The organism is Actinomadura mexicana, assembly GCF_900188105.1.
GTDB lineage: Bacteria > Actinomycetota > Actinomycetes > Streptosporangiales > Streptosporangiaceae > Spirillospora > Spirillospora mexicana.
Genome location: NZ_FZNP01000019.1, coordinates 57,672 through 113,737 on the forward strand (window position 1 = coordinate 57,672; position 56,066 = coordinate 113,737).

Here is a 56,066-nt window from a genome sequence, read left to right on the forward strand (position 1 = left end):
TGGTGGGAGGCCGACGGGTCGAGGCGGTGGACGGGGGCCGGGCCGCGGAGGCGGAGCGTCCCGCCGGGCCGCGGCAGGCCATCGCTCCACGGGGCGGCCTGGGGGCGGTCGGAGACGGTCATGACATCTCCTCGCCGAGGCGGGCCATGATGCCGATCGCCCGGTCGATCTCCTCGCGGGTGTTGAACAGGTGCGTGCAGACCCGCGCCGCGTAGTGCTGGTGCGGCGAGCCCGGGACGTCGAACTCGGTCCACCGGATCCAGATGCGGTGCTCCTGCTCCAGCCGGTCGGTGAACGCGGTGAACTTCTTGATGTTCCAGGCGGCCTCGGGGTCGCGGAACGGGTTGAAGGCGATGAGGGGGGACTTCAGCAGCGGATCCTCACCGGGCGAGAAGATCGACTCCTTGCCGAAGGCCTCCACGAGGCGCCGCCGGGCGTGGTCGCCGAGCTCCATCGCGCGCCGCTCGATGCGGTCCCGGCCGATCTCGTCCCAGATCTCGCAGGCCCGCGCCAGCGCGGCGCCCCTGGCGATGCTCGCGCTTCCGGCGCTCTGCACGTACAGGGCGGTGTCGTCGCTCTCGACCGACGTCCTCGTCCGCGGCGGGGGACTGCCGATCATCGGGTACCAGGTGGAGATCACCGGCCAGAACGTCGGCAGCGGCAGCGGGTTGTACTCGGGGAAGACCTTGTTGCGCAGGTAGAGGATGCCGGTCCCGAGCGGGCCGCACTGGAACTTCGATCCCGAGCACGCGATGAAGTCGGCGCCGAGCGCCCGCATGTCCAGGTTCACCAGTCCGGGCAGCAGGGCGCCGTCGATCACGGTGGTCAGGCCGTGCCGCTGCGCCAGCTCGCACAGCCTGCGCATCGGCATCATCGTGCCGGTGAACAGGGTGATCCCGGCGAACGCGAGCACCTTGGTGCGGGGCGTGATGGCCGCCTCGAAGAGGTCCACGATCTCGTCGGCCGTGACGTCGTAGCCGGTCGGCATGGTCAGCGTCTTGATCGTCAGGCCGTACCGGTTCCGGACGAGGTTAAAGTTCGAGAGCACCGAGTAGCACTCGTGGCTCGTGGTGACCACCTCGTCGCCCTCGTGGAGGTCGAGCCCCTGGATGATGCGGGCGACGCCCTCGGTGGCGTTGTGGCAGATCACGATCTCGTCCTGGTCGACGCCGAACGCCCTGCCGATGGCGGCGCGGTGCTCGTAGTAGCCGGACGGCTTGTAGACGTCGGCCAGCCCGCCGGTCCATTCGCGGGTCACCCGGTCCATCGTGTCGAGCACCTCGTAGGGCATCGCCCCGACGGTGCCGGTGTTGAGGTGGGTCGTGGTCGGATCCAGGGCGAACAGTTCGCGGATGCTCTCCCATGGCGCGTCGCGGAGCCGCCGCGGCGATCCGCCGTTCGCCGGCCCGGCCGGGTCCGGGACGCTGCGCTCGTCGGGCTTCACGGACTGTGTCACGAGTGACCCCCTCCACGTGCGGATGACCAGTCTCCCTCACAATACAATATGTTTTTGAAGTTACTCGGCCAACGGACCCTGGATGAGGGCATTCCGCGCGCCAGGGCCGGGACCGGGCGCCGCGCTCCGCCGCGCGGGCAAGCGCCCCTCGTGGATGAGGGTGCACGCGAGGGTCGGGATGCGCCGTGGAGGCCGGCCGGGCTGGCCGCGGGAGGCTCCAGTCGGGTCCGGCGTTCCTAGGTTGCTTTAAGAAACGATGGTAATCTCCGGCGGTAGAGGCGGGTCGCCGGCGGTGGCCGCGGCGCCCGGTGACGTGCAGGGAAGGTGATCGGTGTGGAGCCTCGTCACGGCGGTACACTCCGCTACTACGGACCGGGCGGAATGGACCATGTCGACCCCGCGTGCGCCTATTACGCCTTTTCGCATCAGATCATCAGGCTGTTCGCCCGGCAGTTGTTCGGCTACCCGACGGCCGTGGACGAGACCGCCCTGACCCCGGTCCCCGACGTCGCCGTGGAGTCGCCGACGGTGGCCAACGGCGGGATGAGCCCGGACGGGCTCGTGTACCGGATCCGCCTGCGCCCGGGCGTCATGTGGGACACCGACCCGCCGCGCGAGGTGACGGCGGAGGACTTCGTGCGCGGCTTCAAGCGGATGTGCAACCCGGTGGCCGGCGCCGGGGCGATCGCCTACTACACGAGCACGGTCAGGGGGATGGCCGAGTTCGCCGAGGGCTACCGGCGGGAGTTCGCCGGACGGACCCCGTCGGCCGCCGACCTGGCCGGCTACCAGAACGCGCACGAGATCTCCGGGCTGCGGGCCGACGGCGCCCGCACCCTGGTCGTCGAGCTGGTGCGGCCCGCCAACGACCTGCTGAACCTCCTGTCGATGATGTTCGCGTCCGCGGCGCCGCGCGAATACGACGCGTTCGTTCCGGACAGCGCCGAATTCGTGGCCAATGTTCGGTCCAACGGCCCGTACCGTCTCACCGGCTATGAGAACGGCCGTTTCCTGACGATGGAGCGGAACCCGGTGTGGCGGCAGGACACCGATCCTCTGCGGCACCAGTACGTCGACGGCCTGGACGTGCGGATGGCGCGCGTCGACGACGACCGGGTGCGGGAGGCGATCTGGAGCGGGGAGGCCGATCTCTCGTGGGGAGCGCCGGTCATCAGCGAGGACCGACGCCCCCCGGACGCGGACCGGCATCTCGGGTACGCGATGAACCCCTATCTGGTGTTCAACCTGAGAACCCCCAACGAGGGCGGGGCGCTGCGCGACGTCAGGGTGCGCAGAGCCGTCGCGTACGCCGTCGACAAGGCCTCCATGGTCAAACTGCTCGACGACATGGACCTGGGCACGGTGACCCGGACCGCCCACACGGCGATCCCTCCGGGCAACACCGGGCACCGCGAGTACGACCGCTATCCGACGCCGGGGGACCACGGCGATCCGGCGAAGGCGCGGGCGCTGCTCGCCGAGGCGGGGTACCCCGACGGGCTCACCCTCAGGGTCCTGTACCGTGCCGACGCCCCGCACGCCGACATCGCGCGGTACTACGCCGCCGACCTGGAGAAGGCGGGGTTCACGGTCGAACTGCGGTTGATCAGCCAGCCCGACGCGTACTACCGCTTCCTGCAGAACCCGGCCATGGCCGAGGCCGGCGAGTGGGACGTCACGGCGGCGGCGTGGACGCCCGACTGGTTCGGCAACAACGGCCGTGCCTACGTCCAGCCGATGTTCCAGTCCAACTTCGCCGCCGGCACCAGCAACTACGGCGGGTACTGCAACCCCGAGGTCGACCGCCTCATCGAGGAGGCCCTGTCCGAACCGGATCCGGCGCGGGCGGAGGACCTGTGGCACCGGATCGACCGGCAGGTCATCGAGGACGTCGCGATCGTGCCCGTCCTGGCCTGCGAGCCGACCATTCCGCACATGACCAGCGCCCGCGTGCGCAACGGGCTGCCGCTGCCCCAGGTGGACCGCTGGCTCGACGCGGCCTGCATCTGGCTCGACCCGCCCGACTGACGCCGCGGGCGGCGGTCAACGCGGCACGCCCTCGGCGATCGACATGACCGAGGCGGTGGGCAGGACGCGCGCGAGCCGCAGGCCGGCGGCCTCGAACAGCGGGTGCAGTTCCGCCTCGGTGCGCTCCTGCCCGGTGCGCGCCGCGAGCATCATGAAGTCCATCGGCTTGCTCTGGTGGGCCTCGTTGCCGGGCGGGATGATCGCGTCGACGGCGAGGACCCGCCCGTCCGGCTTCATCGCCCGGCGGCAGTTGCGCAGGATCGCCACGCACTTCTCGTCGTCCCAGTTGTGCAGGATGCGTTTGATCAGGTAGACGTCCCCGGTGGGGACGGAGCCGAAGAAGTCCCCGTCGGTGACCTGCCAGCGGCCGGCGATGTCGTCGCCGCCCAGCAGGTGGTGGCCGAGCACGTGCTCTTCCCGGTCGAGGAGGACGCCGTGCAGCCCCGGGTTCTTCCGCAGCACGGCACGGAGGAATCCGCCCTTGCCGCCGCCGACGTCGACGACCGTGCCCGTCGAGGGGAACGCGTAGCTCCCGGCGACGAGGGCGTTCTCGGCCTCGGAGACCGTCGCCATGCCGTCGTAGAAGAGCGCCTCGATGCCGGCGTTCTCCGCGAAGTAGCCGCCGATCGTCGTGCCGAAGAGCTGCTCGAACGTCGTCGACTCGTCCCGGGCGACGGTCGCGGCCTCGTGGGTGACGGTCCAGAACATCCGGTCGGTGAACATCAGGATCCCCGCGCGGGCGGACATCGGCGCGTCGGCGCGCAGCGCGTCCCCCTCGGCGGTCAGCCGGAAACGCCCCGGCTCGTCCTCGTGCACCACTCCCCGCGCCGCGAGCAGGCGCAGGATCCGGTACAGCGCACCCTGCCCCGTCCGGGTGGCGGCGGCGAGTTCGGCCGTCGTGCGCGGGCCCTCGGCCAGGTGGTCGGCCACCCCGAGTTCGGCCGCCGCGCGCAGCGCGGCCGAGTAGGCGAACCCCATCGCCTCCTCGAAGAGGAAGAGCGCGGACTGCTGCGCGTCCATGGGCCCCTGCTCCCTTCCGACGGCTGCCCGCCGTGGTCCGGCCCTGCCGGAAGTTACTCTATGAATATAAAGTATCTGCGGTCACAAGCAACGGTGGGCGGCCCTCGCCCCGATCCATCGTGAAGGACGCCTGATGAGCTACGGAGCGGCGCACGCCGAACTCTACGATCCCGTGTTCCGCAGCCGCGGGAAGGACTTCGAGGCGGAGGCCGAGGGGGTGAACCGTCTGGTCCGGCACAGGTTCCCGGGGGCGCGTTCCCTGCTCGACGTCGCCTGCGGCACCGGCGCCCACCTGGAGAACCTCGCCAAGCACTTCGACCACGTGGAGGGGCTCGACCACTCGCCCGCCATGCGGGACGTCGCGCGCGGGCGGCTGCCCGGCGTCGCCGTGCACCCCGGCGACATGCGCGACTTCGAGCTCCACCGGACCTTCGACGTGGTCATCTGCATGGGCAGCGGGCTCGCCGAGGCGGAGTCGCCCGAGCAGATTGCCGACTCGGTCGCCAGGATGTCGGCGCACGTCGCACCGGGCGGGGTCCTCGTCGTCGAACCGTGGTACTTCCCCGACAACTTCCTCGACGGACATGCCGCCGGGCACCTGTTCCGGGAGGACGGGCAGGTGGTCTCGCGGATGACGCATTCGGCGAGACACGGGGACAGGAGCCGCGTGGAGATCAGGTTCATGATCGTGGACTCGTCCGGGTTCCGGGAGTTCACCGACGTGATCGTCAAGTACCTGCTTCCCCGGGAACGCTACGAGGCGGCCTTCGAGCGGGCCGGCTGCACCGTCGAGTTCGTGCCCGGCTTCTCGCTGGCCGACGGCCGCCCGAACAGCCCCGGGCTCTTCGTCGGCGTCCGCGCCGGCGGCACCGACCGGTCCGGATAGTCGTTACTTGACTTTAATATAGTTATAGCTCGATGCTGTCGCCATAGCGGAGCGTTCGGCGCGCCCTGCGGGGGGAACGGTCGCCTCGGGGTCATCGGTGCACCGGACGCACGGTTTCGAGCGTTGGCGGTGTTCAGCAGTGGCCTACCGAATCGCCCTTGTCAATGTCGCCAATCACGGCAGCGTCCTCCCCACCCTTCCGGTGGTGTCGGAGCTGGTCCGGCGCGGGCACGACGTCGGTTACGTGACGTCGCCGGAGTACGCCGGGCTGGTCGAGCGGGCCGGTGCGAAGGCGGTCCCGTACGAGTCGGGGGCCTCCGGCGCGGCCGAGGCGTTCGCGGACGACGACCCGGCCCGGCCGCACATGCTGTACCTCGCCGAGAACGAGGCGATCCTGCGGGCGGCGCAGGCGCACTACGCCGGGGACGCGCCGGACCTGGTGCTGTACGGAGAAGTGCCGATCATCGCCGGCCAGGTGCTGGCGGCCGCCTGGAAGCGCCCCGCCTGCCGGATCAACCCGGGCTTCGCCTCCAACCACGCGTACTCCTACTCGCGGGAGATGATCGAGGAGACCGGCGGCGTCGACGAGCACACGCGGGGCGTCGTCGACGCGAGGCTGGGCGCCCTGTTCGCCGAGTACGGCCTGCGGGACCGGGCCGGAGAGTTCGCCGACCGCGTCGAGGACCTCAACCTGGTCCTCATCCCGCGCGAGTTCCAGATCGCGGCGGACACCTTCGACGAGAGGTTCGCTTTCGTCGGGCGCTCGGCCGCCCACGAGGGGCGGCCCGGGGCGTGGCGCCCCCCGGAAGACGGCTCGCCGGTGGTGCTGATCTCGCTGGGGACGACCTTCAACGACCATCCCGACTTCTACCGGCAGTGCGCGGAGGCGTTCGAGGGCGCGCCCTGGCACGTGGTGATGGCCTTGGGGGACCGGGTCGAAGCGGACGACCTCAGCCCCCTGCCTCCGAACGTCGAGGCGCACCGGTGGGTGTCCCTGCCCGCCGTGCTCGAACACGCGCGCCTGCTCGTCACCCACGGCGGCATCGGCGCCGTGATGGACGCCCTGATCGCGGGCCGGCCCATGGTCGTCGTGCCGTTCACGTTCGACGTCAAGCCGATGGCCCGGCGGGTGGGCGAGCTGGGGCTGGGGACGGTGGTCCCCGCGGCGGAGTTCACCGGCGCGCGGCTGCGCGAGGCGGTGGAGGAACTGGCGGGGGACCGGGCCACGCTGGAACGGGTGCGCCGCATGCGGGAGCACACGGCGCGGGCCGGCGGCGCGGCCCGCGCCGCCGACGTGATCGAAGCCTATCTGGCACGGGGACGTTGACCGGGACGAAGACCGCGCCGTAACTTTAAAAATCGATATCAAATGGCTCGGGCGTCGTCCCAGCGAGAGGGAGTCCGCGATGATTCCGCTGTTCAAGGTCGCGATGGCGCCGGACGCGCTCGGCCGGATCTCCGAGGTGTTCGACAGCGGCCGGCTGGAGCACGGACCCAAGATGGCGGAGTTCGAGAAGGCCCTGGCGCTGCGCCTCGGCAACCCCCGCGTCCTCGCGGTCAACTGCGGCACCTCCGGCCTTCACCTCGCGCTCAGCATGGTGGCCGACCCCGATCGGTTCCCCGCGACGGCCCAGCCCGCCGGCGGTCCGGGCGAGGTGCTGAGCACGCCGCTGACCTTCGAGGCCACGAACTGGCCGATCCTGGCCCACGGGCTGCGCGTGCGCTGGGTCGACGTCGATCCGGCCACGCTGACGATCGACCTCGGCGACCTCGCCGCGAAGATCTCGCCGGCCACCCGCGCGATCGTCGTCGTCCACTGGCTGGGCTATCCGGTGGACCTCGACCGGCTGCGCGAGATCGTCGACCGGGCCGAGCAGGCCCACGGATTCCGTCCCGTGGTGATCGAGGACTGCGCGCAGGCGTGGGGCGCGACCTACCGGGGGGCGCCGCTCGGCAACCACGGGAACGTCTGCGTGTACAGCTTCGGCGCCATCAAGATCCTCACCTGCGGAAGCGGCGGGCTGATCGTGCTTCCCGACGAGGACCTGCACCGGCGGGCCCGGCTGCGCCGCTGGCTCGGCATCGAGCGGCAGGCCGACCGGGTGCACGGCGACTACGACGTCGCCGAATGGGGCTACCGCTTCCCGATGAACGACATCTCCGCCGCGATAGGGCTGTCCAACCTGGAGATCGTCGACGGCCTGCTCGCCCGGACGCGGAGCAATGCCGCCTTCTACGACAAGGAGCTGTCGGGGATCGCGGGCGTCGAGCACACCGAGCGGGCCGACGACCGGGAGCCCTCGTTCTGGGCGTACCCGCTGAAGGTGGCGGACCGCACGTCCTTCATGCGGAAGATGGCCGATGCCGGGATCATGACGAGCATGATCTCGCGGCGCAACGACGCCCACAGCTGCGTCGCCGCGGCGCGGGAGGAGCTGCCGGGCCTGGACGGCGTGCACGACCGCGTGGTCTACGTGCCCGTCGGCTGGTGGCTGTCGGAGGAGGAGCGCGGCCACATCGCGGACACGATCAGGTCGGGCTGGTGACACACCCCGGGCGGGCGGGGCCGGCCGCGGCGGCTAGCCTCCCGCCAGCGGCGGGATGATCTCGACGCGGCTGCCGGGCGTGAGCGCGACGTCGCCCGGCGGCGTCGTGTTGGGCACCTGCTCGCCGTCGACGAGGAACAGGTGGTAGGGCAGCAGCTCGCCGGCGGGGGAGTAGAGCCGGTAGCCGGCCTCCGGGTGCGAGCGCACGAACGTCTCCAGGAGCTCGCGCAGGTCGGCCGCGGGCAGCTCCGAGCGCACCTTGCCGGAGGTCACGTTGTGCCAGCTGCCGGGGACGATGAGGTGGGGCATGGGGGCATCCTCACGGGTCGCGGACGCATCGGAAACCACTGGCGAAGCAGGCCCAGCCGGTGGGGTCGCCGTGCAGGCGCTCACTGGTCCGGGCCTGGAAACGCAGGTTCATCCAGGAGCCGCCGCGGATGACGCGGAAGCGGTCCATCACGGTCAGCAGCGACTCGTCGCAGTCGGGCGACGGGCCGTAGAGCCGGCTCGGCGAGGCCGTCCACTCGTAGACGTTGCCGGCCATGTCCGACACCCCGTACGGGCTGTCGCCGTGCGGGCTGAAGCTTCCGACCGGGGTGGTCAGCGGGATCGGGCCCTGGCCGCCCTGGACCTCCTTCCACCACGCGCGCCACTCGGTGGCGCTGCGGGTGGTGTCGCCCAGCCGTAGCTCGGTGGTGTTGGTCAGCTCGCGCGACCATTCGTCGCCCCACGGCCACAGCCGGTACTCGGGGCCGCGCGCGGCAAGCTCCCACTCCGCCTCCGTCGGAAGCCGGCCGCCCGCCCACGCGGCGAAGGCCTCGGCGTCCTCGACGGCGATGTGGACGGCGGGGTGGTCGTCCGGCGGCGCGTAGCCGGTGTCCTGCCCGGCCGGACGGCGCCAGGACGCGCCGGGCGTCCCCTGCCAGTAGTCGGCGCCGTAGACCAGGCTCCAGCCGCGGCGTTCGGCGACCGTCCGGTACCCGGTGGCCTCCACGAAGGCCGCGTACCGGCCGGAGGTGACCGGGTAGCGGTCGATCACGAACGGCGCGACCTCCACGAGCGTCTGCGGGGTCTCGTCGCGGAACCAGGGCGTGGGGAAGGGCTGGTCCTGTTCCGCCAGCCAGTCGAGCACCCACTCCGGCGATCCGAGCCGGAATGCCGCTCCTTCGATGAGGACCGATTCCGCGGCCTCCACGCCGCCGCGCGTCGCCGTCTCGTGGTCTGCCACAGCGCCATCCCGTAGACGATGGTTCTCATCGAGCAGAAACTATATAAAGATATAGCATTCGAAGGTCGCCCGCGCCATGGCTCACCGCCCGATCCCGCGGTAGCCGAAGCCGAGGTCGCGCAGCCGCCGGATGGTCTCCGCCCGGTAGTGCATGCGCCCATCGAAGATCAGGCACGGCATCGCGACCAGCCGCCGCAGCCGTTCCAGGTCGATCTGGCGGAACTGCCGGTGCCCGGCGAGGAAGGCGACGGAGTCGGCGCCCCGCACCGCCTGATCGAGGTCGGCGGCGGGGGAGCCGCCCACCTCCGACCGGATCCGCTCCTTCTCGGCGAGGGGGTCGAAGACCCGTACCTCCGCGCCGGCCGCCTGGAGGGCCCGGACGACCCCCTTCACGGGGGTGTTGCGCAGGTCGCCGGTGTCGTTCTTGAAGGCGGCGCCGAGAACGGCGATCCGCGCCGACGCCAGGTCCTTGCCCATCTTGGCGAGGCCGTCCCTGATGACCTCGTAGGCGTATTCGGGCATGGCGTCGTTGACGTGCCGCGCCGTCTCCACCGTCCGCAGCCGGACGCCGCGGTCGCGGGCGGTACGCCAGGTCATCCACGGGTCCTTGGTCAGGCAGGGTCCGCCGACGCCCGCGCCGGGCCGCAGGATGTTGACCCGCCCGTCCCCCTTCGGCAGCGAGTTCGCCGCGGCGATCACTTCCATCACGTCGACCTCGAACAGCGCGCAGAACCGGGCCAGCTCGTTGGCCATCGCGACGTTCGCGTCGATCCACCAGTTGTTGGCCAGCTTGACGATCTCGGCGATGTCGGCCGTGGGCACGATCCGGACGGGCACGCCCAGCGCCGCCTTCCAGAACCGGGCCGCCGCCGCCGTGCTGCCGGGGCCGCACCCGCCGACGATGACCGTCAGCTCGCGCACCTGGGCCAGCGCGTCCCCCTCGGCCAGCCGCTCCGGGCAGTAGGCGAGGCCGAAGTCCCGGCCCTCGGCCAGGCCGCTGCTCTCCAGCAGTGGAACGACCAGCGTGCGCGTGGTCCCCGGGGCGACGGTGCTCTTCAGGATGACCAGCTGGCCGGCGCGCAGCCGCAGTGCGAGCTGCCGGCACACCTCCTCCAGCTGCGCGGTCAGCAGCGCGCCGTTCCCGTCGACGGGCGTACCGACCGTGATGAGCACGACGTCGGCGTCCCGCAGGGCGTCGTAGTCGGTGGTGCACGCCAGCCGCGCGCTCGCGACCAGCGGAGCCAGCGCCTCGGCCAGGCCGGGCTCGGGGATCGCGCAGCGGCCGGCCCGCAGTTCGGCGATCATCGGTGCGTCGCTGTCGATGCCGACGACGCTCATACCGCGCTCGGCCAGGGCGACCCCGAGGCACGAGCCGATGTAGCCGAAGCCCAGGATCGCGATCCGCGGGTGGGGAGAATCTGACAAGAATTCCATGGTCGCCTTCCTCGTCGTTCTCCGCGCCTTCCGCGGTGGCCGGGTCGGGCGTGCGCGCGGCCCCTGGACGCCGCCGATCGGCTCCGGCGCCGCCGAGCATAGTTACAATATATTACTAAAGTGATTATGTCCCCGACTGGCCTGCGAGGCCGCCGGTCCGCAGCGGCGACCGCTGCCCGTCCTGGGGATCTTCTGGACATGGTCATTGGAGTCGTCCGATCACTTGCTATATGATAGTTAAGTGAGTGACCTCGCGCTCGTGACCTCCGGAACGGGAGATGGTGACCGAGGAACGCCCTGCCGGCGTCGACCTGTCCTCGCTGGCACAGCGCCATGCCGACCAGTGGGCCCCCGCGGGCGGGCACGGCCCCTCGATCGCCCGGCTGGCCCGTACCGCGGTCCGGCTGGACGAGGACTACTGCCGGGCCGTGGCGGCGCACTACGACCGCGCGCCCCTACGCGGCGACGGCGCGGGGCTGCGCCGGCGCTACGACCGGTTGAAGCGCCAGAACCTCCGGCAGTTCCGGTCGATCGTCGAGGCCGGCATCGAGATCGCCCCGTGGCTCGGAGAGGGGCAGCCGTACGAGGGATCGCGGCACCTGCGCGAGAGCGTGCACCGGACCGGGCGGCTCCACGTCTACCTGACCAGCTCGGGCCACGGGCCGTCGCCGGCCGCCGGGGACCATCCGCTGTCCGGGCCGTCGGGCGTCGTGGTCGACGGTGTGGAGTTCTGCCACAACGACCTGTTCCGGGCCGTGCACGACATCTTCGGGCACGTGATGCTCGGCAACGGGTTCGGCCCCAAGGGAGAGTTCCTCGCGGCCTTCTGCCACATGCACACGTACTCCCGGGACGTGCATCCGATCCTGTTCACCGAGCAGATCGGCCAGATCTGCTGGTTCTTCTACGGCCCGCACCTCCTGGACGGCGCGGGCGGGCTGCCGGGACCCGGCGACCCCGGCTACCTGGCGCCGGCCCGCCGCCCGTACCCGGAGCAGAAGGTCTTCGAGTTCCCGGTGCGATTCCTCGACGCGTTCACGAGCCTGTTCCAGCCCGAGAGGAGTCCGGATGACTGACGTGATGCCGCAAGGAGGGGGATCTCCGGTACGGCTCGCGGACCAGGCGTTCCTTCCCAGATCCATCAGGGACGACTTCCCGATCCTGGCGACCGCGCAAGGCGGCGAGCCGCTCGTCTACCTCGACAACGCCGCGACGGCGCAGAAGCCGCGGGCGGTCCTCGACGCGCTCGTCGACTACTACTCGACGGCGAACAGCAACGTGGGCCGCGGATACTACCGGCTGAGCATGGCCTCCACCGACCGCTACGAGGAGGCGCGCGAGACCGTGCGGCAGGCGCTCGGCGCCGAGCACGCCGACGAGATCGTGTTCACCCGGGGCACGACGGACGCGGTGAACCTGATCGCGGACGGCCTGGGCGCCCGGCTGGTCGGCAGGGGGGACCAGGTCGTCGTCACCGGCATGGAGCACAACTCCAACCTGCTGCCGTGGCGGCGGCTCTGCGAGCGGGCGGGAGCGGAGCTGGTGGTCGCCCCCGTCGACGAGCGGGGCGCCGTCGACGCCGCGGCCTTCGCCGCCGTCCTCGGCCCCCGCGTCCGGATCGCCGCCGTCGCCCACGTGTCCAACGTGCTGGGCACCGTCAACCCGGTGCGCGAGATGATCGCCGAGGCGCACCGGCGCGGTGTCCCGGTCGTCGTGGACGGCGCCCAGGCGGTGCCGCACGCGCCGGTGGACGTGCGCGGACTCGACGCCGACCTCTACTGCTTCTCCGGGCACAAGGCCTACGGCCCGATGGGCACCGGGGTGCTGTACGGCAGGCGCGACCTGCTCGCGGAGCTGCCGCCGTACCAGGTCGGCGGCGGAACGGTGAAGGGGGTGAGCCACACCGAGCCCGTCCGCTACGTTCCCGTACCCGCCCGGTTCGAGGCGGGCACCCCGAACGTGGCGGGGGCCGTGGGCCTGGCCGCCGCGCTGCGGTACGTCCGCGATCTCGGCTGGGACGCCGTGCGGCGGCATGACGAGGCGCTGGTGCGGCACGCGGTCGAGTCGCTTCGGCGGATCCGCGGCGTGCGGGTCGTCGGCGACCCCGCCGCCGCGCCCAGCGGGATCGTGTCCTTCGTCGTCGACGGCATCCACCCCTACGACGTCGGCGGGCATCTGGACCGCCACGGCGTGGCCGTGCGCAGCGGCGTGCACTGCGCCAGCACCTTCCTGGACGAGATGGGCCTGCTCGGGACCGTGCGGATGTCGTTCGCGGTCTACAACACCGCCGACGAGATCGACGTCCTGGCCGACGCCCTGCGCTCGGTGCGGCCGGGGTCGTGGACCACCGACCACCCGACCACGCGGTTCCTGTGACATGCGCTTCGACACGAGGCTGGTCCACCTCGGCCAGGAACCCGACGGCGTCACCGGAGACGTGGTGCCGCCCGTCCATGTCGCGGCGACGTTCGAGCGGCGGGTCCAGGATCCGTTGCGCTACTTCTACTCGCGCGGCGAGAACCCGACGCGCGAGGCCCTCGAACGCTGCCTGGCGGGGCTGGAGGACGCGCGCTTCGCCCTCGCCTTCGGCTCCGGACAGGCGGCGGGGACGACGGCGCTGTCCCTGCTCCGCGCCGGCCGCAGGCTGATCGCCTCGGACGACGTGTACGGCGGCACCCGGTCGCTGTTCGCGCTCCTCGGCCGGTACGGCGTCACCGTGGACCACGTCGACCTCACCGACCCGCCCGCGCTCGACGCCGCGCTCGGCGACGACGTGGACATGGTCTGGGTGGAGGCGCCGACCAACCCGCTGCTGAAGGTCGCCGACCTCTCGGTGGTGTGCGAGCGGGCCCGGCGGATCGGCGCCCGCGTCGTGGTGGACAACACCCTCGCCGGTCCGGCGCTGCAGCAGCCGCTGCGGTTCGGCGCCGACATCACCCTGTACAGCACCACCAAGTCGATCGCCGGCCACTCCGACGTCATCGGCGGCGCCCTGGTCTACGACGACGAGGAACTGCACCGCGAGCTGTCGTCCCACCGCACCACCACGGGGAGCGTGCCCGGCGGCTTCGACTGCTTCCTGGTGCATCGCGGGCTGAAGACGCTCTCGTTGCGCGCGGCCCGGCAGGTCGGCAACGCGGAGGCGATCGCCGCCGCGCTGCGCGGGTGCGAGCGGGTGGGCGCCGTCCACTATCCGGGGCTGCCCGAGCACCCGCAGCACGAGGTGGCGGCCCGGCAGATGTCGGCGCCCGGGTCGATCCTGAGCTTCGAGTACCTCGGCGATCCGGAGAAGCTCCTGGACCGGGTGCGGCTGTACGCGTGCGCGGTCAGCCTCGGCGGCGTGCGCTCGCTCATCGAGTGCCCCGCCATGATGACCCACGCCTCCGTCCCCCGCGAGATCCGGGGGCCGCTGGGCATCTCGGACAACCTCATTCGGGTGTCGGCGGGCATCGAGGACCCGGCCGACCTGGTGCGGGACCTGATGGACGCGCTCTGAACTGCGGAGGGATGGACATGATGAACGACCTGTCTGGGGGCCGTCGGTCCGGAAGCGGCGGACCCGTGCGGCTGGACGGCGGGACCGCGACCGAACTGCAGCGCGCCGGTATGAGCGTCGACGGGCCGTGGTGGACCGTCCGGGCCATGAACTCCGAGGCCGACCGCACGCGGTTGCGGGGGATCCACCAGGGCTACCTGGGCGCCGGAGCGCAGGTGATCACCGCCAACACCTTCCGGTGCAACCTGCGGGCGCTCAGCCGCCTCGGCCTCTTCGACGCCGGCCTCGCGTGGATGGTGCACGCCGCCGTCGGCGTGGCCCAGGCCGCGGTGCGCGCCGGCGAGGAAGGGCGGGCGGTCGGCCGGGAGGACGCGGACCGCGCGCGGATCGCGGGCTCCGTGGGTCCCGTCGAGGACTGCTACCGGCCCGACCTGGTTCCCCCCGACGACGAACTGCGGGCCGAGCACCGCTGGCTGGCGACGGAGCTGGTGCGGGTGGGCGTGGACCTCGTCCTGATCGAGACGATGAACTCCGAGCGCGAGGCGCGCATCGCGCTGGAGGAGGCGCGGCGGGCGGGCGCCCGCGCCTGGGTCGGCTTCGTGTGCGACGCCGACGCCCGGCTGCTGTCGGGGGAGAAGCTGGCCGACGCGGCCGGCGCCGTCGAACGGGACGGCGCCGAGGCCGTGCTCGTCAACTGCACCGCTCCGGCCGACACCGAGACGGCGCTGCGGGCGCTGCGGGACGCCTGCTCGGGCCCGATCGGCGCCTACCCCAACATCGAGGACCGCGACGGCATCCCCCGTTCGGCGCACGTCGACCGGCACGTCCCCGCCGCGCTGGGGCCCGACGAGTTCGCCGATCTGATCGCCCGCTGGGACGCGGAGTTCTCCCTGGACGTGGTCGGCGGCTGCTGCGGCACGACACCGGACCATCTGGCCGCGGCCCACGACCGGCTGCTCCGGAGCGGGCGATGAGGGTCCGCGGCGCCCCTCGCCGAGCGCGGACCGGCTCATGAGGATCCTGGTGACCGGCGGCGCCGGATTCGTCGGGTCCCACTACGTGCGCCGGCTCCTCGGCCCGGGGCGGACCGGCGGCGGCGAGCACCAGGTCACCGTGCTGGACAAGCTCACCTACGCCGGCAACCCGGCCAACCTCGCCCCGGTGCGCCGCGCGCCGGGCTTCGCCTTCGTCCACGGGGACGTCGCGGACGCCGCGGTGGTCGACGATCTCGTCGCCGGCCACGACGCGATCGTCCACTTCGCCGCGGAGTCCCACGTCGACCGGTCGATCCGGTGCGCGCAGGACTTCGTCGTCACCAACGTCCTCGGCACCCAGACCCTGCTGGAGGCGGCGCGGCGCCACGGCACCGCCCCCTTCGTGCACGTGTCGACCGACGAGGTGTACGGGCCGATCGGGACGGGGCGGTGGAGCGAGCGGGACCCGCTGGCGCCCGGCAACCCGTACGCGGCGTCCAAGGCCGCGGCCGACCTCATCGTGCTCGCCTGCCACCGGACCTTCGGGATGGACGTCCGGATCACCCGGGGCTCCAACACCTACGGCCCGTACCAGTTCCCCGAGAAGATCGTCCCGCTGTTCGTCACCGAGCTGCTCGACGGGGGGAAGGTGCCGCTGTACGGCGACGGGCTGCACGTCCGCGAGTGGCTCCACGTCGACGACCACTGCCGCGCCGTGCACCTGGCGCTGACCAGGGGCCGGGCGGGCGAGGTCTACAACATCGGCGGCGTTCCGCTGACCAACCGCGAGCTGACCGGCCGGCTGCTCGCCCAGTGCGGCGCGGGCTGGGACGCGGTGTCGTACGTGCAGGACCGCAAGGGGCACGACCGCCGGTACGCGATGGACTGCTCGAAGATCGCGACGGAGCTCGGGTTCCGGCCGTGCCGGGACCTCATGGCCGGCCTCGCGGAGACCGTCGACTGGTACCGGGACAACCGCGAGTGGTGGGAGCCGCTCACCATGCACGTACCGCGGGACGTGGAGGTGAACTCGTGACGGCCGCGGACATCGACCCGGCCGACGTCAAGCAGGGGCAGCGGGCCTCCTGGGACGCCCTCAGCTCGAACTGGGAGGCGGCGCAGGAGCGGTTCGAGCTGGGAGCGGCCGCGGTGACGGAGCGGCTGCTCGACCTCGGCGGCGTGCGGGCGGGCCACGCGGTCCTCGACGTCGGGACCGGGCACGGTGAGCCCGCCCTCACGGCGGCCCGGCGGGTGGGGCCCACCGGGCGGGTGACCGGAGTGGACATCTCCCCGTCGATGCTCCACCTGGCCCGGCGCCGGGCCGAGGGCACGCCCAACATCGAGTTCGCCGAGGCGGACGTGGAGTCCATCGACCTGCCGGCGGCCTCGTTCGACGTCGTGGTCAGCCGCTGGGGGCTGATGTTCGCGGTGGACCGCGTCGCCGCCTTCCGCGGTCTCGCCCGGCTCCTGGTCCCCGGGGGCGTGCTCGCCGCGGCGGTCTGGAGCGAGGCGCCCGGCGCACCGGCGATCTCGCTGGGCTTCCGGGTGCTGAGCGAGCGGCTCGAACTGCCGCCTCCGCCGCCGGGCATGCCGGGCCCGTTCAGCATGGCCGACCCGCAGCGGCTCGCCGCCGAGGTGGCCGCGGCGGGGTTCACGGACGTGGCGGTGACCGAGTTCGTCGCGCGGTTCCCGTTCGACTCCGTCGAGCAGTGCGTCGCCTTCACCAAGGCCGTGACGCCGCCGATGCTGCTGCAGAAGCTCGCGGAGCGCTTCGGGTCCGCGGACGACCCCGGCACGTGGCGAGCCTTCGCCGACGCAACCGAGCCCTACCGTTCCGGCGGTGGGGCGTTCACGCTGCCGTCGACGGCGCTGATCATCCGGGCCGTCGCCCCCGCCCGGGACCGTGCTCGAACGTCGACATCACCAGCCACTCGTCCAGTTCGGGGTCGTAGATGAGGTTCGTGAACCCTCCTCCCTCCCCGGCGCCGGATGACCGGAGACCACAGGCAGGTCAGGGTCTGTTCTCGACCCGGTGAGGGAACGCGGCGTGCCGGTGGCCGGGCCCGGTCATCCGGTCGGGCGGTCGGGGGAGCGGCCGCCGCGGGACGGCGGGGCGCCTGACGTGGGACTCGGGGGGAAACGGCGGTGTCAAGGGCGAAGACCGCCGCCCGACGACACTTCGTAAATGTAGTGATTCGCCATAGTTGAGTTACGTGAGCGCTGCTTGTCTCTAGATCGGCCGGGCGTCCCCTCCGGCCGATCCCCCGAGACCGGGCCCTTGGGCCCGCCTCCAGGAGGCAAGGTGCCCAGGAAACGCTGGACCTCCGCGACCGCTCTGGCGGCCACCGGAACACTCCTCACCGTCGGCCTCGCAGTCCCCGGACGGGCCGAGCCGCGACCTCCCCGTCCGCAGCCGCCGGGTGAGCACACCGAACCGGCCGACAAGGACGCGCGGCCGGGGCGGCTGGCCCCGACGAGCCGCCAGGTGGGCGCCGCCCGCGGCGTGACCGTGCGGTGGAACAAGCTCGGCACCCCCGCCTCGGTGACCGATGCCGGGCCCCTGGCAGACGGGCTGCCCGACGATCCGGAGAAGGCCGCCCGCGCGTACCTGGCCGGGCACCGGGACCTGTTCGGCCTCGACGCCGCCGCCGTCGGCGCCCTGGAGAAGGTCGCCGTCAACCCGATCGGCGACGGCGCGGCCGTGCTGCTGCGCCAGCGGTTCGGCGGCCTGCCCGCCGGCCACGACGGGCTGGTGGCGGTCGGCGTGACCGGCGGCGAGGTCGTCTCGGTCACCTCGACCCTCTCCCGGGACGGCGGCGCCCCGGCGCCCGCCACGCTCTCCCCGAAGGACGCGGTGGCCGCGGCCGGACGGGACGCGGGCATCTCCGCGTCGGCCGGCGACCCCGGCAAGGCGCGGCTCGTCGCGGTGCCCACGGCCGAGGGCGTCCGCAGCGCGTACCAGGTCACGCTCATGGACGCCTCCGGGGCCGAGCCGAAGGCCGTCACGTCCCACGTCGACGCCCGGACCGGCTCGGTGCTCGTGCGGGAGAACCTCGTCGACCACGACGGCGACAACCCGCGCTGGGCGGTGTTCCCGGCGACCCCGCCCGGCGACTACTCCTCCCGCGACACCCGGGAGACCTGGTGCTTCGCGCCCGCGGCGGGTTGCCGCGCCGTCGGCGGCGACCCCTCCAGCGGACGGCCCTGGGACGTCGACCCGGCGACCGGCGCGCCGAGCACGACGACCGTGGGCAACGCGGCGAGGGCGCACGAGAACCGCGCTAGCAGCGACCCGTTCACGGTCGGGACCCGCACCGGCGCGCCGAAGCCCGACCGCGGCTACACCTATCCGTGGACCAACCAGTGGTACACGAGCAAGTGCGACCCCGCGACGCTGGACACCCCGCAGGAGGCGGACCTGGAAGCGGCCATGTCCAACCTGTTCGTCCAGCACAACCGCATGCACGACTGGTCCTACCGGCTCGGCTTCACCGAGTCGGCCTGGAACATGCAGGCCGACAACGGTGAGCGCGGCGGGCTGGGCGGCGACCCCGAGCAGGGCAACGCGCAGGCCGGGGCGCGGTTCCCGGCCGTTCGCGACAACGCCAACCAGATCACCCCGCCGGACGGGACCCCCGCCATCACCAACATGTACCTGTGGCAGCCGATCGCGGGCTCGTTCTACCCGCCGTGCGTCGACGGCGACTTCGACATGAGCGTCATCGGGCACGAGTACACCCACGCCATCTCCGGCCGCATGATCGCGGGACCGGACGCCGGGTGGAGCGGCCCGCAGGCGGGCGCCATGAACGAGAGCACCTCCGACCTGTTCGCCATGGAGTACCTCAACGAGTACGGGCTGCGCCAGCCCGGCCGCACGCCGTACGTCGTCGGCGGGTACGCCACCGGCGACCGGCGCGCCGGAATCCGCAACTACGACATGAGCCGGAGCCCGCTGAACTACGCCGACCTCGGGTACGACCTGGTCGGCACCCAGGTCCACGCTGACGGCGAGATCTGGACCGCCACCCAGTTCGACCTGCGTGCGGCGTTCGTCCGGCGGTACGGCGACGGCGGCGCCGCGTCGCAGCGCAAGTGCGCCGACGGGGCGGTGCCGGTGGCGAAGTGCCCGGGCAACCGGCGGTGGGCGCAGGTGTCGTTCGACGCGCTGCTGCTCATGGCCAGTGGCGCGGTCAGCTACGTCGACCACCGCGACGCCCTGCTGGCCGCCGACGCCATCCGCTTCGGCGGCAGGGACCACGAGATGATGTGGAAGGTCTTCGCCGAGCACGGACTGGGGGAGGACGCCGCCAGCAACGGCCCCGCCGACGCCGACCCGGCACCGAGCTTCGCCTCGCCCCTGTCGCGCGACGCACGCGTCCGGCTGACTCCCCTCGGGGACGCCAGGGGCGGCAAGGTCCGCCTTTACGTGGGCGACTACGAGGCCCGCGCGGTGCCCGTCGCCGACACCGACCCGGCGACCCCGCTCGGCGACACCGTCGCGCTCACTCCGGGCCGGTACTCCTTCGTCGCGGTGGGCGCGGGCTTCGGGCACCGGAGGTTCACCGCCGCGATCGGCACGTCGCAGCGGACCCTGCCGGTCGCGATGTCCCGCAACGTGGCCGCGAGCGCCAACGGGGCGACGGCGACCGGCGACGGGGCGTCCCAGGCCGCACTGCTGGACGAGACGGAGGCCACCGACTGGCAGTCGGTGACGGCCCCGGTCGCCGGACGGCAGGTGACCGTCGACCTGGCCGGCGACCGCCCGGTCAGGGTCGGCCGGGTCCAGGTCAGCGCGATGCTGCGGCCGTCGGCGGCGGGCGACCCGGAGGGCCCGGGCGGCACGCAGAACCGGTTCACGGCGCTGCGCGCCTTCCGGCTGCTGGCCTGCGACGCCTCCAAGGCCGACTGCGCGCGGGCGGCCTCGTACCGGACCGTCTACACCAGCCCGTCCGACGCCTTCCCGGCCGACCGCCCGCGGCCCACGGCGCCCGACCTGATCATGCGCTCGTTCGACCTGCGGGACGTCACCGCGACGCACCTGCGCCTCGACGTGGTCTCCAGCCAGTGCACCGGCGCGCCGACCTACGCGGGTGAGCAGGACGCCGACCCGCGGTCGGGCACCGACTGCGGCACCGCGAGCCCGAGCGCGGGCATCGTCCGGACCGCCGAGATCCAGGCGTTCGCCCGGTAGGCGGCACCGGCCAGGCGGGGGGCGGAGAGCAGCCGCCCCCCGCTCCGCCTTGCGCGGCGGGCGCCGACCGGCCGGACGCTCGGCGGTGCCCGCCAGGGGGCCCGTCTGCGCGTCCCCGACCCCGGCAGCGCCTTCCACCGGTGTCCACCGCTGCTCTGACCTCGACTTGGGCTGATCCGCGGAGAAGACGGCAGGCCCGCTGCGGGCCCGGCTCCCCGCCGCGGGCGGCCGGTGTTGTCACCGGGTAACACCCCCGGATACCGTGCTGTCATGACGAGTGCGGCGGACCCGCCGGAGCCCGGACCACGGCGTGATCCCGGCCGCCGCCGTGCCCTGCTGGAGGCGGCCGACCGGGTCATCCAGCGGGAGGGCCCCGAGGCGTCCATGGCCGCGATCGCCGCCGAGGCGGGGATCAGCAAGCCGATCCTGTACCGCCACTTCGGCGACAAGAGCGGCCTCTACCAGGCGCTCGCCGAGCGGCACACGCGCAAGCTGATCGAAGGGATCCGGGACGAGTTCTCCCGCGACGACCCGATCCGCGACCGCACCCGCTCCACCATCGACACCTACCTGGCGACGATCTCCAAGAACCTCAACCTCTACCGGTTCCTCATGCACCGGGCGAGCGCCGAGGACACGGCCACGCACAGCGCGATGAGTACCATGATCCGGGATGTGAGCCGGGAGCTGGCCGAGGTGATGATCGCCGAGGGGGAGATGGCCGACCGGACGCGCGCCTACGTGTGGGGGCACGCGATCGTCGGCATGGTGCAGACGGCCGGCGACTGGTGGCTCGACCACGCCGACGACGTGCCGCGCGAGGCCGTCGTGGACGGCCTCGTCGAACTCGTCCTCGGCGGGCTGCCCGCCGCCGCGTCCGAAGCCCGCGGCCCCAGGCCGTCCGACGCCTACGGCCGCGCCTGACCCTCGCGCGCCCCGCCCTCCGGCGCCCGGCCCCGCGCGGGCGGGGCCGTCGATCCGGCGCCGTCGGCGAAGTGGCAGGCCACCGCCTGGGGCAGCCCGTCCCGCGGGACGAGCGCGGGCGTCTCCCGCTCGCAGACGTCGGCGGCCATGTAGCAGCGGGTCCGGAACCGGCACCCGCTGGGCGGCTCGGCCGGCGGCGGCACCTCCCCGCGCAGCACGATCTCACCCGCGTCGTCGTCCGGCCGGTCATGGACGGACGGCGCCGCCGACAGCAGCGCCCGCGTGTAGGGGTGCTGCGGGTCGCCGAACACCTCGGCGGCCGGGCCCTGCTCCACGATCGTCCCGAGGTACATGACGGCGACGTCGTGGGCGATGTGCCGGACGACGTCCAGGTCGTGGGAGATGAACAGGTACGCCACGCCCAGCTCGGACTGCAGGTCGGCCAGCAGGTTGAGGATCTGCGCGCGGACCGACACGTCCAGGGCGGACACCGCCTCGTCGCACACCAGGAGCTTGGGCCGCAGCGCCAGGGCGCGGGCGATCGCGACGCGCTGGCACTGGCCGCCCGACAGCTGGTGCAGGTGCCGGGGGCCGTGCTCGGGGCTCAGGCCCACGAGGTCGAGGAGCCGGGCGACCTCGGCGTCCGCACGGTCGCGCGGCACGATCCCGGAATGGACGCGCCAGCCCTCGGCGATGACGTCGGCGACGGTCATCCTCGGGTTCAGCGACGTGTAGGGGTCCTGGAACACCATCTGCAGGTCGCGGCTCATGCGGCGCCGCCGCCGGGGCGGGACGGACGCCAGGTCCGCGCCCGCGAACTCGATCGACCCGGCGAACGCGGGGCGCAGCCCCACCACGGCCCGCGCCAGCGTCGACTTGCCGCAGCCCGACTCGCCGACGACGCCGAGCGTCCGCCCGGCCCGCACGGTCAGGTCGAGCCCGGCGACGACGGGCACCCGCCGCCGCCCGAACCCGTGGCGGCCGGGGCGCTCGTACCCCGCCTCCAGGCCGCTGACCTTGAGCACGACCTCGGTGTCCTGCGCGGTGGCCGTCATCTGGGCTCCTCGCTGTGCTGGGAGGCGACGACCTCCGCGGAGTGGTGGCAGGCGACGGCGCGGCCGCCGTCCTCGGTGAGCGGCGGGTCCTCGGTGCGGCACCTCTCGGTCGCGAACGGGCAGCGCGGATGGAACGCGCAGCCGCCGGGACGGTGCCGCGGGTCCGGCGGGACGCCGTCGATCGGCTTGAGGCGCCCGCCGGACCCGGCGTCGGGCATGGCCTCCAGCAAGCCGAGCGTGTACGGGTGGGCGGGACGCGTGTAGACGGCGTCCAGCGGGCCGCGCTCCACGATCCGCCCGGCGTACATGACCGCGACGTCCTGCGCGACCCGCGCCACCACGCCGAGGTCGTGCGAGACCAGCAGGGTCGCGAGGTCCGCCTCGTGCTGGCGGCGCGCCAGCAGCCGCAGGATCTGCGCCTGCACGGTGACGTCGAGCGCGGTGGTGGGCTCGTCGGCGAGCAGCACCGACGGGCCGAGCGCCAGCGCCATCGCGATCACCGCGCGCTGCCGCATGCCGCCGGAGAACTCGTGGGGGTGGTCGCCGTAGCGGGACCCGGCGCCGGCGATGCCGACCTCGCGCATCAGCGCGACCGCCCGTTCCCGGGCCTCCCGCCGGCCGAGGCCGAGGCGCCGCCGGAAGGGCTCGGCGATCTGCGGGCCGACGGCGAAGCCGGGGTTCAGCGCCGCCATCGGATCCTGGAAGATCATCGCGACGCGGCTGCCGCGGGTCTCGCGCCAGCGCCGGGCCGAGAACCCGCCCGTGTCCTCGCCTTCCAGGACGACGGAGCCCGAGGTGACCTGCGCGCCGGGCGGCAGCAGCCCGATGAGCGCGAGCGAGGTCAGGCTCTTGCCGCTGCCCGACTCGCCGACCAGGGCGAGGACGCGGCCGCGCCGCAGCCGCAGGTCGACGCCCCGCACGACCGGCGTGACCTGCCGGCCGGAGCGGAACCCGATGTGCACGTCGCGCAGCTCCGCGGCCACGTCCCCGGAGGCCGGGGCGTGCGCGTGGTCGACGGCTGGAACGGTCATGTGCGCCTCCATGGGATGTGCGCCGTCAGATCTGCGAGCGCGGGTCGGTCAGGTCGCGGAAGGCGTCGCCCACGAGGCCGACGCCGGTGACGACGGCGGCCAGCGCGATCGCCGGCATGGTGGAGATCCACCAGGCCGAGCCGAGGTAGTCGCGGCCCGCCGAGACGGTCGCGCCCCAGGACGCCTGGTCCGGCGGGATTCCGAGGCCGAGGAAGCTCAGCGACGCCTCCGCCACCATGACCAGGCCGATCTGCACGGTCGCCGCGACCAGCAGCGGCTGCCAGCACGACGGCAGCACGTGCCGGAACAGGATCCGCGCGTGCCCCGCGCCGAGCACCCGCGCCGAGTCGACGAACTCCAGGTCCCGGGTCGCCAGCGCGGACGCCCGCACCACCCGGGCGAAGATCACCCAGCGGGTCACCGCCAGCGTGATGACGATGTTGGTGACGCTCGGGCCGAGGACGCCCGCGATGAGGATGGCGAGCAGGATCGACGGGAACGCCAGCTGCACGTCCCCGAACCGGGACAGCACGCCGTCGGTCCAGCCGCCGAAGTAGCCGGACACGAGCCCCGCCACCAGGCCCACGGCGCCGCCGATGAGCACGGTGGCGGCGCCGACCAGCAGCGACACGCGGCTTCCCGCCAGCAGCGCGGTCAGCATGTCGCGCCCGACCTGGTCGGTGCCGAGCCACGCGACCGACCCGTCCCCGAGCCGGGACCCCGGCGCCAGCAGCCGGTGCGGCAGGTCGGTCGCGGCCGGGTCGTAGGGCATCAGCATCGGCCCGAACACGGCCGCCAGCACGAACAGCCCGACGATCCCGAGGCCCGCCCACGCCCGCGCGGGCAGCCTCCTGCGCCGCCGGGCCGCGGGGACCGTGACCACGGCGGGAGCGATGGCACTCATGCTTCCTCCTTGTGGGGGACGATCCCCCACGCCCCCTGGTTCGCTGCGCTCATGCGTTTTCCCAGTGGGGGGGCGACCCCCCACACCCCCTGGTTCGCTGCGCTCATGCGTTCTCCCAGTGGGGGGGCGACCCCCCACACCCCCTGGTTCGCTGCGCTCATGCGTTTTCCCAGTGGGGGGGCGACCCCCCACACCCCCCGGTTCGCTGCGCTCATGCGTTCTCCCAGTGGGGGGGCGACCCCCCACACCCCCCGGTTCGCTGCGCTCATGCGTTCTCCGGAGTCAGTCTCGGGTCGAGGGCGACGCACAGGACGTCCACGAGCAGGTTCAACGCGATGTAGGAGACCGTGATCGTGACGATCGCGGCCTCGACGACGGCGTAGTCGCGGTTGGTGATCGCGTCCACCATCAGCGAGCCGATGCCCGGCCAGGAGAACACGACCTCGATGATCACAGCGTTGGCGATGAAGTTGCCCATCAGCAGCCCGAGGACGGTGACGACCGGCAGCGCGATGTTGCGGGCGACGTGCACGTACATCACGGCTCCCTCGCCGGTCCCCTTCGCGCGGGCGGTGCGGACGTAGTCCTTGCCGCTCTCCTCCAGCGCGCCGTTGCGGACGAGCCGGGCCAGCCAGCCGACGAACGGCAGCGCCAGCGTGACCGAGGGCAGGATCACCGCCTCCGGGCCGCCGCCCGCCGTGCTCGGCAGCCAGTTCAGCTGCCGGGCGAACAGCAGGATCAGCACGATGCCGAGCCAGAACGAGGGCACCGCCTGCCCGACCAGCGAGCCCGTGGAGACCAGCAGGTCGAGGATCTTGCCGGGCCGCCGCGCGCACAGCATGCCGAGCGGGTAGCCGACGGCGAGGGTGATGACCAGCGCCAGCGCGGCCAGCGTCAGGGTGGCGGGGAACCGGTCGAGGACGGCGCCCATCGCGCCGCCGCCGAGCCGCCACGAGTCGCCGAAGTCGCCGCGCAGGATCTCGCCCATGTGCGCGATGTACTGCCGCCAGAGCGGCTCGTCGAGTCCGAAGTCGGCGCGGACGGAGGCGAGCTGCGCGGGGCCGGCGTCCGGCCCGAGGATCAGCGTCGCGGGGTCGCCGGGGACGACGCGCACCACGAGGAACACGACCGTGATCGCGCCCCAGGCCACGACGAGGGCCTGACCGGCGCGCCTCAGCAGGAACCGTCCCATCAGCCGCCTCCGTTCGCGGTCCGCGACGAGGCGCGGACGACCAGTTCCGCGGGCAGCAGGGTCTGCCGCGGGGAGCCCGCGCCGGACTCGCCCGACATACGTTCCAGGAGCCGGTCCACCGCGGCGGCGCCGACGTCGGCGGCCGGCAGCCGGACCGTGGTGAGCGCCGGCGCGAGGTAGGCGGCGAACGGGTGGTCGCCGTGCCCGGCGACGCGGACGTCGCCGGGGATGCTCAGCCCGTGCTCGGTGAGCGCCCGGTACACGCCGAGCGCGAAGTAGTCGTTGCCGGCCAGGACGGCGGAGCCCGGCCCGAGGCGGGCGGCGAGACCGCGCCCGATCTCGTAGGAGTCCACCGGGTCCCACGGCTGGGAGCTGGCCTCGCGGCGCCGGGTCGGCACCTTCACCATGTGGTCGTCGCGGACCGCGATGCCGTGCTCGTCGAGCACGGCCCGGAACCCCCGGACGCGCTCCGCCACGGGCGAGATGTCCAGGTCCTCCTCGACCAGGTACAGGTCGCGGGCGCCCTCGGCGACGAGGTGCTCGGTGGCGCGCCGCGCGCTGTCGTAGTAGTCGACGCCGACGAGGTCGGTGTCGAGCCCCGGCAGGTCGCGGTTGACCAGGACGACGGGCGTCCCCGACTTGCGGAGCCGGTCCCAGTGGTCGATCCCGTGCTGGACGGGCACCGCGAGGACGCCGTCCACGCCCCAGCGCATCAGCTCCTCCACGACGCGCTTCTCGTTGTCCACGCTGTCTTCGGTGACCATCAGCATCAGCGAGTAGCCGTGGACCCGGCCGCGGTCCTCGATGGCGCTGATCAGACGCGTGTAGAAGGGGTTGGACGGGTTGGTGATGACCAGCCCGAGGGTCATCGCGTTGCCCTGCACGAGGGAGCGCGCCATGGTGTTCGGGACGTACCCGAGGCGTTCGGCCTCGGCCCGCACCCGCTCGCGGGTCTCCGGGCTGACCGCGTCCTTGCCGGCCAGAGCGCGGGACACCGTGTTGACCGACAGGTCGAGGGCGGCGGCGATGTCCCGCAGGGTGGCCCTGCGGCGGGGTGTCATGGATTCCTCCTGACCGCGGACAGGTCCGGCTGGTTGTTCGCCGCCGGGGTGAAGCCGGTGAGCCCGGTCCGCAGCCCGTAGGCGGTGGTGAGCGCGGCGGGGAAGATCCCGACCGCGTCGTCCCAGATCGTCTTGCAGGCCCGCGCGTACAGCTCCTCGCGCCGCTCGGGGTCGGCGGCCTGCCCGGCCTCGGCGAGCACCGCGTCCAGCCCGGCGTTGCGGTAGCCCATCCGGTCGGCCTTGGAGGTGTAGAGCCGGCCGAGGGTGAACGCGGCGTCGCCGGTCGTCACGGTGTTGGTCTGCAGCTCCATGTCCCAGTCGAGGGAGTTGAGGCGCTGCAGCCACTGGGCCTTCTCGATGCTCTGCGGCCTGACCTCGACCCCGATCCGCGCCCACGCCGAGATCATCGACTGGGCCAGCTCCCGGGCGAGGGGGCCGGTGGCGTCGAACCACATCATCGTGGTCTCGAAGCCGTCCCCGAGGCCCGCGGCGCGCAGCGCCGCGCGGGCCGCGCCCGGGTCGTACCGGTACGGCGGCTGCTCGGCGTAGCCGAACACGGTGGAGGGGATCGGCGCGCGCATCTGCTCGGCGCCGGCGCCGAACAGCTTCCCGACGATCTCCTCCATGTCCAGCGCCTGCCACATCGCGCGCCGGACCCGCGGATCGGTGAACGGCTTGCGGCCGCAGTTGAACCACGTGAGGTAGTAGGTCCAGCTCGGCACGGTCGCGACCCTGACCCCGCGCCGCCCCCGCACCTCGCCGAGCTGGTCGGACGGAACGGGCCACAGCAGGTCGACGTCGCCGTTCCGCAGCGCCGTGATCGCGCTGGAGGTCTCGGCGATGAACGGCATCGAGATGCCGGGCAGCCCGGCGCGGCCTCCCCAGTACCCGTCGAACCGGGCCAGCTCCACGTTGGTCGACGGGGTGAACCCCGTCACGCGGAACGGGCCCGAGCCCACCGGGCGGCGCTTCTGCGCCGGGTCGGCCACGCGCCGGGCCGGCACGATGAACAGCAGCGTCAGGTTCACCGGCAGGGTGCCCATCGGACCGTCCGTCACGAACGTGACCCGGTGGTCGCCGTCCGCCCGCGCGGACTTCACCGTGGCCCACAGCGCGGACTGCGCCGACTTCACGGCCTTGGTGCGCTCCACGCAGGCGACGACGTCCCGCGCGGTCAGCGGGCTCCCGTCGTGGAAGCGGACGCCGGGACGCAGCTCGAACACCCACGTCGTGTCGCCGGTCCGCCGCCACGACGTCGCCAGTCCGGGCGCGAGCCGCCCGCCCTCGTAGCGGACGAGGGTGTCGAACACCAGCCGCTTGACGATCAGTGACGCCTCGTCGACCGCCGTCCCCGCGTTGTAGGGGTCGAGGTCGGTGACCGGCTGCCCGAACGCGGCGCGCAGCGAGCCGTCCGGCGCGGCCGCCGCCCCAGGCGCCCCGCAGCCGCCGAGCGCCACGGCGGAGGCGGCCAGGCCGGTCAGGGCGAGGAACTCGCGCCTGCGCACGTCCATGACGGCTCCTCTCTCAGCTCTTCAGCGCGAGGTAGATCATGACCTTCGCCGACGCCTCGCCGCCGGCGTCGCCCTCGACGGTGCCCTTCAGCCGCAGCCAGCCGCCGAAGCCGGACGACTCCCAGGTGACGAGGTCGTCGGACACCTCCCGCTCGGGATCGAGATCGCACCAGTGCAGGCCGTCGGGGGAGACCTGCGTGGTGACCCGCATCAGGGCGCCGGCCCCGGTCCGCTCCAGCGTCCGGACGAACCAGCGGGCCTCCGCGGCCCACGCCACCTCGTACGGCTCCGTCGCGAAGCCGCCCGCGAGGGTGCGGTTGCGTTCCAGGACCGCCGTGAACGACTCACGCATGCTCTGGGGGCTCCTCACCAGTCGACCGAGATCAGGACGGAGTCCAGGTACAGGAAGTTGCGCACGTCGGTGTGCGTCCTGACCGAGACGTAGAAGTTCAGCAGGTTCCCGAGGGAGCCGTACTCCTCCTCGTACGGCGGCACCGGCACGTCGCGCATGTCGTAGACGGTGTCGTTGACCTGCAGTTCGATGTTCGAGCGCGTGCTGGTGTCGATCACCCAGCGCACGTAGTGCCAGTTCACCTTGGTCGGCACTTCGTTGTAGCAGAGCTCCTGCGGTCCGCCGAACGGCTTCCAGTCGTCCGGCTCCGGGGCGGTGAAGTCGGCGGTCGGCGGCAGCTTGATCTTGCCTTCGAAGTGCTCGCGCGGGGTCGGCTCGGGCACCGTCGGGTACACCCACTCGCGCCGCAGCCGGTTCTCCACGTCGGTGTTCAGGTAGCGGGCGACGCAGTGGTAGCGGACGCCGTCGCAGATGTCGGTGGCGATGGTGAACGCGCCGAACTGCTGCTCGGAGGGGTGCAGGTTCGCGTCCCACTCGCCGGCGCCCGCCTTGTGCGCCGCCTGGTTCTCCTCCGAGGCGGCCTCGGTCTTGAAGGTCAGGTACGCCTCGAACTGCACGCGCCCCCGTCCGGCCATCGTGAGCCGCCGGATCGCGACGCCGGTGTGCCCGGCCACCGGGCGCGTCGCGACCTTCAGCGCGTACGTCCCGGACATCGCGCCGTGCGTGCCGACGTCGAAGAAGTTGCAGGAACTGAGCTGCGGCGGCCGGAAGTCGCGCATGTGGTCGTCGACGGTGTCGAGGTCGCCGTGCCCGTCGTAGTTGCCGAGCAGCTCGATCCAGCCGTGCGTGCCGGTGTTGAACTCGTCGTGGACGAGGATCCGGTCCAGCGGGTTGAAGCGGGACAGGGCGGGGTCGGCCCTGCGCAGCTGCGCGACCAGCGACTGCTCGCTCGCGGGGAGGGTCATCGAGTGGGCTCCTGGATCCTGACGGTGGCGTGCATCATGTTGTGGTCGGACCGCAGCAGGTCGCGCGGCTCGCCGGCCTGCGCGGTGGTCTGCGGGACGAGCGTCCACTGCAGGACGCGCGTGCCGTTGCGGACGAAGATGTGGTCGATCTTGTCCTCGGACCTCGGCAGCGGGATCTTGCCGCCGTTGAACGAGGCGTACTCGGCGCCGGTGCGGCGGTCGGCGGGCGCGGCGTCGAACGAGTCGGCGTAGCCGACGTCGGAGAAGGCGTCGTAGGCGCTGTGGCCGTCCTCCTTCGACGCCGAGTTCATGTCCCCGGCGAACACGATCGGCAGCCGCCGGGTGTAGGCGTTGTCCCGGGTGAGGTACTCGGCCGTCCGGCGCGCGTCGAGGTAGCGGACCTCGTCCCAGTTCTTGGTCCAGCCGTTGGGGTCGGTCGCGCCGTTCTTGCGGTACTCCAGGTGCATGTCGACGACCACGAACCGCATCCCGGTGCGCAGGTCGCGCAGGGTGTTCCAGGTCATCGTCTTGCCGTAGATCTCGGTGGAGTCCGGCAGCCACAGCAGGTCGTGGGGGAGCGCGCGGCCGCGCTCGTCCAGGTGGGAGAACCTGCGGGCGTCGTAGTAGGTGAAGCGCCCGGCTCCGGACTTCAGCGGGTAGCCCGCCTGCGGGTGCCTGGTCCCGGCGTAGTCGGCGGGCGCCTCGGCGTAGCCGCGGGTCCGCATCGCCTTCGTCAGCGGGGCGCGGAACGACTCCACGTCCACGCCGGGCTGCGTCGGCGTGGGGTTGTTGCCGATCTCCTGGGTGACGACGACCCCGGCGCGCGCCCGGACGATGTCGTCGGCGACCCGCGCGGCGCGCCCGTCGGCCCAGGGCTCGAGCTTGGTGGCGCAGTCGCGCCCGATGGTGTCGACGCAGGCCTGCGTGGTCGGCAGGCATCCGTGCCCGCAGGTGTTGTAGGTCGCGATCCGCAGGTCGAGCTTGCGGTGCGGGCCCTGCGCGGCCTGCGCGCCCGCGGCGGGGACGAGCAGCGCCGCGGCGGCGAGGGCGGCGGTCAGGGTCGCGAGGGGACGGGCGGGGGGACGCGGTGTCCTCATGCGAGGAGGCCTTCCGTTGTCGGGGGCGTCACATTAACGTTAACGTGATCGTTCACACACCATGGATGTTCGGCCATCCGCCTGTCAAGAGCCGAAAAGAAAACGACCCGGCCGTCCGCGTGAGCGGACGACCGGGCCGTCGGTATGCCGGTCGGGGGTGACCGGATTACCGGAGCAGGGTCCGGTGACCGGTGGCGAGGCCGCTTTCCGCGCGGCGAGCGCCGGCGCCCGCCGATGGTCGGCCTCGCCGGATCAGGTGCTGGCGCTCAGCTCCAGATCCTTGATCTTCGGGTCGCCCTCGTCGGCGAGGTAGTCCGCCGGGCGCGTCGCGTCCTTGCCGTCCGCGACCTTGGCGGCCCTGCACACCAGGGTTCCGCCGACCGCCACCACCACGTTGACGGCGAGCGCCAGCATGCCGACGTACACCGTGGTCTTGGTGTCCAGGCCGAGGTCGCTCAGCGGGTAGGCCGAGCCGCCGAAGTGCTCCTTGCCCTTCACCGGGTTCGGGATCCGGTACAGCATCCACAGGCCGGCCGCCATTCCGGCGGCCCAGCCGGCGATGAGGGCGCCGCGGTGGAACCAGCGGGTGACGAGGCCGAGCCCCACCGCCGGCAGCGTCTGCAGGATGATGACGCCGCCGATGAGCTGCAGGTCGATGGAGAACTCGGGGTCGAGGGCGAGGATGCACACCACCGCGCCGGCCTTGACGATCAGCGAGACCAGCTTGCTGACGGTCGCCTCCTCCTTGGCGTCGGCGTCGCGGCGGATGTACTCCTTGTAGATGTTGCGGGTGAACAGGTTGGCCGCCGCGATCGACATGATCGCCGCCGGGACCAGCGCGCCGATGCCCACGGCGGCGAACGCCACGCCGGCGAACCAGTCCGGGAACATGTGGTCGAAGAGCTGCGGGACCACGGTGTTGGTGTCGGGCTTGCCGCCGGTGCTGACCGGCTTCACACCCGCCGCGATCGCCATGTAGCCGAGCAGCGCGATCAGGCCGAGCACGAAGCTGTAGGCGGGCAGCGCCGCCATGTTGCGCTTGATCACGTTGCGGTTCTTGCCGGCCAGCACGCCGGTGATGCTGTGCGGGTAGAGGAACAGCGCCATCGCCGAGCCGAGCGCCAGCATCGCGTAGTTCAGCTGGCCGCTGCCGGCGATCGTGATGCCGTCACCGGGCGCGGGCGTCTTGTCGAACTTGGCCTTGGCCGCGTCGAAGATGTCGCCCCAGCCGCCGAGCTTCGCCGGGATGTACAGGACCGCGACGATGATGACCAGGTAGATCAGCACGTCCTTGACGAAGGCGATCAGCGCGGGGGCGCGCAGTCCGGACTGGTAGGTGTAGGCGGCGAGGATCACGAACGCGATGATGATCGGCCAGTGCCCGTTGACGCCCATCGTCTTCAGCACCGCCTCGATGCCGACCAGCTGGAGCGCGATGTAGGGCATCGTGGCGATGATGCCGGTGATGGCGATCACGAGCGCCAGCGTCGGGGAGCCGAACCGGGCCCGGACGAAGTCGGCCGGCGTCACGAAGCCGTGCACGTGCGACACCGACCAGAGCTTGATCAGTACCAGGAACACCAGCGGGTACACGACGATCGTGTACGGGACGGCGAAGAAGCCCGCCGCGCCCGCGCCGAACACCAGCGCCGGGACGGCCACGAACGTGTAGGCGGTGTAGAGGTCGCCGCCGATCAGGAACCAGGTGATCCAGCTGCCGAAGCTGCGGCCGCCGAGGCCCCACTCGTCCAGGCTGTGCATGGAGTCGGGCCGCCGCCACCGGGCGGCGACGAATCCCATCCCGCTGACCAGCAGGAACAGGACGGCGAAGACGATGATCTCGGTGAGGTGGTCGCGTGCCATCGGCTCAGCCCCTCTTCTTCGTCATCTGGTACACGAGGACCGTGCAGGCGACGCCCAGCGGGATGAAGGCCAGCTGGATCCAGTAGAAGGCGGGGAAGCCCGCGAGACGGGGCTCGTCGTCGTTGTAGAGGAAAGTGAGCAGCGGGAGCGCGACGGGCACGATCAGGAGCCAGTTCCAGGGGCTCCGGTCGGTGCGGTCGGCGTCCGGTGCCGGGGGCTGGGTCGGAGTCGGTTCCCGGGAGTCGTCGGGAGTCATAGGGGTCCTCCTCGTCTCGCCCGCGCACGGTCCGCCCGGATCGCGCGCGGGACCGTGCCGGGGGTGCGGCCGGGCGAGCCTACACATCCCCTGGTCACAGCCGGATATCGGCCGCGGCACGACTTCGATGGATCGCTCCACCGGAGGAAGGGCCAGGTGGGGAACCGGTCGGTACCGGGTCAGGGGACGGCCGGACGGTCCGCCCGGCCGCCGTGTTCGGCTCGTGCCGCGCGTCGCCGGACGGGCTCGGTCCGCCGCCTGCTCCATGCCGCCGCCCACGAGCGCGAGATGGTCGGCCCCGCGTAACTCGGCCTCGGTGTTCTGCCTGGTCACGACGCTGCTCCCCGTGCGGGCGCAGAGCCCGCGGGTGCGTCCGTGGTAACCTCGCCGCATGCGAACCGCAGCCTCCCGGTGGTGGTGGCGCCGCTGAGGCGGTGCCGGTTCGCGCGTGTTCCAGACCAGCGACCGCCCTCATCCGGCGGTCGTTTCGTGTTCGCGACGCCCGGTGGGGGCCCGACACGAGGGGCCACCGCGGTGGAGACCGTCTCACGACTGCCGCTGACCAGCGAGTTCGTCACGGCCGGGGGCGTACGGGTGACCCGTACCGCCGTCCCGGTCGACTCCGAGCGCAAGTCCGACGCGCTGAACGTCCTCGTCGCCGCCGTGGGGGAGCGGCGCGGCGGCGTGCTCAGTTCCGGCATGGAGTACCCGGGCCGCTACAGCCGCTGGCACATGGCCTACGTCGATCCCTGCCTGGAGATCGTCGCGCGCGGCCGGACGGTCGCCGTCCGCCCCCTGAACGGGCGCGGCCGGATCGTCCTGCCCGCGCTGGCGGGCGCGCTGCGCGCCGTCGGCGAGGTGCGGACCGACGAGCCCGGCCTGTTCGAGATCTTCGTCCCGCCGGCCGAGGGCTTCTTCGCCGAGGAGGAGCGCAGCCGCCAGCCGACCGTCTTCACCGCGCTGCGCGCCGTCGTCGACCTGTTCCGCTGCGAGGACCCCCACCTCGGCCTCTACGGGGCGTTCGGGTACGACCTGTCGCTGCAGTTCGAGCCGTTGCGGACCCGGCTGGAGCGGCCCGACGACCAGCGCGACCTCGTCCTGCACCTGGCCGACGAGATGGTCGTCGTCGACCGCAAGCGCGAGACCTCGCACCGGATCTCCTACGAGTTCGAGGTGGACGGGTCGGGCACCGCGGGGCTGCCGCGCGACACCGGGGCGACGCCGGTCCGGCGGCGGGCCGGCGTCCCGGCGCAGCCCGTCCCCGGCGTTTACGCGCAGATGGTGCGGGACGCCAAGGAGAAGTTCGTCAGGGGCGACCTGTTCGAGGTCACGCCGGGGCACGCGATGCACGGGCGCTGCGACGCGCCCGCCGCGTTCTTCGAGCGGCTGCGGGAGTCCAACCCGGCCCCGTACGAGTTCCTGTTCAACCTCGGTGAGGGCGAGTTCCTGGTCGGCGCGTCGCCCGAGATGTTCGTCCGGGTCAGCGGCGACCGCGTCGAGACCTGCCCGATCGCCGGGACGATCAGGCGCGGCGCCGATCCGCTGGAGGACGCCGAGCAGATCCGCACGATCCTGTCCTCGGCGAAGGACGAGTCCGAGCTGACCATGTGCACCGACGTGGACCGCAACGACAAGTCCCGGATCTGCGTGCCCGGCAGCGTGCGCGTCCTCGGGCGGCGGCAGATCGAGATCTACTCCCGGCTCATCCACACCGTCGACCACATCGAGGGGAGGCTGCGCCCGGGCTTCGACGCGCTCGACGCGTTCCTCACCCACATGTGGGCGGTGACCGTCACGGGCGCGCCCAAGGCGTGGGCGATGCAGTTCATCGAGGACCACGAGGACTCGCCCCGCCGCTGGTACGGCGGCGCGGTCGGCTGCGTCGGCTTCGACGGCTCGATGAACACCGGCCTGACGCTGCGGACCGCGCAGATCCGCGACGGCGTGGCGACCGTCCGGGCCGGGGCGACGCTGCTCTACGACTCCGATCCCGACGAGGAGGAGCGCGAGACGCATCTCAAGGCCAGCGCCCTGCTGAGCGCGCTCGCCGCCGTGCGGAAGGGCGCCGGCGCCGCGCCGCAGGAGACGCCGCTCCCCGTGCAGCCGGGCGAGGGCGTCCGGGTGCTGCTCGTCGACCACGAGGACTCGTTCGTCAACACCCTCTCCGACTACTTCCGGCAGCACGGCGCCTCCGTGGTGACCCTGCGGCACGGGTTCCCGGTGCGGCTGCTGGACGAGCACGCGCCCGACCTGGTCGTGCTGTCTCCCGGCCCCGGACGCCCGGAGGACTTCGGCACTCGTGCCCTCCTGGACGAGTTGGACGCCCGGAAGCTGCCGGTCTTCGGCGTCTGCCTCGGGCTGCAGGCGATGGTCGAGCACGCCGGCGGCGAGCTGTCGCTGCTGCCCGAGCCGTCCCACGGCAAGCCCGGCCGGGTGAAGGTCGAGGGGGGCGACCTGTTCGAGGGCCTGCCGGAGGAGTTCACCGCCGCCCGCTACCACTCGCTGCACGCCACGCCCGACCGCGTGAAGGGATTCCGGATCACGGCACTGACCGGGGACGTCGTCATGGCGATCGAGGACCCGGTGCGGCGGCGCTGGGCCGTGCAGTTCCATCCGGAGTCGATCCTCACCGCCGCCGAGGGCGCCGGGCACCGCATCGTCGCCAACGTCCTGCGCCTGTGCCGCTCCCGGGGCTGACCGTCCCCTGGGTGGAGGCGTCCGTAGTTCCGAAGCACTAGGGACCGGGGCCCGGAAATGGGCCTGAGGTTCCTGTCGCGGCCCCCGTCGCGGCGGAAGACTTGTTCCCGGCCACAGCGCGCCGCCCTTCCGCGGCGCGGGTGATCGCCGTTATCCCGCGGAGGGGGGAGGCCCGTCCTCCCCCCTCCGCAACAAAACGGGTATTTCGGTCATCCACAATGAGATTGTGGTTTCTTGGGCTTCTCTGGGGGGACGCCGGAAGCCATGATGACAATCCTGTGGCTCATCGCGGTCATCCTGGTGATCGCCGGCATCTACGTGATCCTCGCGCGTCGCGACCTGCTCTGGGGCATCGTCCTCATCGTCGTCGGACTCCTCGTCGGCCCCGGTGGGGTGAGCATCTTCACCTGACCGAAAACTCGGCCGGCCGGGGCGAAACCCTGACGTGACCTGTCAGGTTTCGGTGCCAGCATCATCCCCATGAGCCGTGCACTGACAGGAAAGACCGCACTGGTCGCGGGCGCCACGCGCGGAGCGGGACGGGGAATCGCCGTCCAACTCGGCGCCGCGGGCGCGACCGTCTACGTGACGGGACGGTCCACCCGGACCCACCGGTCGGAGATGGACCGTCCCGAGACCATCGAGGAGACCGCCGAGCTGGTCACGGCCGCTGGCGGCGAGGGCATCGCCGTCCAGGTCGACCACCTCGACCCGGAGCGGGTCGCCGCCCTCGTCCGCCGCATCGACGAGGAGCGCGGCAGGCTGGACGTCCTCGTCAACGACGTCTGGGGCGCGGACCGGCTCTTCGAGTTCGGCAGGCCGCTGTGGGAGCAGTCCCTGGACGACGGCCTGCGGATGCTCAGGCTGGCCATCGACACCCACGCCATCACCAGCCACTGCGCCCTGCCGCTGCTGATCCGCGAGCCCGGCGGCCTGGTCGTGGAGATCACGGACGGGACCGCCGAGTACAACGCCGCGTACCGCAGGGAGTGCGGCTACTTCTACGATCTCGCCAAGAGCGCCGTCATCCGGATGGCCCTCGCCCAGTCGGAGGAGATCGCGCCCTACGGCGCGACGGCCCTGTCGCTGACGCCGGGATGGCTGCGCTCGGAGGCGATGCTCGACAACTACGGCGTCACCGAGGAGACCTGGCACGACGCCGCGAAGGCGACGCCGCACTTCGCGATCTCCGAGTCGCCGGCGTTCGTGGGGCGCGCCGTCGCGGCACTGGCCGCCGATCCGGACCGGGCGCGCTGGAACGGGGCGTCGCTGTCCAGCGGCGGGCTCGCCCAGGTCTACGGGTTCACCGACGCGGACGGCAGCCGCCCCGACGCCTGGCGCTACATCGTCGAGGTGGAGCAGGCGGGCCGTCCCGCCGACGTCACCGGCTACCGGTAGCCGGCGGCCCCGGGCCGGCCGGGGAGCGGGACCGGCGGGCAGGACCGCCCGCGCGGGCGGGGCCGCGCGGGTCAGTCCGCCGTCCGGTAGAGCTCCGCGAGCCGGGCGGCGTTGCCCGCCATCCGCGCCCGCAGCTCCGGCGGGGCGAGGACCTCGACCTCGGGCCCGAGGCGCATCAGCTCGGACGCCGCGACCGCCGCCGACTCCACCGGCAGCATGGTCACCACCCACCCCCGCTCGTCGGGCTCGCCGGCGGCCGCGGCCGCCTGCCGGGCCGCGTACGGCTCGACGGCGTACCGCAGGATCCGCATGCCGGTGGGGGACAGGCGCACCGTGGCCTCCTCGCGCAGCACCGACCGCACGAAGGCGGCGGCCTGCCCGCGCCAGTGCCCGGCGAGGTCGAAGTCCTCGTCGCGCTGGAAGAACTCCCCGGTGGGGCGGACGGCGGCGACGCGGTCCACCCGGTAGGTGCGGTGCCCGCCGCCGGTCCGTGCGACCAGGTACCAGACGCCGTTCTTGAGGACGAGCCCGTACGGCTCGGCCGTCCGGGTGACCTCGGAGTCCTTGCGGCGGTAGCGCAGCTCCACGGTCTCGTCGTCCCACACGGCGCGGGCGAGGTCGCGCAGCAGCGGCGGCGGTCCGCTCTCGCCGAACCAGCCGGGCGCGTCCAGGTGGAAGCGCTGGTTCGCGCGGGCGGGCGCGTCGCGCAGCGCCCTCGGCAGCGCGGCGAGGACCTTCAGCTCGGCGGCCGCGAGCGCGTCGGCGCGTCCCATGTCCCCGGCGGGGCCGGGCAGCCCGGACAGGAACAGCGCCTCGGCCTCCTCGCGGGTGAGCCCGGTGAGCCGCGTCCGGTAGCCGCCGACCAGCCGGTACCCGCCGCCCCGCCCCTGGTCGGCGTAGACCGGCACCCCGGCCGCCGACAGCGCGTCCATGTCCCGGTAGACGGTGCGCTCGGACACCTCCAGCTCGCGCGCCAGTTCGGCGGCGGTCATCGTCTCCCGCGACTGCAGGAGGAGCACGGTGGAGATCAGGCGGGCGGCGCGCACGGTGACCATCCTGCCGAACGGGAGGGTTCCTGACAATTTCGTGGGAGGTTCGCCGCATTCGCCTGTGCCGGCAGGTCGGGTGGCTGCTAATTTCGCGGCGTGCCTACCGACGACAGCAGCATCGCGGCGTTCATCGACGCCCTCCCGAAGGTCGAGCTCCACGTCCACCTCGTGGGCTCCGCCTCCGTCCCGACCGTCCTCGAACTCGCCCGCCGCCACCCGGACGGGGCCGTCCCCGTCGACGAGCGCGAGCTGCGCGCCTTCTACGAGTTCCGCGACTTCCCGCACTTCGCCGAGGTGTACGAGTCGGTGTCCGGCCTCGTCCGGACGCCGGAGGACGTCGGCACGCTCGTCTCCGGCATCGCCCGCGACCTCGCCGCGCAGAACGTCCGGTACGTCGAGCTGACCGTCACGCCGTACACCCACCAGCGGGCCGGGATGCCGATGCCCGCGGTGACCGAGGCGCTCGACCTCGCCGCCCGCGAGGCCCGCGACCGGCTCGGCGTCCGCCTCTCCTACATCTTCGACATCCCCGGCGAGTTCGGCGCCGAGGGCGCCCGCGGCACCCTCGACCACGCGCTGCACCACCCGCCGGAGACGCTCGTCGGTTTCGGGATCGGCGGCATCGAGCAGTGCCGCGCGCCGTTCCGGGACGCGTTCCGCGACGCGTTCGCCGCCGCCCGCGCCGCCGGGCTGCGCAGCGTCCCGCACGCGGGAGAGATGACCGGCCCGGAGACGATCTGGGAGGCCATCGAGGGCCTCGGCGCCGAGCGCATCGGCCACGGCACCAACTGCCTGGACGACCCGCGCCTCGTCGCCCACCTGCGCGAGACGCAGCTGCCGCTGGAGGTGTGCCCGACCTCCAACGTCTGCACCGGCCAGGTCGCGGGCCTCGCCGCCCACCCCCTGCCGCGGATGCTGGAGGAGGGGCTGTTCGTCACCCTGAACAGCGACGACCCGCCGATGTTCAACACGACCCTCACCGGTGAGTACCGCGTCGCCGCCGAGGTGTTCGGGCTCGGCCGCGCCGAGCTGGCCTCCCTGGCCCGCAACGCCGTGACGGCCTCGTCGCTGGACGAGGAGGGACGCAAGGCGATCCTCGCCGACATCGACGCGCTGGGCTGAGCCGGACGGTCAGCCCCAGGCCATGCGCCGCCACGGGCTGCCCGGGTCCTCGGCGAGGACGCGGTGGCCGGTGAGGGAGCGTTCGTACCATTCGCCGAACTCGCCCTCGTCGAACCGCAGCATCCGGCCGAGGACGTACCCGGCCGAGAACCCGTGCCACGAGGCGTACACCTGGTGGGCCCGGTGCCCCGCCGTGAGGACGCACTTCTCGGCCTCCTCGGCGTCGCAGTACCCGGCGTTCAGGCCCCAGCGGGCCATGTTCACCGCGCGCCCGAAGTCGTAGCCGTAGACGCTCTCGACCCGGCCGTCGGGCGGGAGCAGGCCGTCCGCCCGGAACCGCGCCTCGTAGCGCAGGACCGCCTCGGACAGCTCCACGACCTCCCGGACGGTCTGCTCGGAGATGTCGCGCTCGCCGCACCAGGCGACGATCGCGTCCTGCCAGGCCCGCCTGTCGGTGCCCCTGCCGCGCCGGTCGAGCACCATCTGGATCGCCGGGTCGCTGTTGCGGGCGTCGAGTAGCGCGTCCACCTGCTCGCGCCAGCCCCCGGAGTCGGTGATGCCCCAGTCGCGCTCCAGCAGCACCCGGTCGTCGCGGGTGCTCTCGTGGTCGGTGAGCCTGTTCCAGGCGACGCCGTTCCCGACGGCCAGATGGGCGCCGACGGCGAGGGCCGCTGCGAGCCGTCCCCACGCGGCGCTGCCGGGGTCGGTGACGAGGATGTCGTGGTCGCGGTCGGGGCGCCGCTCGGCCTCCGCGAGCAGCTCGGCGACCTGCCGGTACGCCTCGCCGCCGGGCGGCATCTGCGCCACCAGCTCGCGCAGCGGCCGCAGCGCGCCGCGCGGGCCCGCGTCCTGCAGGATCAGCCGCGCGGCGTGCACGCCCGCGGAGCCGGCGCGCTTGGGATCCCGCAGCGACCCGAACCCCGACATCGCGGCCCAGGCGCGCCGTGCGGCCTCACCCGTCCGGCCCGCGGCGGCCAGGACGTGCGCCGCCTGGGCGTCCAGCCCCGCCCGGACCCCGGCCGGCATCGAGGCGGCCGCCCGGTCGAGGACGTCGAGGACGCGCTGCGCCTCGCCGGTCCTCCCCGCGGCGGCGAGCGCCCGCGCGTACCGCGCCCGCGCCGCCGCGGCCGACGCCCGGTCGCCGCGCGCCTCCATGGCCTCGGCGGCATCGGCGTAGGCGGCCGCGGCCTCCTCGGCCCGGCCCTGCCGCTCGTACTTCCGGGCGCGGTCGAGCACGGCGGCGGTATCGGTCTGTAGCGTCATCGATCCCTCCAGGCCACACCGTACCGCCCGCAAAGATCTCGTCACCCGTCCTCCCGCGAAGCCGTTTCGCTGGTGCCCTATTCTCCGGTGCGGCCGTCGATGGCTTCGCGCAGGAGGTCGGCGTGGCCGTTGTGGCGTGCGTATTCTTCGAGCATGTGGAGGTAGACCCAGCGCAGGGTCAGGTTGCGGGTTCTTCCTGGGAATTCCTCGCCCAGTGACCTGCCCAGTGTGACCTGCCGGGCCAGTTCGACTTCCCTGGTGTAGACGGCGAAGTCCTCTCGGGCTCCGGCAGCGTTGCCGAGGTCGAAGTCCCCGTCGGGATGCTCCTGCGAGCAGTACAGGTCACCCAGCGCGGCCTGCTTGTCGAAATTGCGGCGGAACCACCACCGCTCGTTCTCCGCAAGGTGCCGGACAAGGCCGAGCAACGTCAGGCTCGTGCTCGGCAGCGGCCTTGATGCGAGCTGTTCACCGGTCAACCCGCCGCACTTGAGCAGCAAGGTGGCGCGGTGGAAGTCCAGATACGCCTCCAGAGACGCACCCTCGTCGTCTCCGAAAGGGAAATCGCCGCGATTCACCGCGGGCGCAGTCCATGTCATGGGAGCGAATCCTTGCCGACGGGCACCCGGGAATCCACGGGATTACGCTTCCGCCGGTCAACTCCCACGGAGGGGGACACGTCACATCGGTACGTTCTTGACCAGGAGCCGCCGATGTACTCACAGCCAGTTCCGCCACGCTCCCCCCGTCCGCCGGCGCCGCGCAGCGGCTTGACCGGCCCCGTTGTGGCGGTCATCGCCGGCGCGTGCCTGCTCTTCGGCGGACTCGGCGGATGCGCGGTCGGCATGGGGATCGGGAGCGCCGCGGGTCCGACCGCTCCGCCGTCTCCCGTGGCCTCCACCGGGAAGTTGGCGTCCGGTCGCGCGGCGCCTTCCAAGCCGGCGTCCTCCTCTCCGGCGCCGTCCCCGTCGACCGCCGTCCCGACGCGCCGGAGCGGCCCGACCAGCAGGCCCACCGTTCGCAAGGTCGAGCCGAAGCCGTCGGTGCACAGGACGCCCCGGCCGAGGCGGACCACTGCGCGCCCGCGGGCGCGCATCGTCCATCCGGGCGCGTTCTGCTCACCCGCCGGAGCGGCCGGCACCGCCAACGGCCGGGTCTACACCTGCAAGGGGCCCGGCCAGGCGCGGTGGCGCCGCTAGGGCGGTGATCTCCACGCGGGTGTCGTGGAAGACGGGGCCGCCGCCGAGGTCGGTGTCGCGCTCGTCGACCACGGCGTTGGCGTTGGAGCCGCCGGAGAGCTTGGCCCAGTGGCCCTTGGCGGTCGCCGCGACGCCGGGACGGACCTCGTCGGTGATCTTCAGGACGGCCTCGAACGCGCCCCGGTCGTTGCCGACGGCGACCCGCTGCCCGTCGCTCAGGCCCCGCGCCTTCGCGTCGTCCTCGTGGAGGCGGACGGTGAGGCCGCCCGAGCGGCGCCGCAGCTCGGGGTTGTTGGCGAACTGGGTGTTGAGGAACTCGTGCGGCGCCGCCGAGACCAGGGCGAGCGGGTACTTCTCGGCCCGCTCCTCGTCGGCGACCTCACCGGGTGGGACGTATCCGGCCAGCCCGGCGGCGGAGCGGAACTCGAACCGTCCCGACGGGGTGGGGAAGCCGTCGGCGTACGGCAGGAACGGGTCCGGGACCGACATGCGCACGAACCCCTCCTTGCGGAGCCGGTCCAGCGTGACGCCCGCCATCCACGGGTGGTCCGACGCGAGCAGTTGTTCGGCGAGGCTCTCGTCGGAGTCGTAGAGGGCCGGCTCTTGCAGGCCCATCCGGCGCGCCAGGCGGCGGAAGGTCTCGGTCGTCGGCAGGCACTCCCCGGGCGGTGCCACCGCCGGCTCGTTCCAGGTGAGGTACAGGTGGCCGTAGCCCTCGTGCAGGTCGGTGTGCTCGTGCTGCGCCGTCGCGGGCAGCACGATGTCGGCGTAGTCCACGGTGTCGGTCGGGAACTGCTCCATGACCACGGTGAACAGGTCGTCGCGGGCCAGGCCCCGGCGCACCTTGTTCTGGTGCGGGGTGCTGCCCGCCGGGTTCGCCGCGATGACGAACAGGGCCTTGACCGGCGGTTCCCGGACGTCCAGCAGGCCCTCGCCGAGCCGGCTCATCGACAGCGTCCGCACCGGGCGGGGGCGCAGGTCGTCGCGCCACAGCGCGGCCTTGTCCAGCTTCACGTGGCCGGACGTGGAGAACGCGACCCCGCCGCCGCGCCGTGCCCAGTCGCCGGTCACGGCGGGGATGGCGGCGATCATCCGCAGGGCGGCCCCGCCGCCGGAGTGCCGCTGGAGACCCTGCGTCGCGCGGATCGCGGTGGGGCGGGTGCGGGCGATGCGCTCGCCGAGCGCGACGATGCGGTCCGCCGGGACGCCGGTGATACGCGCGGCCCGGTCCGGCGGGTACTCGGCGATCCGGTCCCGGAACTCCTCCCATCCGAGCGTGCCGCGGGCCAGGAAGTCCGCGTCCTGCGCATCGAGGCCCACGATGACGTGGAGCAGGCCGAGCGCGAGGGCCCCGTCCGTTCCGGGCAGGGGCGCCAGGTGCTCGTCGGCCTGCCGCGCCGTCCGCGTCAGCACCGGGTCGATCGCCACCAGGTGCGCGCCCGCCCTCCGCGCGTCCTGCACGAACTTCCACACGTGATGGCCGCTGGTCAGGGGATTGGTGCCCCACAGCAGGACGAGCCGGGCGTGCGCGAGGTCCTCGGGGTCCATGCCCCCCGGTGAGCCGACCGCCTCGGCCATCCCGGCGCTGCCCGCCGCCGAGCAGATGTTCGCGTCATGGGCCGAGGCTCCGAGCACGTTGAAGAACCGGCGGCCGGAGTACCCTTCGAGGCCCTGCAGGTAGCCGAGCGTGCCCGTCCCCCAGTAGGGCCAGATCGCCTCGCCGCCGTGCTCCCGGGCGACGTCCTCCAGCCGCGCGGCGATCTCGCCGAGCGCCTCGTCCCAACCGATGCGCTCGAACCGGCCCTCGCCCTTGGCGCCCACCCGGCGCAGCGGGTACAGGATGCGGTCCGGCTGGGCGGCGCGCTCCAGCCACCGGTTCACCTTCGCGCACAGCGCCCCGCGCGTGTACGGGTGGTCGGGGTTGCCGCGCAGCCGGACCGCCGCCCCGTCCCGCACGGTGACCACCCACGAGCAGCCGTCGGGGCAGTCCAGCGGGCAGGCCCCGAGCACTGTCAGTTCCGATGGCATAGAACCTCCCCAGCTGGACGAACCTCTCCAGTGTGGGGCACGACACCATGAGCGTCATCCAGGACGTTCATTACCCCGAAGGCCGAGCCCCCGGGTCGCGGCCGGGGTGCCGGGGTGGTTTCCTAAGGGGCGACGGAAACGACCCGTAGGGGGAACGAGAGTGAAGAGCGTCGAGCCCGAGGTGTTCCTCGTTGCGCGGCCCGAACTGGACTACGACGAGGTCGCCCGGTACCTGCGGGACGTGGGCGGGGAGGGCTGGCTGGAGCGGCTCGACCGGGGCGAGCTCGACGACGAGCTGAACGACCCGCAGAACCTCGCCGAGTTCGCGGGCCGGCTCTGCTACCGCTCCTGGGAGCCGGGCCTCAACCCCAATGTCACCAAGATCCGCACCGACTCGGGCCAGTACCTGGAGAACATCCTGCGCAGCCTGCACGGCTCGGTGCTGGAGCACGTCAGCTTCAGCTTCGTCCTGCACAACGTGAGCCGGGTGCTGACCCACGAGCTCGTCCGGCACCGCCCGGGCGTGGCCATCTCGCAGGAGTCGCTGCGGTTCGTCCGGCTGCAGGACATCCCGTTCTGGTTCCCGGAGTGGGCCCGCGAGGACCCCGAGCTGATGAAGCGCGCCACCGCCATGCTGGAGCAGATGGAGGAGTTCCAGGGGTGGATGGCCGACCACTTCGGTCTGGACGACGAGGGCGTGCCGTTCAAGGAGAAGAAGCACAAGACCTCGTTCATGCGCCGCTTCGCCCCCGAGGGCGTCGGCACCGGCCTGGTCTGGACGGCCAACGTCCGCACCCTGCGCCACACCCTGGAGAACCGCACCGCGCCCGGCGCCGAGGAGGAGATCCGGCTGCTCTTCAGCAAGATCGGCGAGGTGATGCGGGCGGAGGCCCCGGACCTGTTCGGCGACTACGTCGTCGAGGACGGCTCCTGGGTGCCGCGGTGGCGCAAGGTCTGATCCCGCGCCACCTTGGGCCTGGGCGCACCCGGTCCGACTGGGGAATAGTTGGACGCTATGTCTGACATCTCCATTCCGGTGGGCGCCCGCGAGCTGCCGGGCTACCTCGCCGTCCCCGAGGGGGAGGGCCCCTGGCCGGGCGTCGTGATCGTGTTCGAGGCGATGGGCGCGAACGACGACATGCGCGCCCAGGCCGACCGGTTCGCCGCCCACGGGTACCTCGCCGTCCTGCCCGACCTCTACGACGGGGCGCCCTGGGTGCGCTGCGTCGCCAAGGCGATGCGCGACATGCGCGCCCAGCGCGGGCCGACCTACGACCACATCGAGGCGGCCCGCGCATGGCTCGCCGGCCGGGACGACTGCGCCGGCGGTGTCGGGGTGTGCGGGTTCTGCATGGGCGGCGGGTTCGCGCTGGTCGCGGCGGCGAAGTACGACTTCCAGGCCGCCGCGGCCAACTACGGGATCCTGCCCCGCCGGCCGGAGGAGTCCCTGCGGGGCGCGTGCCCGATCGTCGGCAGTTACGGCGCCGCCGACCCGTCGCTGCGGGGGGCGGCCGGCAAGCTGGAGCGCGCCCTCACGGCGGCCGGCGTGCCGCATGACGTGAAGGAGTACCCGGGGACCGGGCACGGGTTCCTCACCGGCCTCACGCCGCCGCCCCCGCTCGGCCCGATCGCGAGGATCGTCATGGGGTTCGGGAAGGGCCGCGAGCACGCCCCGGACGGCTGGGAGCGCATCCTCGCGTTCTTTGCCGAGCACCTCGCTGAAAGATCTACAACGTAAAGCCGCCGGCCGGCGGGATCAGGGGCGGAGCACGGCCTGGGTCTGGGTCACCTGGGCGACACGCCGCCCGGTCGCGTCGAAGAGGTCGGTCTGGACGACGATCGAGGTCCGACCGGTGTGCAGCGGACGGGAGACGCCCCGGACGCGCCCCTCCCTGACCCCGCGGAAGAAGTTGGTCTTGGACTCCAGCGTCGAGGTGGAGGTGTCCGGCGGGAGGTTGAGGAACGCGCACGCCGCGCCGAGCGTGTCGGCCAGGGCCATGAGCGCGCCGCCGTGCATGAGGCCGCCGGCGGTGCAGCGGTCGGGGGCCCATTCCAGGTGGCCGGCGACCTCCTCGGGGCCCGCGGCGTCGATCTCCATGCCGAGCGCGCGGGCGAACGGCATGGCGTCGGTCAGCTGGCCGGGGGTGAGCTCGGTCGTCATGGGGCCTCCTAAGACGGGGGGTGGTCGGCTCCCACCCTGGCCGCCGCGGCCTCACGGCGTCCATTACCCCGCACGTAATCGTGGGCTTGACCTGGAAGCCGCTACCGTCGTTGCGTGATGACGATGACGACGGGGTTGAGCGACGTGCGCCCGATCGGGGACCAGCTTCGTGCCTGGCGGCAGCGGCGCCGGCTGAGCCAGCTGGAGCTGGCGTCGGAGGCGGACGTGTCGACGCGGCACCTGAGCTTCGTGGAGACGGGGCGCTCGGCGCCGAGCCGGGAGATGGTGCTGCGGCTGGCCGAGCACCTGGACGTGCCGCTGCGCGACCGCAACCTGCTGCTCGTGGCGGCCGGGTACGCGCCGGTGTTCGACGAGACGCCGATCGAGGAACCGAAGATGGACACGGTCCGTGCGGCGCTCCGGCAGGTGCTGGCGGGCCACGAGCCCTATCCGGCGGTGGTCGTGGACCGGTTCTGGAACCTGATCGACGCCAACGGCGCGGCCGCGTTCTTCATGGAGGGCGCGCCGCCGGAGCTGCTGGAGCCGCCGCTGAACGTGCTGCGGCTCAGCATGCACCCGGACGGGATGGCGAAGAACATCCTGAACCTGGCGGAGTGGCGCGCCCACATGATCGACCGGGTCCGGCGGCATGTGGCGTTGACCGCGGACGCGGCGCTCGCCCAGCTGTACAGGGAGTTGCGGAGCTTCCCCGGCGACGTGGGGGAGGCGATCGCCCCGCCCGCGAACCACGAGGTCTTCGTTCCGCTGCGGATGCGGGTGGACGGCCGGGAACTGTCGTTCTTCAGCACGATCGCGACCTTCGGGACGCCGGTCGACATCACGGTGGCGGAACTGGCGATCGAGTCGTTCTACCCGGCGGACGCGAAGACGACCGAGTTCCTGCGGGAGCGCGCCGGCTGGTGACGGGCGTCAGTCCCCGGCCGTGAGCAGGTCGTGGTGGACGCGCGTCAGCGGCACGCCGAGCCGCTGCAGGGCGGTGACCGTCGCGCGGACGAGCGGGGCGGGCCCGGCCACGTAGGCGTCGTGGCCGCCGGCCCCGTCCAGGAGTTGGGGCAGGACGTCCGGCACGCGGCCGGTGAGGGCGCCGGCCGCGGGCTCGCGTGACACCACGGGGACGACCTGGAGCCGGGTGTGGGCGGCCTCCAGTTGCCGCAGCGCGGGAAGGTCGTAGAGGGCGCTCTCGGTGCGGGAGGCGACGACGAGCAGGACGTCGCGGCCCGTGCCGGAGGCGAGTGCCTGCTCGGCCAGCGCCTTCACGGGGGCCAGGCCGGTGCCGCCGCCGATCAGCAGCAGCGGGCGATCCGAGTCGGGGTCGAGGGTCATCGCGCCGTCCGGCGGGCCCAGCAGCACGCTGTCGCCCGGACCGGTGTGCCGGACCAGCGCGCCGCTCACCCATCCGGCGGGGCGGGCCCGGACGTGCAGGCAGACCGTCCCGTCCGGGCGGGGCGCGTTCGCGATCGAGTACGGCCGCCAGACCCGGGGCCAGCGGGCCGCCTGCACGCTCACGTGCTGCCCGGGCGCGAACGGCATGAGCCGCTCGGGGCGCAGCGTGAGGACGGCGAGGTCGAAGGCGCGGCGTTCGTGCCGCACGACCTCGGCGACCCACCACGGCGGGGCGTCCACGGCGTCCCGCTCCGCGGCGCCGGCCATGGCGTCGGCCGCGGCGCGGTAGGCGGCGCGCCAGGCGGCCTCCGCCTCGGCCGTCCAGACGTCGGCGGCGAAGGCGCGCAGCGTCGCGGTCAGGGCCTCCTCGACGGCCGGATAGTGCTCGCGAAGCACCCCGTACTTGCGGTGGCCTCGGCCGAGGCCCTCCAGGTGGCGGGCGAGATCCTCGGGGTTGTCCTGGCTCCACACGATCCGGCTGAGCGCGTGGAAGAACCGGTCGTGCTGGCCGTCCATCGCGGGTGGGAACAGGGTGCGCAGCCGCGGCCGCGCCGCGAAAAGGCGGCCGTAGAAATAGCGCATGGCGCCCACGGGATCGGCCTCAAGGCGTGCGAAGCATTCTTTGATAACGCGAGTTTCCGGTGACATTCGGTCGGCTCGCCTCCCCACAGGGCTGTTTTCGGCGGTCGGACGGCAGGGCTCACGGACGATCCGGGCGTGCTTGCTGCCCGAGTTGGTGAGATTCTCTCATCAATCTCCGCAGGTGTTCAATCGATCGCTCCCGCAGAGATGCAAGATCGCTACTCAGCGTAATGGCCTGTCAATTCCGTGTGACACACGGTAAGTGGGACGGTCAACGCATACTGATCGGTATCCGATCGGGGAGGGAACGTTCGGGAAGAACCATCCGGAAGGGGAGGAAGAACCTGCATCAGAGAAGAAGATTTCAGAATTTCTCGGCGTTTCCTGCTCCGCGCCGTTCCGGGAGCCGGGCACCGCCCCCGGCACCGCGGTGCGCCGATCTCGCCACTTCCGACGGCGGAGATCCGCGCCGTGCGGCAAGCTGACCGGGAGCAGGGCCGGGGGCGGACGGCACGAGGAGGCGGGTGACGCACGGTGACGTGCGGCCGGCAGGCAGATCACCCGTGTCGGCGGCCGCCCAGGCCGGTGTCCAGCACAGGGGGGAGCACGCATGTCAGGAGCCGCGCGCGGAGCGCCGCATCCGGCGGCCGGTGAGGGCGGGCCGCCGCTCATCGGCATCACCACATACCAGGAGCCGGCCCGCTGGGGGGTCTGGGTGCGCGAGGCCGCACTGCTGCCCGTGCCGTACGCGCGCTCGGTCGAGCGGGCCGGCGGCGTCCCGGTCCTGCTGCCCCCGGCCGCGACCCTGCGCGGGCTGGACACCCTCGTCTCCCGCCTGGACGGCGTCGTCCTGGCGGGTGGCGGCGATCTCGACCCGGAGCTGTACGGCGCCGTCCGGCACTTCGAGACCGGGCCGCCGCAGCCGCAGCGCGACCGGTTCGAGCTGGCCCTGGCCCGCGCCGCCGTCGACGCCGACCTGCCGTTCCTGGCGATCTGCCGGGGCATGCAGGTGCTGAACGTCGCGCGCGGCGGCGCCCTCGTCCAGCACCTGCCGGAGGCGGTCGGCCACAGGGGGCATGCCCCGGAGGCCGGGCTCGTCGGCTCGCACCGCGTGCGGATCGGCGAGGGGAGCCGGATCGGCAGGATCCTCGGCCCCTCGTCCGACGTCCCCACCTACCACCATCAGGCGGTGGGCCGCCTCGGCAAGGGCCTGACCGCCGTCGCCTGGACCGAGGACCAGGTGGTGGAGGCGCTGGAGCTGCAGGGCCACCGTTTCGGGCTCGCGGTGCAGTGGCACCCCGAGGAGGGCGACGACAGGCGGCTGTTCGAGGCCCTCGTCGCCGCGGCCGCCGGACGCTGACGCAGGGGATTGGCGGCCGGGTCACCGGGCAGGCCGAGGGGGTGGATTTCCGCCGATGTCCCCCCGGAGGCCGCCGCATGCCCCTGCACCCGCAGACCGTGAGCTTTCTGGAGCAGCTCGCCTCGTGGACCGCCGCACCTCCGGGGCGGGACGGGCCCCCCGAGCCCACGATCGCGGAGATGCGGGAGCGGATCGGCGCGGCCTTCCCGGTCGTGCGGCGTGAGCTTCCGCGTGTCCGCGACGTCGAGGTGCCGGGCCCAGGGGGGCCCGTGCCGGTGCGCCTGTACCGCCCGGCGCCGCCCGAGCGGGGGCCCCTGCCGGCCGTCGTGTACCTGCACGGCGGGGGGTGGGTGCTCGGCGGCGTCGACAACGTGGACGCCTTCTGCCGCGACCTGGCGGCCGCGGCGGGGTGCGCCGTGCTGAACGTCGGCTACCGGCTGGCCCCCGAGCACCCGTTCCCCGCGGCGGTGGACGACGCCTGGGCCGTGGTGTCCTCGGTGGCGCGCGAGCCAGGCCGGTACGGCGTGCTGAGCGGGGCCTTGGCGGTCGCCGGCGACAGCGCCGGCGGGAACCTCGCCGCCGTCGCCGCGCTGCTGGCCAGGGACGCCGGAGTCCCCCTCGCCCACCAGCTGCTCGTCTACCCGGTGACCGACACGGCGAAGGACACCCCGAGCTGGCGGGAGTACGGGACGGGCTACGGGCTGGACGCCGGGTCGCTCGCCCGGTTCATGGACCTCTACCGGGACGGCGCCGACCCGGCCGACCCCCGGCTCGCCCCGCTGCGCGCCCCGGACCTGGCCGGCGCCGCGCCCGCCACCGTGATCACCGCCGAGTGCGACATCCTGCGCGACGAGGCCGAGGGCTACGCGCGCCGCCTCGCCGCGGCCGGCGTGCCGGTCGAGCTGCGCCGCTACGACGGCGTCGTGCACTCCTTCTTCCTGCTGCCCGAGATCTTCGACGCCGGCGCCGAGGCGGTGGAGTTCGCCGTGCGACGATTGCGCGCGGCATTCGACGACCACTCGCGGCAGGGGAGTGCGGCATGACGCGGTACGACGCGTACGAGCAGCTGAAGATCGACTGGGCGGCGGAGGGGGTGCTGCGGGTCACCATCAGCACGCCGGGCAAGCTGAACGCGGTCGACACCACAGGGCACCGCGAGCTGGCGGAGATCTGGCGGGACGCCGACGCCGACGACGAGGCGCGCGTGGTGCTCGTGCGGGGGGAGGGGACGGCGTTCTCCGCCGGCGGCGACCTCGCCATGATCGAGGAGATGATGACCGACCACGCCGCCCGCCGCCGGATCATGCGCGAAGCCCGCGACATCGTGATGAACGTGCTGAACTGCTCCAAGCCCGTGGTCAGCGCCGTCCAGGGCCCGGCGGTGGGCGCCGGGCTCGCGGTCGCGCTGCTGGCCGACGTCTCCGTCGCGGGCCGCACCGCGAAGATAATCGACGGGCACACGCGGCTGGGCGTCGCGGCCGGCGACCACGCGGCGATCGTGTGGCCGCTGCTGTGCGGGCTCGCGAAGGCCAAGTACTACCTGCTGCTCAACGACGTCCTCACCGGCGAGGAGGCCGAGCGGATCGGCCTGGTCTCGCTGTGCGTGGACGACGCTCGGGTGCACGAGCGCGCACTGGAGATCGCCGGCCGGCTCGCCGCCGGGCCCACCGAGGCGCTGTCGCTGACCAAGCACGCGCTGAACAACTGGCTGCGCCTCGCCGGGCCGACGTTCGACGCGTCCCTGGCGATGGAGTTCTTCGGGTTCACCGGCCCGGACGTGCGCGAGGGCGTCGCGGCGATCCGGGAGAAGCGCCCGCCCCGGTTCGGCTGAGGCGCCGCCGGCGCGTCCCGCGCGCCCCGCGCGGCCCGGCTCAGTACGACTTGGGGAGTCCCAGTTCGTGCTGGGCGATGTGGGCCAGGACGAGCTCCTCGGCGACCGGGATGTTCTTGGCGATGCGGGCGTCGCGGAACATCCGGGCGACCGGGTACTCCAGTGAGTACGCCATGCCGCCGTAGGTCTGGAACGCCCGGTCGGCCGCCTGCCAGGCCGCGTCCGCCGCCGTGAGCTTGGCGATGTTGGCCTCCGAGCCGCAGGGCCGGCCGCGGTCCCACAGCCAGGCGGCCTTGTAGGTCATCAACCGGGCCAGTTCCAGTTGCGCCTTGATCCGCGCGAGCGGGAACGCGACGGCCTGGTTCGCCCCGATCGGCGTGCCGAACGGGGCGCGCTCGCCGGCGTACTCGCAGGCGATCCTCAGCACCAGGCCGCCGGACCCGACGCCGCCCGCGGCGGCCAGGATCCGCTCGGGGTTGAGGATGTCCCACAGGACGGCGAAACCCTGGTCGGGGTCGCCGAGGACACGGTCGGCGGGCACGCGCACGCCGTCCAGGAAGACCATGCTGGAGGCGACGGTGTTGGTGCCGAGCTTCGGGATCGGCCGGTAGGTCAGCGTGCCCGCGGCCACGGCCTCTTTCACGTCCACCAGCAGGACGGTGAAGCCGGCGGTGCGGGGGCGGGCCTGGGCGGCCGGGATCGTCCGGGTGACCAGGACGAGGAAGTCGGCGCGCTCGACGCCGGAGATCCAGATCTTCTGGCCGCTGACGACGAAGGAGTCGCCGTCGCGGCGCGCCTGGGTGGAGATCGCGATGGCGTTGCTGCCCGCGTCCGGCTCGGTGATGGCGAAGCACGTCTCGACCTCGCCGGAGGCGATCTTCGGCAGCAGCTCGCGCTTCTGCTCCGCGGTGCCGTGCCTGGCGACGGTGAGGCCGCCGAAGGCGGGCGTCAGCAGGTACATGAAGGACGCGGCGCCGCCCGCCCCTCCCTCGGCGAGCGCCTCCAGGGCCACCGCCAGCTCCAGCAGCCCCTGGCCCCCGCCGCCGTACTCCTCGGGGATCGCCAGGCTGTGCCAGCCGCCGTCGACCAGCTCCCGCCAGACCTCCTCCGGCCAGCGCTTGTCCGCGTCGCACCGGCCCCAGTAGTCCTGGTCGTACTTCCCGGCGACCGCCAGCACGCCCTCGCGCACCGCGGCCGCGCCCTCCGGCAGATCGAAGTCCATCGCGCCTCCCTCGCACGTTCTCGCGTGCGCTCACGGTAGCCGACGCGAGTAAGTGCTCACTGACGCGGGGTGGGTCATTGAAGCGCCTCTCCCCGGGTAGGCGACATGGGGACCTCGGCATGGGGCCCGGCCTGGGGGAGCCGACACGGGAGGGGGAGGCCATGCGGCCACGCGACAGGTGGATGCTGGCTGGCGGGCGGTGGATCCAGGGCACCGGCGACGGGACGTTCACGGTGACCGATCCGGCCACCGGCGAGCCGCTGGGCGTGGTGGCCGCCTCCTCGGTGGCGGACGTGGACACGGCCGTGGCGGCGGCCCGCGGCGCCGCGCCCGGCTGGGCGGCCACGCCGGCGGCCGAACGGGGCGCGGCCCTGCACGCGGCCGCGCGCGCGGTCGAGGAGCGCATGGACGAGCTGGCCGCCCTGGTGACGGCGGAGATGGGCAAGCCGACCGGTGACGCGCTCGGCGGCGTGGAGGCCGGGATCGGCACCCTGCGCCAGTACGCCGAGCTGGGGCGGCTGCACGGCGGGCGCAGCCTCCAGGGCGGACGGGACGCCGCCGACTTCATGGTCCGCGAGCCGTGGGGCGTCGTCGCGGCGATCACGCCGTGGAACGATCCGGTGGCGATCGCCTGCGGCCTGGTCGGCGCAGCCGTGGCGGTGGGCAACGCCGTCGTCCACAAGCCGTCCGAGCGCACGCCCCACACCGGCGCGATGCTCGCCGAGCTGGTCGCCGGGTGCCTGCCGGACGGTGTGTTGAACATGGTCACCGGCGGCGGTGCGGTCGGCGAGGCCCTCGCCGGGCACGCGGGCGCGGACGTCGTCGCGCACGTCGGCTCCACCCGCGCCGGCCGCCGCATCGCCGAGCTGGCCGCACGGACCGGGGCGAGGACCGTGCTGGAGAACGGCGGCGCCGACCCGCTGATCGTGGACGCCGGGGTGGACCCGTCCTGGGCCGCCGAGCAGGCCGCCCTCGGGTGCTTCGCCAACGCCGGGCAGATCTGCACCTCGGTCGAGCGCGTCTACGTGCACGAGGCCGTCGCCGAGCCGTTCCTGGACGCGCTCGCCGCCCGCGCCCGGCACCTGCGCACGGGGCCGGGCGCCGAGCCGTCCACCGAGCTCGGTCCCCTCGTCGACGAGCGCCACCGCACCAGGGTCCACCAGCAGGTGGAGAAGGCCCTCGCGGACGGGGCGCGGGCGCTGACCGGCGCGCGCCTGCCCGAAGGCCCCGGCTGCTTCTATCCGGCGACCGTCCTCGCGGGCTGCGCCGACCACATGGCGATCATGGCGGAGGAGACCTTCGGCCCCGTCGCCCCCGTCCGCACCGTGGCCGGATTCGAGCAGGCGCTGGAGGCCGCGAACCGCTCCCGCTACGGCCTCGCGGCGACCGTCCTCACCCGCGACATGGCGCACGCCCAGGCCGCCTGGCGCACGCTGGAGGCCGGCACCGTGAAGATCAACGCGGTGTTCGGCGGCGCCCCGGGAGGCGCCGCGGCCCCGCGCCGCGCCAGCGGCCGCGGATTCGGCTACGGCCCCGAGCTCCTGGACGAGATGACGGCCGTCAAGGTCGTCCACGTCCAGGCCGCCATCCCCTGAGCCTCACCCGGCGCCCGGGCCGCGGGGTCCCGCGGGGGCGGCCATGTAGGCGGTCACCATGCGGGCGACGAAGTGGGCGAAGACCTCCGGGGGCCCCGACGGGAGCATGATGTGGCTCATCGTCAGGCGCACGGCCGCGTCGGCGATCTCGGTGAGCGCGGCGCGGTCCAGATCCGGCCACTGGCGCAGGGCGTGCTCGGCGATGCGGGCGCTGGCGGAGAACAGCACCGGCTCGGCCTGCGTGGTGAGCAGCGGCAGCATCTCGTCGCCGCCCGCGCCCGTCAGCACCGCCTTCTTCAGCTGGTCGTCGGCGGAGGTCTCCAGCGTGAACGTGACCGCGGCGACCACCGCCGAGTACAGGTCGGCGTGCTCGGACAGCACCGCGTCGATGCCGTCGAGGTAGCGCTCGTTGTCGCGGATCACGACCGCCTGCGCGAGGCCCCACTTGTCGCCGAACTCGTTGTAGACGGTCTGCCGGCTCACCCCGGCGGCGGACGCGACGTCCCGCATCCGGACGGCCCGGTAGCCGCGCTCCACCAGGAGGTCCGCGGCGGCGTCCAGCAGGGATTCGCGCACGGAACGGCCGGCGGTGCCCATGTGTCGTCGCCCTCCAGGAAGCTGGTCAGTACGCCATTATCCCCCGCGGGCCGCCGCCGGGCCATCGCGAGACCGCCGGGTCGCCGCCGTCGAGCAGGTGCGCGAGCGGGAGGGTGGCCGCGCCCACGGCGACCGCCTCCGGCCCGAGGTGGCACAGCTCGATCGAGGTCTGCGCGAACGGCTGGCGCAGCGCGTAGGCGGCGGTGGCCGCGACGATCCGGTCCAGCATCCGGCCGCCGATCAGCAGCCCCGCCCAGCCGCCGATGATGATCTTCTCCGGGCTGAACAGGTTGACCAGGTCGGCGATGCCCGCGCCGAGGTGTTCGGCGATGTCCTCGCGCAGGGCGGCCGCCGCCTCGGACGGGTCGGCCAGCAGCCCGGCGAGGGCGGCCTCCTCGTCCGTCCCGGCCGGGCCGCCCGCGGCCCTGTAGCGTTCCAGCAGAGCGGTCGCGCCGACATAGGACTCCAGGCAGCCGCGGGACCCGCACCGGCAGGGCGCGCCGCCGACCCGGGACGTCGTGTGGCCCCACTCGCCCGCGCTGCCGGCCGCGCCCCGGTACGGCGAGCCGTCGATCATCACGGCCGCGCCGACGCCGGATCCGATCAGGGCGACGACGGCGCCCCGATGCCCGCGTCCGGCGCCGAACCACATCTCCGCCTGGCCGAGCGACGTCGCGCCGTTGTCCACGAACAGCGGCAGGCGGGTGCCCTCGCGCAGCATCCGCTCCAGCGGCACGCCGTCCCAGCCGATGGTCTGGCAGTGCACGACGGCCTCCGGGCCGTGCTCGATCACGCCGGGGACGCCGACGCCGACACCGATGATCGACGCCGGGTCGACCGACGCGCCCTCGATCACCGCCGGCAGGCCGTCCAGGATGTGCCGGACGACGGCGCGCTCGTCGTGGCCGCCGTCGCCGAGGGGCAGGTCGGCCTTGGCGAGCTGGGTCAGCTCCAGGTCGAACAGCTCGACCATCACCCGCGTCTCGCCGACGTCCACGCCGACGAGGTGGCCGTAACCGGCCGCGGTCTTCAGCAGCACGCGCGGCCGCCCGCCGTCGGACTCGACGCTGCCCGCCTCCACGACGAGCCCGGCCTCGATCAGCTCGCTGACCACGTTGCTGACCGACGCGGGGCTGAGGCCGGTCTCGCGGGCCAGGTCCTGGCGGCTGAGCGGCCCGTCGAAGTACAGCCGCCTCAGCAGCACCGACCGGTTGGTGCGGCGCAGGTCGCGCACGGTCCTCCGGCGCCGTTCCGGCATCGGCCCCCCTCATCCCGCGGCCCGGGCCGGGCCGCGTCCCCCGCAGGTTCTCAGGTCTTGACCCCGCCATTATGTCACTGCTTAGATCACGGCGTGAAATAAGGTGTGATCTAACTCTCCGAGTGACCCCCGTCACCTGATCGGAAGGTCGAGCCGATGCGTCCTACCCCCTCGCGGGCCCTCGCCGTCCTCGCGGCCGGGCTCCTGGCCGCCGCCGCGGCGGGCTGCGGCGGCGGCACCACGTCCGGCGGCGGGAACGGCGACCCGAAGACGCTGACCTACTGGGCCAGCAACCAGGGCACCGACCTCGCGGCCGACCGGAAGGTGCTGGACCCCGAGCTGGCCAAGTTCGAGAAGCAGACCGGCATCAGGGTGAAGCTGGAGGTCGTCCCCTGGACCGACCTGCTCAACCGCATCCTCGCCGCCACCACCTCCGGCCAGGGGCCGGACGTGCTCAACATCGGCAACACCTGGTCGGCGTCGCTGCAGGCCACCGGCGGCCTGCTGCCCTTCGATTCCGCGGCGATGGCCGAGGTCGGCGGCGCGGGGCGGTTCGTGCCCGCCGCGCTCGCCGCCGCGGGCGCCCGGGGCAAGGATCCTGCCGCCGTCCCGCTCTACTCCCTCGCCTACGGCCTCTACTACAACAAGAAGATGTTCGCGGACGCGGACCTGGACCCGCCCGGGACGTGGCAGGAACTCGTCGACGCCGGCCGCAGGCTCACCGGGGACGGCAGGTACGGCATCGCGATCGAGGGCGCCAGCATCCCCGAGAACGTCCACCAGGCGTTCACCCTGGGCCAGATGTACGGCGCCGACTTCTTCACCCCGGA

General features: G+C 73.0%; 50 protein-coding genes (2 of these 50 cut by a window edge). 24 read left to right on the plus strand and 26 right to left on the minus strand.

From position 1 onward, the window contains the following. Positions 1 to 122, minus strand: the 5' portion of a protein-coding gene (locus CHC11_RS34285; protein ID WP_089316038.1) for an ABC transporter substrate-binding protein. The gene continues 1,639 nt to the left of window position 1, outside the view; only the first 122 of its 1,761 coding nucleotides appear in the window; it begins with the start codon at positions 120 to 122; its stop codon lies off the left edge, out of view. After that, the gene (locus CHC11_RS34290) at positions 119 to 1,456 is read right to left on the minus strand and encodes an aminotransferase class V-fold PLP-dependent enzyme (protein ID WP_218826362.1); all 1,338 of its coding nucleotides are present in this window, start codon (positions 1,454 to 1,456) and stop codon (positions 119 to 121) included. Before CHC11_RS34290 ends, CHC11_RS34285 begins: the two co-directional genes overlap by 4 nt. A gap of 381 nt (positions 1,457 to 1,837) precedes the next feature. Between CHC11_RS34290 and CHC11_RS34295 the strand changes: the two genes are divergently transcribed. After that, a complete protein-coding gene (locus CHC11_RS34295) occupies positions 1,838 to 3,484 on the plus strand; it encodes an ABC transporter substrate-binding protein (protein WP_089316040.1) in 1,647 nt (548 codons plus the stop codon). Positions 3,485 to 3,499: 15 nt separating this feature from the next. On the opposite strand, the gene CHC11_RS34300 is transcribed toward CHC11_RS34295, so the two are convergent. After that, positions 3,500 to 4,504 carry a methyltransferase gene (locus tag CHC11_RS34300; RefSeq protein WP_089316041.1) on the minus strand — a complete coding sequence of 335 codons (1,005 nt, stop codon included), beginning with the start codon at positions 4,502 to 4,504 and terminating at the stop codon, positions 3,500 to 3,502. A gap of 133 nt (positions 4,505 to 4,637) precedes the next feature. Here CHC11_RS34300 and CHC11_RS34305 point away from each other — a divergent pair, with 133 nt between their 5' ends. From CHC11_RS34305 to CHC11_RS34315, 3 genes are all read left to right on the plus strand, one after another. After that, positions 4,638 to 5,390: a class I SAM-dependent methyltransferase gene (locus tag CHC11_RS34305; protein ID WP_089316042.1), complete on the plus strand. Its 753-nt coding sequence runs from the start codon at positions 4,638 to 4,640 to the stop codon at positions 5,388 to 5,390. Between the two features lie 139 nt (positions 5,391 to 5,529). After that, a complete protein-coding gene (locus tag CHC11_RS34310) occupies positions 5,530 to 6,717 on the plus strand; it encodes a macrolide family glycosyltransferase (RefSeq protein WP_218826363.1) in 1,188 nt (395 codons plus the stop codon). A 79-nt stretch (positions 6,718 to 6,796) separates the two neighbouring features. Then, complete coding sequence (locus tag CHC11_RS34315; RefSeq protein ID WP_089316043.1) at positions 6,797 to 7,936, plus strand: DegT/DnrJ/EryC1/StrS family aminotransferase; 1,140 nt, start codon at positions 6,797 to 6,799, stop codon at positions 7,934 to 7,936. Between the two features lie 33 nt (positions 7,937 to 7,969). On the opposite strand, the gene CHC11_RS34320 is transcribed toward CHC11_RS34315, so the two are convergent. From CHC11_RS34320 to CHC11_RS34330, 3 genes are all read right to left on the minus strand, one after another. Then, the gene (locus tag CHC11_RS34320) at positions 7,970 to 8,245 is read right to left on the minus strand and encodes a MoaD/ThiS family protein (protein WP_089316044.1); all 276 of its coding nucleotides are present in this window, start codon (positions 8,243 to 8,245) and stop codon (positions 7,970 to 7,972) included. Positions 8,246 to 8,255: 10 nt separating this feature from the next. Then, complete coding sequence (locus CHC11_RS34325) at positions 8,256 to 9,164, minus strand: formylglycine-generating enzyme family protein (protein ID WP_089316045.1); 909 nt, start codon at positions 9,162 to 9,164, stop codon at positions 8,256 to 8,258. A gap of 81 nt (positions 9,165 to 9,245) precedes the next feature. After that, a complete protein-coding gene (locus CHC11_RS34330; RefSeq protein WP_089316046.1) occupies positions 9,246 to 10,598 on the minus strand; it encodes a nucleotide sugar dehydrogenase in 1,353 nt (450 codons plus the stop codon). A gap of 278 nt (positions 10,599 to 10,876) precedes the next feature. On the opposite strand from CHC11_RS34330, the gene CHC11_RS34335 reads away from it, so the two are divergent. From CHC11_RS34335 to CHC11_RS34370, 8 genes are all read left to right on the plus strand, one after another. Continuing rightward, on the plus strand, positions 10,877 to 11,674 hold the full coding sequence (locus CHC11_RS34335; protein WP_089316047.1) for a hypothetical protein: 798 nt from the start codon (positions 10,877 to 10,879) through the stop codon (positions 11,672 to 11,674). After that, entirely contained in the window at positions 11,667 to 12,974 is a 1,308-nt protein-coding gene (locus CHC11_RS34340) for an aminotransferase class V-fold PLP-dependent enzyme (protein ID WP_089316048.1), read from the plus strand. Before CHC11_RS34335 ends, CHC11_RS34340 begins: the two co-directional genes overlap by 8 nt. Before the next feature lies 1 nt (position 12,975). Further along, on the plus strand, positions 12,976 to 14,094 hold the full coding sequence (locus CHC11_RS34345; RefSeq protein ID WP_089316049.1) for a trans-sulfuration enzyme family protein: 1,119 nt from the start codon (positions 12,976 to 12,978) through the stop codon (positions 14,092 to 14,094). Positions 14,095 to 14,111: 17 nt separating this feature from the next. Continuing rightward, positions 14,112 to 15,068 (plus strand): homocysteine S-methyltransferase family protein, encoded by a 957-nt coding sequence (locus CHC11_RS34350; protein WP_218826364.1) that lies wholly within the window; start codon positions 14,112 to 14,114, stop codon positions 15,066 to 15,068. A gap of 37 nt (positions 15,069 to 15,105) precedes the next feature. Then, the gene (gene rfbB / locus CHC11_RS34355; protein WP_089316050.1) at positions 15,106 to 16,104 is read left to right on the plus strand and encodes a dTDP-glucose 4,6-dehydratase; all 999 of its coding nucleotides are present in this window, start codon (positions 15,106 to 15,108) and stop codon (positions 16,102 to 16,104) included. Beyond that, on the plus strand, positions 16,101 to 17,024 hold the full coding sequence (locus CHC11_RS34360; protein ID WP_089316051.1) for a class I SAM-dependent methyltransferase: 924 nt from the start codon (positions 16,101 to 16,103) through the stop codon (positions 17,022 to 17,024). Before rfbB ends, CHC11_RS34360 begins: the two co-directional genes overlap by 4 nt. Positions 17,025 to 17,370: 346 nt before the next feature. Continuing rightward, positions 17,371 to 20,262, plus strand: a complete 2,892-nt coding sequence (locus CHC11_RS34365; RefSeq protein ID WP_089316052.1) for a M36 family metallopeptidase — start codon at positions 17,371 to 17,373, stop codon at positions 20,260 to 20,262. Between the two features lie 270 nt (positions 20,263 to 20,532). After that, entirely contained in the window at positions 20,533 to 21,186 is a 654-nt protein-coding gene (locus CHC11_RS34370) for a TetR family transcriptional regulator (protein WP_089316053.1), read from the plus strand. Here CHC11_RS34370 and CHC11_RS34375 read toward each other — a convergent pair. From CHC11_RS34375 to CHC11_RS34425, 11 genes are all read right to left on the minus strand, one after another. Further along, positions 21,171 to 22,241: an ABC transporter ATP-binding protein gene (locus tag CHC11_RS34375; protein WP_089316054.1), complete on the minus strand. Its 1,071-nt coding sequence runs from the start codon at positions 22,239 to 22,241 to the stop codon at positions 21,171 to 21,173. The two genes, CHC11_RS34370 and CHC11_RS34375, sit on opposite strands and share 16 nt — an antisense overlap. Then, positions 22,238 to 23,272: an ABC transporter ATP-binding protein gene (locus CHC11_RS34380; protein ID WP_089316055.1), complete on the minus strand. Its 1,035-nt coding sequence runs from the start codon at positions 23,270 to 23,272 to the stop codon at positions 22,238 to 22,240. Before CHC11_RS34380 ends, CHC11_RS34375 begins: the two co-directional genes overlap by 4 nt. A gap of 25 nt (positions 23,273 to 23,297) precedes the next feature. Beyond that, a complete protein-coding gene (locus CHC11_RS34385) occupies positions 23,298 to 24,176 on the minus strand; it encodes an ABC transporter permease (RefSeq protein WP_089316056.1) in 879 nt (292 codons plus the stop codon). A 265-nt stretch (positions 24,177 to 24,441) separates the two neighbouring features. Continuing rightward, positions 24,442 to 25,368 (minus strand): ABC transporter permease, encoded by a 927-nt coding sequence (locus tag CHC11_RS34390; protein WP_089316057.1) that lies wholly within the window; start codon positions 25,366 to 25,368, stop codon positions 24,442 to 24,444. Beyond that, positions 25,368 to 26,429 carry a LacI family DNA-binding transcriptional regulator gene (locus tag CHC11_RS34395; RefSeq protein ID WP_089316058.1) on the minus strand — a complete coding sequence of 354 codons (1,062 nt, stop codon included), beginning with the start codon at positions 26,427 to 26,429 and terminating at the stop codon, positions 25,368 to 25,370. Before CHC11_RS34395 ends, CHC11_RS34390 begins: the two co-directional genes overlap by 1 nt. Beyond that, the gene (locus tag CHC11_RS34400; RefSeq protein WP_089316059.1) at positions 26,426 to 27,940 is read right to left on the minus strand and encodes an ABC transporter substrate-binding protein; all 1,515 of its coding nucleotides are present in this window, start codon (positions 27,938 to 27,940) and stop codon (positions 26,426 to 26,428) included. The genes CHC11_RS34395 and CHC11_RS34400 overlap by 4 nt, the downstream gene beginning before the upstream one ends. A 13-nt stretch (positions 27,941 to 27,953) precedes the next feature. After that, positions 27,954 to 28,292: a hypothetical protein gene (locus CHC11_RS34405; protein ID WP_089316060.1), complete on the minus strand. Its 339-nt coding sequence runs from the start codon at positions 28,290 to 28,292 to the stop codon at positions 27,954 to 27,956. 14 nt (positions 28,293 to 28,306) lie between these two features. Beyond that, on the minus strand, positions 28,307 to 29,257 hold the full coding sequence (locus CHC11_RS34410) for a DUF6772 family protein (RefSeq protein ID WP_089316061.1): 951 nt from the start codon (positions 29,255 to 29,257) through the stop codon (positions 28,307 to 28,309). Continuing rightward, positions 29,254 to 30,354 carry an exonuclease/endonuclease/phosphatase family protein gene (locus CHC11_RS34415; RefSeq protein WP_089316062.1) on the minus strand — a complete coding sequence of 367 codons (1,101 nt, stop codon included), beginning with the start codon at positions 30,352 to 30,354 and terminating at the stop codon, positions 29,254 to 29,256. Before CHC11_RS34415 ends, CHC11_RS34410 begins: the two co-directional genes overlap by 4 nt. A 252-nt stretch (positions 30,355 to 30,606) precedes the next feature. Beyond that, entirely contained in the window at positions 30,607 to 32,217 is a 1,611-nt protein-coding gene (gene mctP / locus CHC11_RS34420) for a monocarboxylate uptake permease MctP (RefSeq protein WP_089316063.1), read from the minus strand. 4 nt (positions 32,218 to 32,221) lie between these two features. Further along, a complete protein-coding gene (locus tag CHC11_RS34425) occupies positions 32,222 to 32,473 on the minus strand; it encodes a DUF3311 domain-containing protein (RefSeq protein ID WP_089316064.1) in 252 nt (83 codons plus the stop codon). Positions 32,474 to 33,007: 534 nt separating this feature from the next. Between CHC11_RS34425 and CHC11_RS34430 the strand changes: the two genes are divergently transcribed. From CHC11_RS34430 to CHC11_RS34435, 3 genes are all read left to right on the plus strand, one after another. After that, on the plus strand, positions 33,008 to 35,170 hold the full coding sequence (locus tag CHC11_RS34430) for an anthranilate synthase component I (protein WP_089316065.1): 2,163 nt from the start codon (positions 33,008 to 33,010) through the stop codon (positions 35,168 to 35,170). 264 nt (positions 35,171 to 35,434) lie between these two features. Beyond that, on the plus strand, positions 35,435 to 35,581 hold the full coding sequence (locus CHC11_RS41770; protein WP_165959128.1) for a GPGG-motif small membrane protein: 147 nt from the start codon (positions 35,435 to 35,437) through the stop codon (positions 35,579 to 35,581). A 69-nt stretch (positions 35,582 to 35,650) separates the two neighbouring features. Further along, positions 35,651 to 36,568 carry an SDR family oxidoreductase gene (locus CHC11_RS34435; RefSeq protein ID WP_089316066.1) on the plus strand — a complete coding sequence of 306 codons (918 nt, stop codon included), beginning with the start codon at positions 35,651 to 35,653 and terminating at the stop codon, positions 36,566 to 36,568. 71 nt (positions 36,569 to 36,639) lie between these two features. Here the strand turns inward: CHC11_RS34435 and CHC11_RS34440 are convergent, their stop codons facing one another. Next, positions 36,640 to 37,614: a helix-turn-helix transcriptional regulator gene (locus tag CHC11_RS34440; RefSeq protein ID WP_089316116.1), complete on the minus strand. Its 975-nt coding sequence runs from the start codon at positions 37,612 to 37,614 to the stop codon at positions 36,640 to 36,642. 99 nt (positions 37,615 to 37,713) lie between these two features. On the opposite strand from CHC11_RS34440, the gene add reads away from it, so the two are divergent. Beyond that, the gene (gene add / locus CHC11_RS34445) at positions 37,714 to 38,739 is read left to right on the plus strand and encodes an adenosine deaminase (RefSeq protein ID WP_089316067.1); all 1,026 of its coding nucleotides are present in this window, start codon (positions 37,714 to 37,716) and stop codon (positions 38,737 to 38,739) included. 9 nt (positions 38,740 to 38,748) lie between these two features. Here the strand turns inward: add and CHC11_RS34450 are convergent, their stop codons facing one another. From CHC11_RS34450 to CHC11_RS34465, 3 genes are all read right to left on the minus strand, one after another. Then, a complete protein-coding gene (locus CHC11_RS34450) occupies positions 38,749 to 40,002 on the minus strand; it encodes a DUF1266 domain-containing protein (RefSeq protein ID WP_089316068.1) in 1,254 nt (417 codons plus the stop codon). 77 nt (positions 40,003 to 40,079) lie between these two features. Next, positions 40,080 to 40,598: a DinB family protein gene (locus tag CHC11_RS34455; RefSeq protein WP_089316069.1), complete on the minus strand. Its 519-nt coding sequence runs from the start codon at positions 40,596 to 40,598 to the stop codon at positions 40,080 to 40,082. Positions 40,599 to 41,117: 519 nt separating this feature from the next. Beyond that, positions 41,118 to 43,226 (minus strand): molybdopterin-containing oxidoreductase family protein, encoded by a 2,109-nt coding sequence (locus tag CHC11_RS34465; RefSeq protein WP_089316071.1) that lies wholly within the window; start codon positions 43,224 to 43,226, stop codon positions 41,118 to 41,120. A 160-nt stretch (positions 43,227 to 43,386) separates the two neighbouring features. Between CHC11_RS34465 and thyX the strand changes: the two genes are divergently transcribed. Both thyX and CHC11_RS34475 read left to right on the plus strand, forming a co-directional pair. Continuing rightward, the gene (gene thyX, locus CHC11_RS34470; protein ID WP_089316072.1) at positions 43,387 to 44,184 is read left to right on the plus strand and encodes an FAD-dependent thymidylate synthase; all 798 of its coding nucleotides are present in this window, start codon (positions 43,387 to 43,389) and stop codon (positions 44,182 to 44,184) included. Between the two features lie 57 nt (positions 44,185 to 44,241). Beyond that, positions 44,242 to 44,964, plus strand: coding sequence for a dienelactone hydrolase family protein (locus CHC11_RS34475; RefSeq protein WP_179279151.1), 723 nt, complete (start codon positions 44,242 to 44,244; stop codon positions 44,962 to 44,964). Positions 44,965 to 44,982: 18 nt separating this feature from the next. On the opposite strand, the gene CHC11_RS34480 is transcribed toward CHC11_RS34475, so the two are convergent. Continuing rightward, complete coding sequence (locus CHC11_RS34480; protein WP_089316074.1) at positions 44,983 to 45,387, minus strand: PaaI family thioesterase; 405 nt, start codon at positions 45,385 to 45,387, stop codon at positions 44,983 to 44,985. A gap of 117 nt (positions 45,388 to 45,504) precedes the next feature. Here CHC11_RS34480 and CHC11_RS34485 point away from each other — a divergent pair, with 117 nt between their 5' ends. Further along, positions 45,505 to 46,311 (plus strand): helix-turn-helix domain-containing protein, encoded by an 807-nt coding sequence (locus CHC11_RS34485; protein ID WP_089316075.1) that lies wholly within the window; start codon positions 45,505 to 45,507, stop codon positions 46,309 to 46,311. A gap of 6 nt (positions 46,312 to 46,317) precedes the next feature. On the opposite strand, the gene CHC11_RS34490 is transcribed toward CHC11_RS34485, so the two are convergent. Beyond that, positions 46,318 to 47,373 (minus strand): globin domain-containing protein, encoded by a 1,056-nt coding sequence (locus tag CHC11_RS34490; protein WP_245920144.1) that lies wholly within the window; start codon positions 47,371 to 47,373, stop codon positions 46,318 to 46,320. A 610-nt stretch (positions 47,374 to 47,983) separates the two neighbouring features. Here CHC11_RS34490 and CHC11_RS34495 point away from each other — a divergent pair. The 3 genes from CHC11_RS34495 (at position 47,984) to CHC11_RS34505 (ending at position 50,564) form a co-directional block, all read left to right on the plus strand. Then, on the plus strand, positions 47,984 to 48,733 hold the full coding sequence (locus tag CHC11_RS34495; protein WP_089316077.1) for a gamma-glutamyl-gamma-aminobutyrate hydrolase family protein: 750 nt from the start codon (positions 47,984 to 47,986) through the stop codon (positions 48,731 to 48,733). A 77-nt stretch (positions 48,734 to 48,810) separates the two neighbouring features. Next, positions 48,811 to 49,776: an alpha/beta hydrolase gene (locus CHC11_RS34500; protein ID WP_089316078.1), complete on the plus strand. Its 966-nt coding sequence runs from the start codon at positions 48,811 to 48,813 to the stop codon at positions 49,774 to 49,776. Then, positions 49,773 to 50,564: an enoyl-CoA hydratase/isomerase family protein gene (locus CHC11_RS34505; protein WP_089316079.1), complete on the plus strand. Its 792-nt coding sequence runs from the start codon at positions 49,773 to 49,775 to the stop codon at positions 50,562 to 50,564. Before CHC11_RS34500 ends, CHC11_RS34505 begins: the two co-directional genes overlap by 4 nt. Positions 50,565 to 50,604: 40 nt before the next feature. Here the strand turns inward: CHC11_RS34505 and CHC11_RS34510 are convergent, their stop codons facing one another. Next, the gene (locus CHC11_RS34510; RefSeq protein ID WP_089316080.1) at positions 50,605 to 51,786 is read right to left on the minus strand and encodes an acyl-CoA dehydrogenase family protein; all 1,182 of its coding nucleotides are present in this window, start codon (positions 51,784 to 51,786) and stop codon (positions 50,605 to 50,607) included. A gap of 161 nt (positions 51,787 to 51,947) precedes the next feature. On the opposite strand from CHC11_RS34510, the gene CHC11_RS34515 reads away from it, so the two are divergent. Then, the gene (locus CHC11_RS34515; RefSeq protein WP_218826365.1) at positions 51,948 to 53,381 is read left to right on the plus strand and encodes an aldehyde dehydrogenase family protein; all 1,434 of its coding nucleotides are present in this window, start codon (positions 51,948 to 51,950) and stop codon (positions 53,379 to 53,381) included. Between the two features lie 3 nt (positions 53,382 to 53,384). On the opposite strand, the gene CHC11_RS34520 is transcribed toward CHC11_RS34515, so the two are convergent. Both CHC11_RS34520 and CHC11_RS34525 read right to left on the minus strand, forming a co-directional pair. Further along, entirely contained in the window at positions 53,385 to 53,978 is a 594-nt protein-coding gene (locus tag CHC11_RS34520; RefSeq protein WP_089316081.1) for a TetR/AcrR family transcriptional regulator, read from the minus strand. A gap of 25 nt (positions 53,979 to 54,003) precedes the next feature. Further along, positions 54,004 to 55,236: an ROK family transcriptional regulator gene (locus CHC11_RS34525; RefSeq protein WP_089316082.1), complete on the minus strand. Its 1,233-nt coding sequence runs from the start codon at positions 55,234 to 55,236 to the stop codon at positions 54,004 to 54,006. A 156-nt stretch (positions 55,237 to 55,392) separates the two neighbouring features. Here CHC11_RS34525 and CHC11_RS34530 point away from each other — a divergent pair, with 156 nt between their 5' ends. Beyond that, positions 55,393 to 56,066, plus strand: the 5' portion of a protein-coding gene (locus CHC11_RS34530) for an ABC transporter substrate-binding protein (protein ID WP_089316083.1). It continues 637 nt past the right edge of the window; 674 of the gene's 1,311 nt are visible here — the first part of the coding sequence; it begins with the start codon at positions 55,393 to 55,395; its stop codon lies off the right edge, out of view.

Bases quoted from the DNA above. Each gene is read 5' to 3' on its own strand.
- CHC11_RS34450 (WP_089316068.1), bottom strand. From the start codon at position 40,002: ATGACGCTACAGACCGATACCGCCGCCGTGCTCGACCGCGCCCGGAAG.
- mctP (WP_089316063.1), bottom strand. From the start codon at position 32,217: ATGGCACGCGACCACCTCACCGAGATCATCGTCTTCGCCGTCCTGTTC.
- CHC11_RS34340 (WP_089316048.1), top strand. From the start codon at position 11,667: ATGACTGACGTGATGCCGCAAGGAGGGGGATCTCCGGTACGGCTCGCG.
- CHC11_RS34330 (WP_089316046.1), bottom strand. From the start codon at position 10,598: ATGGAATTCTTGTCAGATTCTCCCCACCCGCGGATCGCGATCCTGGGC.
- CHC11_RS34525 (WP_089316082.1), bottom strand. From the start codon at position 55,236: ATGCCGGAACGGCGCCGGAGGACCGTGCGCGACCTGCGCCGCACCAAC.
- CHC11_RS34495 (WP_089316077.1), top strand. From the start codon at position 47,984: ATGTCAGGAGCCGCGCGCGGAGCGCCGCATCCGGCGGCCGGTGAGGGC.
- CHC11_RS34405 (WP_089316060.1), bottom strand. From the start codon at position 28,292: ATGCGTGAGTCGTTCACGGCGGTCCTGGAACGCAACCGCACCCTCGCG.
- CHC11_RS34435 (WP_089316066.1), top strand. From the start codon at position 35,651: ATGAGCCGTGCACTGACAGGAAAGACCGCACTGGTCGCGGGCGCCACG.
- CHC11_RS34425 (WP_089316064.1), bottom strand. From the start codon at position 32,473: ATGACTCCCGACGACTCCCGGGAACCGACTCCGACCCAGCCCCCGGCA.
- CHC11_RS34350 (WP_218826364.1), top strand. From the start codon at position 14,112: ATGATGAACGACCTGTCTGGGGGCCGTCGGTCCGGAAGCGGCGGACCC.
- CHC11_RS34520 (WP_089316081.1), bottom strand. From the start codon at position 53,978: ATGGGCACCGCCGGCCGTTCCGTGCGCGAATCCCTGCTGGACGCCGCC.
- CHC11_RS34510 (WP_089316080.1), bottom strand. From the start codon at position 51,786: ATGGACTTCGATCTGCCGGAGGGCGCGGCCGCGGTGCGCGAGGGCGTG.
- CHC11_RS34335 (WP_089316047.1), top strand. From the start codon at position 10,877: ATGGTGACCGAGGAACGCCCTGCCGGCGTCGACCTGTCCTCGCTGGCA.
- CHC11_RS34385 (WP_089316056.1), bottom strand. From the start codon at position 24,176: ATGAGTGCCATCGCTCCCGCCGTGGTCACGGTCCCCGCGGCCCGGCGG.
- CHC11_RS34320 (WP_089316044.1), bottom strand. From the start codon at position 8,245: ATGCCCCACCTCATCGTCCCCGGCAGCTGGCACAACGTGACCTCCGGC.
- CHC11_RS34465 (WP_089316071.1), bottom strand. From the start codon at position 43,226: ATGCCATCGGAACTGACAGTGCTCGGGGCCTGCCCGCTGGACTGCCCC.
- CHC11_RS34295 (WP_089316040.1), top strand. From the start codon at position 1,838: ATGGACCATGTCGACCCCGCGTGCGCCTATTACGCCTTTTCGCATCAG.
- CHC11_RS34315 (WP_089316043.1), top strand. From the start codon at position 6,797: ATGATTCCGCTGTTCAAGGTCGCGATGGCGCCGGACGCGCTCGGCCGG.
- CHC11_RS34375 (WP_089316054.1), bottom strand. From the start codon at position 22,241: ATGACGGCCACCGCGCAGGACACCGAGGTCGTGCTCAAGGTCAGCGGC.
- CHC11_RS34500 (WP_089316078.1), top strand. From the start codon at position 48,811: ATGCCCCTGCACCCGCAGACCGTGAGCTTTCTGGAGCAGCTCGCCTCG.
- CHC11_RS34390 (WP_089316057.1), bottom strand. From the start codon at position 25,368: ATGGGACGGTTCCTGCTGAGGCGCGCCGGTCAGGCCCTCGTCGTGGCC.
- CHC11_RS34455 (WP_089316069.1), bottom strand. From the start codon at position 40,598: ATGACATGGACTGCGCCCGCGGTGAATCGCGGCGATTTCCCTTTCGGA.
- CHC11_RS34410 (WP_089316061.1), bottom strand. From the start codon at position 29,257: ATGACCCTCCCCGCGAGCGAGCAGTCGCTGGTCGCGCAGCTGCGCAGG.
- CHC11_RS34480 (WP_089316074.1), bottom strand. From the start codon at position 45,387: ATGACGACCGAGCTCACCCCCGGCCAGCTGACCGACGCCATGCCGTTC.
- CHC11_RS34395 (WP_089316058.1), bottom strand. From the start codon at position 26,429: ATGACACCCCGCCGCAGGGCCACCCTGCGGGACATCGCCGCCGCCCTC.
- CHC11_RS34345 (WP_089316049.1), top strand. From the start codon at position 12,976: ATGCGCTTCGACACGAGGCTGGTCCACCTCGGCCAGGAACCCGACGGC.
- CHC11_RS34475 (WP_179279151.1), top strand. From the start codon at position 44,242: ATGTCTGACATCTCCATTCCGGTGGGCGCCCGCGAGCTGCCGGGCTAC.
- CHC11_RS34490 (WP_245920144.1), bottom strand. From the start codon at position 47,373: ATGCGCTATTTCTACGGCCGCCTTTTCGCGGCGCGGCCGCGGCTGCGC.
- CHC11_RS34305 (WP_089316042.1), top strand. From the start codon at position 4,638: ATGAGCTACGGAGCGGCGCACGCCGAACTCTACGATCCCGTGTTCCGC.
- CHC11_RS34370 (WP_089316053.1), top strand. From the start codon at position 20,533: ATGACGAGTGCGGCGGACCCGCCGGAGCCCGGACCACGGCGTGATCCC.
- CHC11_RS34400 (WP_089316059.1), bottom strand. From the start codon at position 27,940: ATGGACGTGCGCAGGCGCGAGTTCCTCGCCCTGACCGGCCTGGCCGCC.
- CHC11_RS34300 (WP_089316041.1), bottom strand. From the start codon at position 4,504: ATGGACGCGCAGCAGTCCGCGCTCTTCCTCTTCGAGGAGGCGATGGGG.
- rfbB (WP_089316050.1), top strand. From the start codon at position 15,106: ATGAGGATCCTGGTGACCGGCGGCGCCGGATTCGTCGGGTCCCACTAC.
- CHC11_RS34415 (WP_089316062.1), bottom strand. From the start codon at position 30,354: ATGAGGACACCGCGTCCCCCCGCCCGTCCCCTCGCGACCCTGACCGCC.
- CHC11_RS41770 (WP_165959128.1), top strand. From the start codon at position 35,435: ATGATGACAATCCTGTGGCTCATCGCGGTCATCCTGGTGATCGCCGGC.
- CHC11_RS34505 (WP_089316079.1), top strand. From the start codon at position 49,773: ATGACGCGGTACGACGCGTACGAGCAGCTGAAGATCGACTGGGCGGCG.
- CHC11_RS34515 (WP_218826365.1), top strand. From the start codon at position 51,948: ATGCGGCCACGCGACAGGTGGATGCTGGCTGGCGGGCGGTGGATCCAG.
- CHC11_RS34380 (WP_089316055.1), bottom strand. From the start codon at position 23,272: ATGACCGTTCCAGCCGTCGACCACGCGCACGCCCCGGCCTCCGGGGAC.
- CHC11_RS34485 (WP_089316075.1), top strand. From the start codon at position 45,505: ATGACGATGACGACGGGGTTGAGCGACGTGCGCCCGATCGGGGACCAG.